39 protein-coding genes and 2 tRNA genes are annotated in these 50,893 nt (G+C 51.2%); 19 read left to right on the top strand and 22 right to left on the bottom strand.

Annotated elements, in window-relative coordinates:
- Positions 1-266 precede the first annotated feature (266 nt).
- Positions 267-1,049 carry a phytanoyl-CoA dioxygenase family protein gene (locus AC0YNX_RS30530; RefSeq protein ID WP_475819444.1) on the bottom strand — a complete coding sequence of 261 codons (783 nt, stop codon included), beginning with the start codon at positions 1,047-1,049 and terminating at the stop codon, positions 267-269.
- 160 nt (positions 1,050-1,209) lie between these two features.
- On the opposite strand from AC0YNX_RS30530, the gene AC0YNX_RS30525 reads away from it, so the two are divergent.
- A complete protein-coding gene (locus AC0YNX_RS30525; protein ID WP_475819443.1) occupies positions 1,210-2,154 on the top strand; it encodes a GDP-mannose 4,6-dehydratase in 945 nt (314 codons plus the stop codon).
- 89 nt (positions 2,155-2,243) lie between these two features.
- On the opposite strand, the gene AC0YNX_RS30520 is transcribed toward AC0YNX_RS30525, so the two are convergent.
- Together AC0YNX_RS30520 and AC0YNX_RS30515 are read right to left on the bottom strand one after the other, a co-directional pair.
- Positions 2,244-2,630, bottom strand: a complete 387-nt coding sequence (locus AC0YNX_RS30520; protein ID WP_475819442.1) for a hypothetical protein — start codon at positions 2,628-2,630, stop codon at positions 2,244-2,246.
- Between the two features lie 35 nt (positions 2,631-2,665).
- Complete coding sequence (locus AC0YNX_RS30515; RefSeq protein WP_475819441.1) at positions 2,666-3,001, bottom strand: hypothetical protein; 336 nt, start codon at positions 2,999-3,001, stop codon at positions 2,666-2,668.
- Positions 3,002-3,164: 163 nt separating this feature from the next.
- Between AC0YNX_RS30515 and AC0YNX_RS30510 the strand changes: the two genes are divergently transcribed.
- Positions 3,165-3,827 (top strand): DUF1796 family putative cysteine peptidase, encoded by a 663-nt coding sequence (locus AC0YNX_RS30510; protein ID WP_475819440.1) that lies wholly within the window; start codon positions 3,165-3,167, stop codon positions 3,825-3,827.
- Positions 3,828-3,903: 76 nt separating this feature from the next.
- Here AC0YNX_RS30510 and AC0YNX_RS30505 read toward each other — a convergent pair whose 3' ends face one another.
- A complete protein-coding gene (locus AC0YNX_RS30505; protein ID WP_475819439.1) occupies positions 3,904-4,086 on the bottom strand; it encodes a hypothetical protein in 183 nt (60 codons plus the stop codon).
- Positions 4,087-4,105: 19 nt separating this feature from the next.
- Complete coding sequence (locus AC0YNX_RS30500; RefSeq protein WP_475819438.1) at positions 4,106-5,335, bottom strand: glycosyltransferase family 4 protein; 1,230 nt, start codon at positions 5,333-5,335, stop codon at positions 4,106-4,108.
- Between the two features lie 196 nt (positions 5,336-5,531).
- Here AC0YNX_RS30500 and AC0YNX_RS30495 point away from each other — a divergent pair, with 196 nt between their 5' ends.
- Positions 5,532-5,978, top strand: a complete 447-nt coding sequence (locus AC0YNX_RS30495) for an N-acetyltransferase family protein (RefSeq protein WP_475819437.1) — start codon at positions 5,532-5,534, stop codon at positions 5,976-5,978.
- An 85-nt stretch (positions 5,979-6,063) separates the two neighbouring features.
- Here AC0YNX_RS30495 and AC0YNX_RS30490 read toward each other — a convergent pair whose 3' ends face one another.
- A complete protein-coding gene (locus AC0YNX_RS30490; RefSeq protein WP_475819436.1) occupies positions 6,064-7,074 on the bottom strand; it encodes a Gfo/Idh/MocA family protein in 1,011 nt (336 codons plus the stop codon).
- Positions 7,075-7,092: 18 nt separating this feature from the next.
- The gene (locus AC0YNX_RS30485) at positions 7,093-7,935 is read right to left on the bottom strand and encodes a sugar phosphate isomerase/epimerase family protein (RefSeq protein ID WP_475819435.1); all 843 of its coding nucleotides are present in this window, start codon (positions 7,933-7,935) and stop codon (positions 7,093-7,095) included.
- Between the two features lie 317 nt (positions 7,936-8,252).
- Here AC0YNX_RS30485 and AC0YNX_RS30480 point away from each other — a divergent pair, with 317 nt between their 5' ends.
- Positions 8,253-9,140: an AraC family transcriptional regulator gene (locus AC0YNX_RS30480; protein ID WP_475819434.1), complete on the top strand. Its 888-nt coding sequence runs from the start codon at positions 8,253-8,255 to the stop codon at positions 9,138-9,140.
- Between the two features lie 605 nt (positions 9,141-9,745).
- Here the strand turns inward: AC0YNX_RS30480 and AC0YNX_RS30475 are convergent.
- The 3 genes from AC0YNX_RS30475 to AC0YNX_RS30465 form a co-directional block, all read right to left on the bottom strand.
- Positions 9,746-9,913: a DUF3934 family protein gene (locus tag AC0YNX_RS30475; RefSeq protein WP_475819433.1), complete on the bottom strand. Its 168-nt coding sequence runs from the start codon at positions 9,911-9,913 to the stop codon at positions 9,746-9,748.
- A gap of 9 nt (positions 9,914-9,922) precedes the next feature.
- Complete coding sequence (locus tag AC0YNX_RS30470; protein WP_475819432.1) at positions 9,923-10,369, bottom strand: HEAT repeat domain-containing protein; 447 nt, start codon at positions 10,367-10,369, stop codon at positions 9,923-9,925.
- A 132-nt stretch (positions 10,370-10,501) separates the two neighbouring features.
- Positions 10,502-12,760 (bottom strand): AraC family transcriptional regulator, encoded by a 2,259-nt coding sequence (locus tag AC0YNX_RS30465; protein ID WP_475819431.1) that lies wholly within the window; start codon positions 12,758-12,760, stop codon positions 10,502-10,504.
- Positions 12,761-12,958: 198 nt separating this feature from the next.
- On the opposite strand from AC0YNX_RS30465, the gene AC0YNX_RS30460 reads away from it, so the two are divergent.
- The 3 genes from AC0YNX_RS30460 to AC0YNX_RS30450 all read left to right on the top strand — a co-directional run bounded on the left by AC0YNX_RS30460 (position 12,959) and on the right by AC0YNX_RS30450 (position 16,531).
- A complete protein-coding gene (locus AC0YNX_RS30460; protein ID WP_475819430.1) occupies positions 12,959-13,927 on the top strand; it encodes an ABC transporter permease in 969 nt (322 codons plus the stop codon).
- A 15-nt stretch (positions 13,928-13,942) separates the two neighbouring features.
- Positions 13,943-14,833 (top strand): carbohydrate ABC transporter permease, encoded by an 891-nt coding sequence (locus AC0YNX_RS30455; protein WP_475819429.1) that lies wholly within the window; start codon positions 13,943-13,945, stop codon positions 14,831-14,833.
- Positions 14,834-14,914: 81 nt separating this feature from the next.
- Positions 14,915-16,531, top strand: a complete 1,617-nt coding sequence (locus AC0YNX_RS30450) for a DUF3502 domain-containing protein (protein ID WP_475819428.1) — start codon at positions 14,915-14,917, stop codon at positions 16,529-16,531.
- A gap of 66 nt (positions 16,532-16,597) precedes the next feature.
- Here the strand turns inward: AC0YNX_RS30450 and AC0YNX_RS30445 are convergent, their stop codons facing one another.
- The 9 genes from AC0YNX_RS30445 to AC0YNX_RS30405 all read right to left on the bottom strand — a co-directional run bounded on the left by AC0YNX_RS30445 (position 16,598) and on the right by AC0YNX_RS30405 (position 31,321).
- Positions 16,598-21,100 (bottom strand): S8 family serine peptidase, encoded by a 4,503-nt coding sequence (locus AC0YNX_RS30445; protein ID WP_475819427.1) that lies wholly within the window; start codon positions 21,098-21,100, stop codon positions 16,598-16,600.
- Between the two features lie 278 nt (positions 21,101-21,378).
- Positions 21,379-22,083, bottom strand: a complete 705-nt coding sequence (locus tag AC0YNX_RS30440) for a response regulator (RefSeq protein ID WP_475819426.1) — start codon at positions 22,081-22,083, stop codon at positions 21,379-21,381.
- Positions 22,080-23,639 (bottom strand): ATP-binding protein, encoded by a 1,560-nt coding sequence (locus tag AC0YNX_RS30435; protein WP_475819425.1) that lies wholly within the window; start codon positions 23,637-23,639, stop codon positions 22,080-22,082. Before AC0YNX_RS30435 ends, AC0YNX_RS30440 begins: the two co-directional genes overlap by 4 nt.
- An 81-nt stretch (positions 23,640-23,720) precedes the next feature.
- The gene (locus tag AC0YNX_RS30430; RefSeq protein ID WP_475819424.1) at positions 23,721-26,066 is read right to left on the bottom strand and encodes a histidine kinase; all 2,346 of its coding nucleotides are present in this window, start codon (positions 26,064-26,066) and stop codon (positions 23,721-23,723) included.
- A 72-nt stretch (positions 26,067-26,138) separates the two neighbouring features.
- Positions 26,139-26,699, bottom strand: a complete 561-nt coding sequence (gene kdpC, locus AC0YNX_RS30425; RefSeq protein WP_475819423.1) for a potassium-transporting ATPase subunit KdpC — start codon at positions 26,697-26,699, stop codon at positions 26,139-26,141.
- Positions 26,700-26,715: 16 nt separating this feature from the next.
- A complete protein-coding gene (gene kdpB, locus AC0YNX_RS30420; RefSeq protein WP_475819422.1) occupies positions 26,716-28,755 on the bottom strand; it encodes a potassium-transporting ATPase subunit KdpB in 2,040 nt (679 codons plus the stop codon).
- Between the two features lie 59 nt (positions 28,756-28,814).
- The gene (kdpA, locus tag AC0YNX_RS30415) at positions 28,815-30,488 is read right to left on the bottom strand and encodes a potassium-transporting ATPase subunit KdpA (protein ID WP_475819446.1); all 1,674 of its coding nucleotides are present in this window, start codon (positions 30,486-30,488) and stop codon (positions 28,815-28,817) included.
- 31 nt (positions 30,489-30,519) lie between these two features.
- Positions 30,520-30,597, bottom strand: a complete 78-nt coding sequence (locus AC0YNX_RS30410; RefSeq protein WP_475819445.1) for a potassium-transporting ATPase subunit F — start codon at positions 30,595-30,597, stop codon at positions 30,520-30,522.
- 343 nt (positions 30,598-30,940) lie between these two features.
- Entirely contained in the window at positions 30,941-31,321 is a 381-nt protein-coding gene (locus AC0YNX_RS30405) for a hypothetical protein (protein WP_475819421.1), read from the bottom strand.
- 225 nt (positions 31,322-31,546) lie between these two features.
- Here AC0YNX_RS30405 and AC0YNX_RS30400 point away from each other — a divergent pair, with 225 nt between their 5' ends.
- From AC0YNX_RS30400 to AC0YNX_RS30385, 4 genes are all read left to right on the top strand, one after another.
- Complete coding sequence (locus AC0YNX_RS30400; RefSeq protein WP_475819420.1) at positions 31,547-34,195, top strand: response regulator; 2,649 nt, start codon at positions 31,547-31,549, stop codon at positions 34,193-34,195.
- A gap of 170 nt (positions 34,196-34,365) precedes the next feature.
- Positions 34,366-35,004, top strand: coding sequence for a type IV pilus modification PilV family protein (locus tag AC0YNX_RS30395; RefSeq protein ID WP_475819419.1), 639 nt, complete (start codon positions 34,366-34,368; stop codon positions 35,002-35,004).
- Positions 34,988-35,560, top strand: coding sequence for a PulJ/GspJ family protein (locus AC0YNX_RS30390; protein ID WP_475819418.1), 573 nt, complete (start codon positions 34,988-34,990; stop codon positions 35,558-35,560). The genes AC0YNX_RS30395 and AC0YNX_RS30390 overlap by 17 nt, the downstream gene beginning before the upstream one ends.
- A gap of 19 nt (positions 35,561-35,579) precedes the next feature.
- Positions 35,580-37,496 carry a hypothetical protein gene (locus tag AC0YNX_RS30385; RefSeq protein WP_475819417.1) on the top strand — a complete coding sequence of 639 codons (1,917 nt, stop codon included), beginning with the start codon at positions 35,580-35,582 and terminating at the stop codon, positions 37,494-37,496.
- 61 nt (positions 37,497-37,557) lie between these two features.
- Here AC0YNX_RS30385 and AC0YNX_RS30380 read toward each other — a convergent pair whose 3' ends face one another.
- Positions 37,558-41,826 (bottom strand): DUF5057 domain-containing protein, encoded by a 4,269-nt coding sequence (locus AC0YNX_RS30380; protein WP_475819416.1) that lies wholly within the window; start codon positions 41,824-41,826, stop codon positions 37,558-37,560.
- 319 nt (positions 41,827-42,145) lie between these two features.
- Between AC0YNX_RS30380 and AC0YNX_RS30375 the strand changes: the two genes are divergently transcribed.
- The 8 genes from AC0YNX_RS30375 (at position 42,146) to thpR (ending at position 50,475) form a co-directional block, all read left to right on the top strand.
- Positions 42,146-43,813, top strand: a complete 1,668-nt coding sequence (locus AC0YNX_RS30375) for a GspE/PulE family protein (RefSeq protein WP_475819415.1) — start codon at positions 42,146-42,148, stop codon at positions 43,811-43,813.
- Between the two features lie 16 nt (positions 43,814-43,829).
- Positions 43,830-44,879, top strand: a complete 1,050-nt coding sequence (locus tag AC0YNX_RS30370) for a type IV pilus twitching motility protein PilT (RefSeq protein WP_475819414.1) — start codon at positions 43,830-43,832, stop codon at positions 44,877-44,879.
- Positions 44,879-46,087 carry a type II secretion system F family protein gene (locus tag AC0YNX_RS30365; protein ID WP_475819413.1) on the top strand — a complete coding sequence of 403 codons (1,209 nt, stop codon included), beginning with the start codon at positions 44,879-44,881 and terminating at the stop codon, positions 46,085-46,087. The genes AC0YNX_RS30370 and AC0YNX_RS30365 overlap by 1 nt, the downstream gene beginning before the upstream one ends.
- Positions 46,088-46,149: 62 nt before the next feature.
- On the top strand, positions 46,150-46,641 hold the full coding sequence (locus AC0YNX_RS30360) for a type II secretion system protein (RefSeq protein WP_475819412.1): 492 nt from the start codon (positions 46,150-46,152) through the stop codon (positions 46,639-46,641).
- A 100-nt stretch (positions 46,642-46,741) separates the two neighbouring features.
- Positions 46,742-47,497: a prepilin peptidase gene (locus AC0YNX_RS30355; protein WP_475819411.1), complete on the top strand. Its 756-nt coding sequence runs from the start codon at positions 46,742-46,744 to the stop codon at positions 47,495-47,497.
- Between the two features lie 18 nt (positions 47,498-47,515).
- On the top strand, positions 47,516-49,042 hold the full coding sequence (pilM, locus tag AC0YNX_RS30350) for a pilus assembly protein PilM (RefSeq protein WP_475819410.1): 1,527 nt from the start codon (positions 47,516-47,518) through the stop codon (positions 49,040-49,042).
- Entirely contained in the window at positions 49,026-49,700 is a 675-nt protein-coding gene (gene pilO / locus AC0YNX_RS30345) for a type 4a pilus biogenesis protein PilO (protein ID WP_475819409.1), read from the top strand. The genes pilM and pilO overlap by 17 nt, the downstream gene beginning before the upstream one ends.
- 169 nt (positions 49,701-49,869) lie before the next feature.
- Positions 49,870-50,475: an RNA 2',3'-cyclic phosphodiesterase gene (gene thpR, locus AC0YNX_RS30340; protein ID WP_475819408.1), complete on the top strand. Its 606-nt coding sequence runs from the start codon at positions 49,870-49,872 to the stop codon at positions 50,473-50,475.
- A gap of 129 nt (positions 50,476-50,604) precedes the next feature.
- Here thpR and AC0YNX_RS30335 read toward each other — a convergent pair.
- Both AC0YNX_RS30335 and AC0YNX_RS30330 read right to left on the bottom strand, forming a co-directional pair.
- Positions 50,605-50,679, bottom strand: a tRNA-Gly gene (locus AC0YNX_RS30335).
- Between the two features lie 7 nt (positions 50,680-50,686).
- A tRNA-Thr gene (locus AC0YNX_RS30330) sits at positions 50,687-50,762 on the bottom strand.
- Between the last annotated feature and the right edge of the window lie 131 nt (positions 50,763-50,893).

The following is a 50,893-nucleotide window of genomic DNA, read 5'->3' as shown; positions in this document are numbered from 1 at the left end:
CAGTTTTCAAGGAACAAATTTCGTCATATTTCTTGTCCCAGTCTCGCGACCGGAATTAGAATATACCATACATCGAAACTCAATTGCAAGCTTTATTTTTCAACTTGTTTTCGTTTCGTGCACCGCGCTTTCGTTTACCTCTCAGCGGCGGAATTAGAATATACCATGTCCCGCAACCGATATGCAACAGGTATTATTTTACAACAAAAGAAAGAGCCAATGCAAGCTGCATCGACTCTTTCTTATAACAAGCTGCCCCGTCAGGATTATGCCCAGTTCTCGCAACCTCGGAACGGCATATGTTTGCCTTCCACATACTTAGGGAACGGCAAGTATTCGTTGATGCCCTGCACCGCCTTGCCGCGAAGCAAGAAAGCCGACGGCCACTGCGGAATGGTGATCTTCGTACTTGCCGGGATGTAGCGGATTGTTAAGCCGCAGCGACGCAGCGGCGAATGGTTAGGCTCTGAACCGTGAATGATGTTCGGATGATGCACCGACACACCACCTGCGGGGAGAATAAGATCAACTGCTTTATCCTCTTCAACGAGTGACGGGTCTACCTCCGACTCAAGCACGTTAGCAGTCTTCGTATTCTTCTTCATCTCTTGCAGCTCCAAAGTCTGAGTGCCTGGGATTACTCGCAAGCAGCCGTTCTCCTGCAATGAATCATCAACGGCAAGCCAGAGCGTCACGACATTCATCGGGTCAAGCGGCCAGTAACTGCCGTCTTGATGCCATAGAACCGGACGACCGTCATACGGCGGTTTACTAATATAATGGGATGCAAACAGCGCAATGTCCGGTCCGATGTACTGCTCCGCAATATCTAGCAGGCGGTCATCACTGATAAGGCGCACCCAGAATGGATCGTCTGTCATCAACGTATGTCCGAGATTCTCCGGACGAAGATCTGGATTCTGCTTCATCAGCCAGTTCACATGCTCCGCTGCTTCCTGGATGAGTTCTTTATCGAGGACGTTCGGGTATACGGCATATCCATTAACGTCGAATTGTTCTTTTGCCTGCTTCAATTGTTCTAGGGTCATGGCAGGTTCCTCCTTCATAGTCGCTCTTGCATTTTCTTTATTTTAACCGCTTACATCTTGAGCTGTCCATAAGCCCGTCGACGTCACAATAAGGAAATATTACGATGTGAGAGGCTGATGCCTCAATCGGAAATGAAATCCCTGGCGTACGATAGAATACATGAATTTTATCGCGGGGGTTGAACGTTACATGAAGGCAGTCGTCACCGGAGGCGCTGGTTTTATCGGCTCTCATCTCGTCAAAGGTTTACTGGAAGGCGGCGCCACTGTCCATGTCATCGACAATCTGTCCTCAAACATCCGAGATCAGGTCGCTCCCGGAGCGGTGCTGCATACGGAGGATGTCCGATCAGCGGAAGCGAAGCAGATTATTGCCTCCGTCAAGCCGGAGCTTGTCTATCATCTAGCTGCGCGAGCGGATGTACAGCAGTCTATCCTGGCGCCATCTTTCGATGCCTCCGTTAATATTACAGGTACAATAAATATTCTTGATGCTTGCAAAGAAGCTTGCGTCAACAAAATTATCTTTGCATCGACGTCAGGCGTCTACGGCAATTTGGAGAAAGAGCGGATTACGGAGCGCGATCCCGCCATACCGATCTCATTCTATGGCTTGTCCAAACTGTCAGCTGAGCGCTACATCCACATGTATAGTCAGCTCTACTGCCTCTCTTACACCATTCTCCGATATGGCAATGTGTACGGCCCCGGCCAGAGGGCCAAAGGCGAGGGCGGCGTCATAGCGAATTTTATGGAACGGGTAATTGGCAATCTGCCTCTCTACATTAATGGCGACGGCGAACAAACCCGAGATTTCATCTACGTCGGCGATGTCGTACGCGCCAACTTGGCGGCTGCCCGCTATGCGGATCAAGAAACGATCCATGTGAGCACTGGTAAAAGCACGTCCGTGAACCGCATCGTAGAACTGCTGCGCGACATGCACCCTGACGAAATCCCTCTTCATTACCGCCCGTCGCAATCCGGCGATATTAAGCACAGCTGCCTAGCGAATCGGAAAGCCCGTATGAATCTGCAGTGGGAGCCAGAAGTTAGCATTGAGCAAGGGATTGCGGAGACCTATCGTTCATGGCTGCGGCGGTAGTGGATGGATATTGCATATCATATATAGAAGAAAGCCTTGAATGCTTGCCGCTTCGACGCGACATCATCTCAAGGCTTTCTTAGTACCGCTTATGGTGCATATACGGCACCTTGAAGCGAATAGGGACCCGTAATCCGCGCCCGCTTCTCCGCCGAACGCACGATTAAGTAATAGCGCTGTGCTGCAACTGCGCCGCCAATAATCGTATGCCGCTCTGTGGAACGCGCCCGCAGGAAGCAGGACTCCATGTTCCAATAGACGACGGTTCCTGTCTCCGATCCTTCGCGAAGCATGATTTCCAGCTCTCCGGAATCCCATTCGAACAGCCGCTCCCAGCTGATCTCGAAGCTCAGTACAATTCGATCGCCTGGCGCGATATTCGCAAGTCCAACCGAGGCAAGCACCATCTCATCCGGACCGACGAGAAAGGGAGCGAAGCTTCCTGAATCCGCAAACATTTTATCCGTAAACTTCATCGCAACCATCCCTTATCCATACGTAGATTGCAAACTCATGGCATGCGGTCGAAATCCTTGTCTGTAAAAATAGCAAGAAGAACACCCTTGCTTCGAACAATCAGCGTCACGGTCGTCGTATCATAGGTGAAGGAATTGGTGACAATCAGCAGGTTAAATGGTGTGTAGTTCGTAGGTATTGCCTCTATATAAGCCCCTGTGCCAGCCTTCAATTCTTGCAAAGTTTCAAAGAAAGACGCACTGTTGTGGCTCACCTGCACAAGCATGTCGAATGTCTTGCCACTCTCATTCATCACGGTTAATTCAATGGACTCTACGAATCTCGAATCCACCTTCGCACCCGGGACTACCGCTAGCTGAAAAATCGCCATATCATGCCTCCCTCATGCCGAATACTGTTTATAGTATCGTATGAAGCGCAGTCCGTTGTGCTTAGGACATATCCTCCCTGCCAGCAACCCAAATGTGTCGCTCCCTCTTCCAACTGTCCAAGCATGCGGCACCTATGAAGCATTTAATAATCTAAGAGGTTTGATGGCTAAGAACAGAAAGGAAGTGTGCGCGATGCGACTTACGGAGTTGAAAGGAACGTACGATACGATCTACAGCCTCGGTGATCTCTGTCTGCCTGCGATTCAGATGGAGCTCAATGACTTGCGGCCTTTTGCCGGACCGCTCGATTGGATGCAGTCTCAAGTGCTGCCTGATGTGATCAGACTGCTTGCGAACCGTTTCTCCGGATTCATGGATTACAGCCACTTGGAGGTCATTAGCAAAGCCACCGACAAGCTCTATTATGTGAAAGAGAAAGAGTACAACATCTACTCCAACCATGACTTCTACACGCATAACAACTTCCCGCCTGAGCTGAATGCATACCCGGAAGTGAAAGCGAAATATGATCGGAGGGTGGCTCGTTTCCTGGAAAAGGCAGCGACGAGCGAACAAATCCTATTCATCCGGACGGAAGCGACACCTGAGTTGACAAAGCAGCTGACCGATGTACTATCAACACTTGTTGCAGGCAGCTATCGGCTCTTGGTCGTTAATCATACGTCAGTTGCCGGCATCGTTGAACAAGACTGGGGACTGCCTCACGTATGCGCGATTCAGATGCCGAATGAGGAGATTTGGCAGGGGAACAACCACTTGTGGAAGCAGATTTTTGGGGGCATTGTACTCAAAGATGATTTTTAACTGTAGGAAAAAAGAGAAGGGCCTCCTTGAGATGCGTGAAGGAAGCCCTTTTTGCGTGCCAGTATGCAGCATGCGGTTATGAAGTTAGTTTGCTAATTGTTGAAAGGACTGGCCAGTCCGGCAGCATGTAGCCATCGGGAAGCCCTGCTAATATACGAGTCCACACCTCGTAGTCAACTCGCAGTGACGGATCTGACGTTTGTGCGGCGAAGATGCGGTTGTACAAATCTGCCGGCACCATAAAAGGCTGATTCGACATTGAGCCTCTTTTGCCCCCTCTATGGAAGTTTGGATTTCGCGATTGCGCTCTGGTAGACTCGCATCACATTGAGCATCATCGTATTCATCGACCATTGCTTAGCTCCCCATTGTCTCGCGCTATGTCCGAGCTGACGGCGGAGCGCGTCATTCTCAAGAAGCATCTCAAGCTGTGTTGCCAGTGTGACCGTATCTCGTACTGGAGAAATGAGCCCGTTCACGCCATGCTGCACCATCTCAGGCAGACCACCCGCAGAGGAGACAAGAGCCGGCAAACCGGCAACCTGTGCTTCCATCACCGAGAATGGCTGATTATCTTGAATGCAGGCATGCACGAAAATATCAGAGCTGTTCAGCAAACCGGGAATGTCGTCCCGCTCGCCAAGAAACAGTACGTCCTGCTGCAGCTGAAGCAACGCAGTCTGATTGAGCAGTTCTTCACGCTTCTCACCGTTCCCGACAATCCAGCACACCCAGTCCTGACGGCGCTGCTTGAGAAGATGCAAAGCTGCAATTAGCACATCAATTCCTTTGACGAAAGCAAGACGTGCCGGACAGATGATGACTTTCTTGTTAGGCGGGCGCTGCACAGTCGTCCCTTGCTTCAGCTTCCTGGTAAATGCATCAATATCAAGTCCATAGGGAAACACGGAGATCCGATCCGCTTGAATGCCGAATGAACGGACAAGCAGCTCCTTCTGCCAGTTGTTTGCTGTCACCGTTACATGACCTGCGCTAGCGCCGTAATGCTCAAGGCCGTTGAAGTACCGCCAAGCGGGGTCGCCCTCTTTGACGCCAAGCTGGGGGTTCAGCTTATAGTTCATCGTGAGCTCGAGCGCGACAGAACCGTGCACGTGAGCAACGAGCGCCGTCCGCGGCGCTTTCACCCGTTCAAACGCCCTTGCCGCAAAAATATCATGCGTATGGATCAGATCATACTGAGCAACGCCAAAATATGCCGCAGCCAATTCCATATAGTATCGTTCAAACTCGCTGTGCAGCACAAAGTGGTCCAAATGGATTTGAGGGACACGGGATGCATTCAGCTTCGCCATAATAAGCGGTCTGAGCACATCCTTGACCAGCTCCTTGTTCGTTCCCGGCATATGAATCTTGGTATTGTCCGGACTATTGCCCAGCATGTCGACCGTATGTCCCATCGCTTCAAGCCGATCTTTGAGCTGCAGCATATACTTCCATACGCCGCCCACATGCGGAATCGCCCAATAGGTGGCTAGTAGTATTCTCACGCTGTCTGATTCCCTCCCCGTGCACGTCCGAATTATTACATTTTATTGGGGAGACGACTTGTTAGTCACGGGCAGTTCGCCCCCGTCAACGGACTATTTACCAAATTGTAATAGAGGTATCTTCATGCAGATTATTGAATATAAATCCGTTATATAGTATATTTATTCATAAGATCATTTTGAGGGGGATTTCGGTATGTCGCTTGCTGTAAGGAATGTCGAGGCATCAGACGTGGTTAAAGTAGCTGAATTGATGCATAAATATATCGTGGAATTCTATAATAATCCATGGCCGGGCGATGACAGCATAGATGAACTCATCCAGACGCTGCTGCAGAAAGAGGAAGGCATCCAGTTCGTTGCCGAGAAAGACGGCGAGCTCGTCGGCTTCGCGACCTTGTATTTCTCCCGCAGCACGATGAAGGCGCAGAAGATTACGGTCATGAACGACTTCTTCGTACTTGAACCATACCGCAACACAAAAGTGGAGTCGCTGCTGTTCATGACTTGCCAGAAGTACACGCAGGATCTGGGGTTCTCGCATATGACGTGGATTACCTCGGCGGAGAACAAGCGCGCTCAGCAGTTTTTTGACCAAGCCGGGGCTGTACAGGGGAAATGGCTGTCATACTCGATCGTATAAATGATAAAGAGACTTGCGGCGGAAGGAACTTGAGAAAAAGTTCGCTTCACGGCTGCAAGTCTCTTATTTGGCGTTGAAAGACAAGTTAAAGAGTGACGAAGCTGCCGCCTGATTCTGCGGACTTCTGCTCTGCTTCAATAATATCAATCGTGCGCGCTGCGCTCTCTGGTGTACATACGGTCGTCGGCTTGTTATTCACGATGCCTTCCGTAAACGCACGAATTTCAAAGTAGTAGCCCATATCCTCAGATAGCTCAGCAACAAAGCCAGCACCCTCGTTCGGATTAACGGTCACTTGGTTGTTCTCGAAGATCAAGTTGCCGCCCTCGAAATTCACCCGGTACGTCATCGCGAATCCGAAATCGCCGCGAAGCGTCCAGTCCGCTTGCGCGTTCAGCACCAATCCATCCTCGTACACATAATGAGTCGAGACGATGTCATAGGCGCTACCAGGGATGACGTTGCGTCCGATCGTCGATACTTTGTCCGGAGCGCCGAACAGCCAGTTAATCATATCGGTATCGTGGATATGCATATCCATCAGCACGCCGCCGCTTTGGCTCCCGTCGAGGTACCAAGGCTGCGGAAGGCCTGAGCCGCGGAAGAAATAACCGCCGAGCGGCTTGCCGTAGCGACCGTCTTCGATGCAAGCTTTGAGGTATTCGTATGCAGGCCAGAAACGGAGGCACTGGGCGATCATTAACTGCTTGCCAGTACGCTTCGCTGTCTCAACCATCTTCCAGCTGTCTGCAGCAGAACGCGCCATTGGTTTCTCGCATAGTACGTGGAGACCGCGCTCGAGCATTTGGCAAGTGAGATCCGCATGCGCCGTCGTCGGCAGCGTAATGTCGACCATGTCAAGCTCTTCATTCGCCAGCATATCTTCGATGCTCGTATACAGGTTGAAGGCGGACAGATCGTACAGCTCCTGATTCGTCGCAATGTTGCCGATAGCCGCGCCGTTCTTCAGTTCTTCGATGCGAAGGTCACATACAGCCACGAGTTGAACCGGATGTCCTTCCTTCATCAATCTTGTATATTGGTCAAAATGCATTCTGCCCATAAAGCCAAAGCCGATCAAGCCGATTTTAATCATAGTCAGTTCGCTCCTCTATTAGATCCGGCCCAGGATTGCATCCATCGCGCGGGAAGTGTTGTAAATGATTTGTTTGCCGTGATGCGTATACGAAGGGATCATCTCGCCAATGACATAACCGTCATAGCCGACATTCGTAAGTGCCTCCATAACCGCTGGATAGTTCACATCGCCAGCAAGCAGGTCTACGAATCCATGCAGGCCGCCAGCTTGTCTGCGGTAGTCTTTGAAATGCACTTTCTTGATACGCTTGTCAAGAATACGAATCCACTGCTCCGGGTAGCCGCTATGAACGACGTTACCTACGTCAAAATATGAACCTACATAGTCCGAGCCTACTGTATCGATAAACGTTCTAAGCTCGAGCGGGGAAAGGAACAGCTTGTTCCATACGTTCTCGATACCGATGTTCACGCCCGCAGCCTTCGCATCCGGTGCAAGAGCGGAAATGCACTCAAGCGCGCGATCGTATGCACGCTCGTAATCAACAACTTCGCTATCAGGAATAAAGTCGACGCCGACAGCGCCTGGGATAACGAGAATCGTATCAACGTTGAAAGCTGCTGCAAGCTCAAGCTGCTTGCGAGTAATGTCCATCGCCTTGGTGCGAGTCGCTTCCGATTCGCTCGTCATGGAGTAGGACCAGTAGAGACCGGTTGCAAGACCGCAAATCTCAATGTCCGCTTGCTCCAGATGCGACTTGATCTCGCGGATCTCCTGCTCCGACGTCTCCAGGCTAAGCTCACCCGTTTCATTCAGCGCCAGTTCAATCCCCTCGAAGCCTGCGTCCTTCGCGGTGCGAATGCTCTCTGCAATCGTCATTCCTTGCGGGAACGACCAAATGTTAATCCCCTTCTTCATATGGTTGTCATCCTCCTAATTTGTGTTTTTCCTGTTTTCGATTCTATTCATAAACATATATAATTATTGTAGCGATAACTTAATTATATTTGAATTTGTGAGCAAAATATTTAGCGGATAGAGTGAAAATTTGTACGATTCCGAGATTATTGGCAGCGAGTCGCGGTACGGTGAGGCAAACCATTGGAAAGATGGTGGGCAATGTTGCGGCGGCGGGACTTGAGAAGATGCTGCGATGAGGATGAAGCGGACAGATGCCTAGAGAAGATGGACATTGGCGAGGAGACGGAAACGGTCCTGGAGAGGAAGGTGAAAGGATGATAAAGCGACAGGTTGTGCCTTATCGTGAATGGTCGCCGAGCATTCACTATGCGCAGTACCAACGGCTGATGCCGGGGAAGCTCGTCCGGCGGCGGCTATATGATTATGAGCTGCTGTATGTGCGCCAAGGCGAAGCGGCTACGACGATAGATGATGTGCGGCATGTGTGGAAGGCTGGGCAACTCGTTTATTTGCCTGCCGGGCTGTACCACCAGAACGAGGTGGTATCTAGTCCTGCCGCAGAGCTGCTCGGGATTCACTTCGATTATTTCAGCGAGCTGGAGGTTAGCTCGGATGAGGATATGGTGGTGAACGAGCAGCAGCCGGTGGCGGAGAAGTTCTGTGTTGAGCCGATGAACGAGACGTTCCCACCGTTGTCGGAGCAGCTGATCTATACGCCGCCGCATGGTTGTGTTCAGCTGATGGAGCAGCTTGTCGAGGAGTTCACGGCCCGGCCTCCGGGCTATGAACTTGTCTGCAAAGCGCTCATGCTGAATATTCTGTCGCAGCTGCAGCGGACGCGATCAACGCTGCATGAGCGCGCAGCGGAATCGGTACATGGTCAGCGCATACTGGCGCTGATGAAGCAGATGGAAACCGCGCCGGCCGAGACATGGCCGAGCAAGCGCCTTGCGGAGTCGCTTCGCATGACGGAGGATCATGCAGCGAAGCTGTTCAAGCAAGTCGCGGGGCAGCCGCCGGGCGAGTATTTGCGCGCCCTGCGGCATCGCGAAGCCAGACGGCTGCTCCGTGAAACGGAGCTGTCTGTAGAGGCGGTCGGGGCTGCGGTCGGCTGCCCGGACATCCATTATTTCAGCCGCCAATTCTCGAAACAGGAGGGGCTGTCGCCGAGCATGTACCGCAAACTGTCGCGGGTGCTGTAGATGGGGGCACAGCCGCTCCGCAAGTAGGGTCAGCCGCAGGTCGCGGCAACTGTGAAAAAAGCGGAGTTGAGGTAGCGGCGAGGCAGCCTCGCTGAATAGCGGTATAAATACTGAGAGAGCATATTTGTGCTCTCAATGTTATTTAGTAGGCGTTAATGGAGCTGAGAGAACGTATGTGTTCTCTCGGAAGTGTTTTAGCGCACTTTTGCAATAAATTGAACGCTGAGAGCACATATAGGTTCTCTCAGCGTTCAATTTTATTGAATTAGTTACTGAGAGCACATATACGTTCTCTCAGTCATTCTGAGGTGAGCACCGAACAGGTGGACGAGCGAACCTTCGTTCTGACTGGACTGAGAGGCGGAGCTTCCGACACTCAGAGCTCATTTAGGTTAGTTAAATTGCTGAGTGAGGCTTTTGCCTCTCTCGAACAGCAAATCGGCGGATTTGAGCGGTGAGAGAGGCTTTTCTCTCTCTCAATCGCCATTCCGCGCCGTTTCGTGTCGCGGATGATGAGTTCAATCTCGGCTGCTGATTCAACCGCCTGCCCAGCAAATAAAAAAAACCGCAAGTCATAGTAATGACTTGCGGGCGTCGCGCCGCGATTAATTACCTGCGCTGTCGCCGGTATTGCTGCCGGCTTCACCATTATTCTTGGTCCCTTTGCTTTTGTACGGCTTCGGGGCGCTCTTGGCCTTGTTGGCGCTGCGCTGCCAGCGGTTCCAACCTTTTTTGTCGGTGCCGCGGCCAGTGCCGCCTTTACCTTTTGCCATGATGGTCCCCTACTTTCTTGTCAGCGACGACCACGTCTGCTCAAGCCACTGATCGAAACCCGCTTCCTTATCGCCCTCGTAAATATCGTAAACGTCGGATCTCATCTTCTGCAGCTTCTCTTTGAACGCCTCGAACGAATGTCCCTCCGGCAAGCTCTTCTTCACGCGCAGCAGAATTTTATTCACGCCTTTGACCAGCTCGCCAGTCTTGCGTACTGGTAACTCCATCTCTTCGCCTAGCTCTTGCAACGCGCGATGCGCAGCTGCTTGCACTTGATGAACCGTATCGCTCTTCACCATGCGGCCAAGCTGATCAATAGCTTGCTGCCCGCCGAGCTTGCCTAGCTCCTCGACTGCTGTAAGACGTGCTCGCCAGTTCGACATCCGGCTCGACGATTTCTTCAATTCTTCGATGCTTGGTGCACCGGATTCCATAACTTCTTCTGTATGTTCCATATCTTATCAGGCTCCTCACAATTTCCACTTCTATAACGCAGTATATCCCTTTTCACAGCTTACAGCCCTATAGAACGCTACTACTATGTGCGGAAAATGTCAATCTTGTATGCTTCCGGTGTAGGATAACCGCTACCCCAGCTGCTTCGCATTCGTCCGATACTGACTCGGCGTAATGCCGTACACCTTCTTGAACTGCGTAAAAAAGTGGCTTCGGCTGGAAAAGCCCGACTTCTCCATGATATCGGTAATCGTATCCTTCGAAGAGGCGACCAGATGACTCGCATACTCAAGCCTCGCATTATTAATGTAATCCGCGACCGATACGAGTCGGTGCTTCTTGAACAGCTTGCCGAGATAAGCCGGAGACAGATCCACTTCCTCAGCGATGGAATCCAGCGATAATGCTGGATTAGCAAGGTCGCGTTGAATGATTTGCGTCACCGTGCCGATCAGCTTCATATATTTGTTATCCTTCTTCGCCTCCAGCTCCATCGCGAGCGAGTCGAAGAGCGCCAAGAAATCGGTCATAATCTGCTCAACCGTCTCCATCTTCTGCAGCTTCATTAAATACGCATTGAAATTGAAATCCACCTTCATCGCATGGTTCGTCTCCAGCACCTCAATGGCATGGCGGATGAGCAGCAGCAAGCGAATGAAGAGCGAGTTCAGCGCAGTGTAGCTATACGACGACGCACCTGCGACAATCTCGTCCAGCGCTTGTTTCGCATTCTCGAACCGCCCGCCGATAAGCGCCTCCGTCAGCTCATCATCACGCTCCTGCGGATACTTAATCTCATCCGTACGGCCGCTGACGCTGATCATCTCGCTAAATATCATGCATTCATGCCCATAGATCAAGCGATAATAGCTCAAATCCACTGTCTTCAAATAATAGAAATTCAGCTGCGAGATCGATTCAAACGTTTCGCTGCAAGTAACCGATACTGTGGAGCCCAGGTAACGGTGCGTCTGTTGCTGAATGTGCTGAAGAAGCTGATTCAACCCGTGATTCCCCGAAGGCTCCTGCACTCCCGGCACCTGCAACAGGATCATCACCTGATCCTCGCCTGTCTCGATACACTCATGCGCATACGTAGATGTAAGCAGCTCCGTCACAATGTTGACCATGCCGAATTTCAGCAGATCGCGGTCACCTCTCGCGTATTTCGTGCAGAACTCAGAGAATCGGTCGATCTTCAGCAGCACAATTAAGAAGCTCCCCGTCGGATCCAGCGTAATGTCGTACTTGTGGAACTGGTTCTGCAGATATTCCCGCGTCAGCAGTCCGCGCGAATGAATGACTTTGCGCAGAAATTCCTGCTTTCGGTCGTAGAACTCGCCCCGCTTCTCAAGCTCCAATTGATTGTAGTTCTGAATCACCATCGAAATCGGAACGAACAGCCGGCGGGCAAAATAGAACGACAGCACGATGCTGCCCACAATAAACAACAGCACGAAGAGATAAGTCTTCTCCTTCATCTTCTCGACGTCTTTCACGATGTAGCGGTATGGCGTGATACTGACCAGCTTCCAATCGAACGCATCGGTCGAAGTATACGTGATGAAGGAATCGACGCCATCAACATCCATTCGCATGCTGCCCGCCGGAACTTTGGAGCCATTGATTTGTTGAAAATAAGCTTGGCTGTGCATATCACTCATCAGCGGATGAACCGAATCATCAGATAGCAGCTGCCCATGGGAACTGATGACGAATATTCGATTACCGCTCTCGCTGCTCTGCGGCTGAATGCTCTGCTTGATCCAATCAGCCGAGATGTTCAGAATAATGGCTTCATTCACTTTGCCGCTCGATACTTGCGAGTCGAAGAATAAGTAGGAATATACATAGATACTCTGCGGCGCATCGGTAGAGATATCTGCGAGGACATTAGGAATTTGGCGAAGGACGATGCTGTGGGATTTATTGTTCTTGATATCATCAAGAATGGCGAAGATGCCTTTGTCATCGAAGCTGTTCCGGTCATAGACGAATTCCGGTCTCGGAACGGCCTGGATATGCTCGCCGTTGTACACGTAGATGGATTGCAGGAATGGATAAATATTTTTGTACGATTGCAGCTTGTTCTGGTATTTGAAATAGTCGTCAGGGCCGACGTCTGTGTAGAGCAAGTCCTTGATGACATCATCGAAGAAGGCGGTCGTCGATACCGATCTCGCCGTCTGCTCGAGAACGCTTACATTTTGGCTCGTGTTTTGAAGGTCGGTCACTTGCTGATGATACACTTGGCTAAGGGCGAATTTCTCGAAGTTGCGGTTAAGCAGAGAAGACTGAAGAAAGAGCAGCAGTACGGTGCTGACGAGGAAGGGAAGCAGGATCGTTAGAAAAAGCTGATACGGATTTTTGAGGACGAATTTCTTAAACATCGCAAATCCACTCCTTCCATTCAACACTATCACAGAAGCAGAAATTTCTTCAACGAATCTTATCCCAGCCAGTGGTCAAAAAACCACTTTCCGAACAAAAATCGGTATTGAGAACTACCCTTTTCGCTGCAAATCGAACTGATATCCCAATTCAGAAATTGCCCCACCGAGCACGCTTACCCTATATTCAAAGTACGAATGACAGCGCATACATCAATCCGCAAAGGAGTCGGCTTGCTCGTGAACAAACTCCCTTTCTTATCACCGACGCGACATTTCAAGAAGAATCTGCAGTTAACCCTACTTGCGCTTCCCGCGATTCTCATCATCCTCATCTTCTCATATGTGCCGATGGGCGGCATCTTCATCGCTTTCAAGAACATCAATTACACGGATGGCATTCTTCACAGTCCCTGGGTCGGCTTCGACAACATCAAGTTCTTCTTCACCTCTAATGATGCCTTGCTCGTCATTCGCAACACGCTTCTCTATAATATCGTGTTCATTGCCGTCGGCACGTTCATGTCCGTTGTCTTCGCCATCATGCTTAATGAAGTGCTCAGCCGCAAATGGCTGAAGGCATACCAGACCGTCTTCTTCTTCCCCTACTTCTTCTCCTGGATTATCGTGGCGTACATGGCGTACTCGTTCATCGGTCCATATGGCGTCATCAGTACATGGGTCAGCAAGCTTGGTTACGAATCCTTCGACTTCTACTCGGAAACGTGGGTTTGGCCAATTCTGCTTACTCTCATTAATATTTGGAAGGGACTCGGGTATGTCAGTATTATTTTCTACGCTGGCATCCTCGGCATCTCGCAGGAATATTTCGAAGCCGCCGAGATCGACGGCGCGTCCAAGCTCCAAGTCATTCGCACCATAACCGTTCCGCTAATCATGCCGCTCATTACCATCATGACACTGCTGTCCATCGGCAAAATCTTCTATTCCGACTTCGGCCTCTTCTTCTTCGTGCCAAGGGAGGTTGGCCAGCTGTTCCCGGTGACGCAGGTCATTGATACGTATGTGTACCGCATGCTGAAGGTGTCAGGCGATATTGGTATGTCTTCGGCAGTTGGCTTGTTCCAATCGGTAATGGGCTTTATCGTCGTGTTGTTCAGCAACTATGTCGTGCGGAAGATTGACGATGATAACAAACTATTCTAATCAGGAGGTGCGCGTATGAGCGACAAACCTTGGCAGTCGAGAATTCCCCAGCTACTCATTCATCTCGTATTCGTCCTGTTTAGTCTGGCGTGTATCATTCCCCTCATCTCCGTTCTGTCCGTCTCGTTCAGCAACGAGGTCGACATCCTGAAGAACGGCTACAGCCTCTGGCCGCGCAAGTTCGATCTCAATGCTTACACTTATGTGCTGTATCGGCCCATCCAGCTGCTAAGCGCATTCAAAATCTCCATCATCGTGAGCATCGTCGGCACAGTATGCGCAGTTCTGTTCATGGCAGGCATTGCCTACGCCCTATCCAGACATGATTACAAATTCAAGAACAGCCTCAGCTTCTACGTCTTCTTCACGATGCTGTTCAACGGCGGCCTGGTGCCGACTTACATTCTAATCAGCAACTATCTCCATCTCAAGAACACGATCTGGGTGCTCATCCTGCCCTACTTGGCAGTCCCTTGGTTTATTTTGCTACTGCGCTCGTTTATGCAAAAGATTCCTTACCACATCATCGAGTCATGCATGATCGACGGGGCGAGCGAGTTCCGGATCTTCTTCCAAATCGTGCTGCCGCTTGCTAAGCCAGGTCTTGCAACTGTCGCACTGTTCACGATGCTGCAGTATTGGAACGATTGGTGGCTAAGCCTGCTCTATATTGAGGAAGAGCATCTTGTCCCGCTTCAATACATGCTCTATCGGATGATGAATAACATCTCATTCCTCACGAGCTCCACGAATATGATGCCCGCGAGCATGAAGAATGTCGTGCTGCCGTCCGAATCCGCGCGTATGGCTATGGCGATTCTGGCTGCCGGGCCGATGCTGGCGGTGTTCCCGTTCTTTCAAAAATATTTTGTGCGGGGACTGACGGTTGGCGCGGTGAAGGGGTAAGCATTCGGGAGGAAGTCGCTTAAACATGGATTGGCTATCCATTTTAAGATAAGCAGTTCAACTAAAAAGGGAGGATTCACGATGCAAAGAGCAGTCCGAAAGTCTAAGCTTGGCCTTGTCTGTGTAATTATTCTGCTCACCTTCAGCATGATCGCGGCAGCATGCGGCAACAATTCCGGCAACAACAATAGTTCGGGCACATCGGGCAATGCAGCGAAGAACGACTCTGGAGCAACCGCCAACACGAGTACGGATTCATCCAACAACGCGGCATCCGATAACTCGACAGATACGGCAGCGAATACATCGGCTGATCTCCCTGAAGTAAAGCTCACTTGGTATTTCCCGGGAAACTGGCCTCAACCGGAGCAGGATAAAGTGTTCGCTGAGGTGAACAAGGTCATTCAATCGAAAATCAATGCAACGGTCGATTTCAAAGCGATTCCGTTCGGCGATTATGACCAGAAGATGCAAGTCGTTATCGCTTCCGGCGAGCCTTACGACATTACTTTCACTGCAGGCTGGATCAACAACTACACACAGAATGTAGCGAAGGGCGCTTTCCTTCCTCTCGACGACCTGCTTGCCAAATACGCGCCGCAAACCTCTGCTTCGATGCCCGCATCCTTCTGGGATGCCACGAAGATTAAAGGTCAAATCTACGGCTTCGTGAACCAGCAAATCTCCGCGCGTACGCCCGCTGTTGCCGTACCTCAGTCGCTTATCGACAAGTACGGTCTCGACATGAATGCCATTAGCGCCAAAATCGGACCGGATACGCTGAACCTGCTCGAGCCCTTCATTCAAGCGGTGAAGAAAGACAATCCGCAGAAGTATCCTGTCGTCGGCATCGACCCAGACTTCTTCAATGTGGAAGCCATCGTCGGCATGAACGTGCCTGGCGTTGTCGCCTTCAATGATGATTCGCTTACGGTTGTGAACCAGTTCGAATCGGATGGCTTCAAGAAGTTCCTCGCTACGATGCGCGATTGGAATGCGAAAGGCTACCTGAACGCCAAAGAGCGGATTTCGAAGAAATCCGACGATTGGACGGACGGCAAAGCAGGCAAGTTCATCTTCAATATCGGCGGTGCATTCAAGCCAGGTGGCGCGAACTTAAGCTCTGCGCTCGGCGGTGAGCCTTACGTAGAAGTGCCAGCGGGTACAGCGCATTTGACGACTGGCGGTATTACCGCGACGATGCAAGCGATCAACCGCAATTCGAAGAATCCGGAGAGAGCGATGATGCTGCTTGAGCTGCTCAATACGGACAAAGACTTGTACAATCTGCTCAACTTCGGGATCAAAGACGATCATTTCAAAATCGATTCCGATGGTTTGATGATTCCAGGTGACAATCAGCAGGGCTATAACCCGCAAGTGCCATGGATGTTCGCTTCGAACTTCCTTGCAAACGTCGAGAAAGGCATGCCTGCAGATGTTTGGGAACAAACGAAGAAGGTCAACGCGGACGCGCTGCCGTCGAAGCTGCTCGGCTTCACGTTCGATGCAGAGCCGGTGAAAGGCGAGATCGCGAAGGCGACTGCGGTATGGGATGAATATTCGCGCGCGATCAACCTCGGCGTCACTTCGGAGGATAAGTACGCTGAGTTCCTCTCGAAGCTGAAATCAGCCGGTGCGGAGAAGATCATTGCGGAGATGCAGAAGCAGATTAATGATTGGAAGGCTGGCAAGTAAGCGATTAGATGCAAAAATGAAGTCGTTAAAAAGCTCCTGTGCGAATAAGCACAGGAGCTTTTTTGTTTAATTGATCAAGTGCGCCTTCTGCAACAGCGCGTACAGCACCATCGCCGCTGCTTCGCGGGTCGTTGGCCCTGTTGGATTAAAGTTTTGCTGCCCCGCTTCGATTTGGCCTTTCATTAGGCCGCTTTCGGATACGTTCTGAATGCTTGCTTCGGCAAAGCCTGCAAAGCTCTGAGCATCGCTATAGGTGACATGCTTCGGACCTTCAACGCTCGAGACATCGAGCAGCTTCAGCACCTTCGACAGAATCACCGCCAGCTCTTGGCGGGTGATATCCGCGTTCGGATGGAAGCTGCCATCGCTATACCCGTTCACGAGTCCTGCCGCTTGAACTGCGGCTACGCTATCGGCATACCATGCCGACTGCGGCACATCGCGGAACGGAGTTTGCCCGCTTGGCGGCGTAAGACCAAGCGAACGAACGAGCATCGCTGCGAACTCAGCCCGCGTGACATGCTTCTTCGGAGAGAAGCTCGTCGTGGAGGTGCCGTTCAACAGGAACTTAGCTGCCAATGTTTGAATCTGATCGCGCGCAAAGGAGGTGCTGGTATCCGTGAACGCCACCTTTTTGCCGGTTACCGCCGCGTAAACGGAGAAGCCCGGTCTGTTCACAACTACCGTATAGGTGCCGTCCGAATTATGCGTGAATGTCGCAGGCACTGGCTGTACCTCGCCATTCTCCAAGTACAATGCCCCCGCTGAGGATGGGTTCAATTCGCCGCTGACGATGAACGATCGCTTAACAAAATCCTGACCTTGCACAACGATTGGAGCATATCCCGAATCAGTGACGACGAACACTTCGAAGGAGACTGGCGTGCCAATGACGGTTGTCCCTGCATCTGCATTCGCAAACGTGCTGCTCGACTCGCCCGCTTCTTTCACAACAATTCTGAGACTTGCTCCAGCCGGCAGCTGGTCTAATACGGATACAGGAAGCGCAAGCGATGCACCTTGTGTGCTAACTACAATCGTAGTCGAATCATTCGCGACTTGCAGCGCCTGCACTTGAGAAGCAGAAAGTACAAATTGAGCTTGCTGCCCGTCTGTGACGGACTGCGAAATCACGATAGCGACCGGTGATTGACCTGCACCGGCGAGTGCATCTGTAAGATCCTTATCCGTGATCGTAACAGTAACTGAGTTCCCGTCGACCTTACTCACCGGCGTGATTAACACCTGAGCTTGTCCCTGATTGATGACAGCTGGAATTGATGTAATAGCGGAGCCTGACTGTCCCGTACTTCCTGTACTGCCAGTTCCACCACCTACACCGCCACCGCCGCCATTATTGGAAGCGACTTTAACCAGCTTCACAGGAACGATAACATTTGCTGCCATCGACGGCTGATCACTGGAAGAAATACGAACAGTCAAATTGACCGTCACGCCTCCAGCCTGAATTCCTTGTAATGACACCAGCTCTCCGGACGCGCTAATGTAGTCCGGTTTGTCCGATCCAGTGACTTGGTACGCAATACCTGGCGTGCTCGGGAAAGTCAGAACAGACTTACCGAGCTTCGTTGTATTCGTAATGTTCGGCACGAAGTGATCTTTCGCTTGCTGCACGGATTGGTCAACAGTCGGGTCAGTTACACCGAATGTTTTGTAAGCGGCATATTGGGATTTTGCTACTGGATCGCCATCAACCCACTCAAGCTTCGCAGCGAACACTTCAATCTTGTACGTGCCTGCGGTCAGGTGCTTTAGAATGTAATGGCCATCCTTATCCTTATCTTCGTCCGTATAGCTGCCGTCTAGTGTAAGAGTAACATTTTGCGGATCAAGCGTAACAAGGTTCCCATCTTCGTCCAAAATGCCCAGCACACCTATGGTGCCGATCCATTGATCATCCAGACCATATACGTTGATTTCCATATAATTCACGTCAGTCGCGGTCAAGTCAAAGGAAAGGTCTGTCGTATCGTTCACGTCGTCGCCGTCAGGCGAGAAGATCGTGTTCGACAATTGCATGTTTTGCACGCCGAATCCTGTTTCTTCCTGCTCCGTGCCCACATGCACCGAGAACGGGATGTGAAGCGCCGGCTTGTCGCCAGTGCTTGTAAGAAGAACCTCGCCTTCGTATACACCTGGAGCTGCCGTCTCGCTTGGCTTTACTTGCAGAGCAAATTGCTTCGCAGAATGAGCAGCCGCCTTAATCGTGTCTCCATCCAGCAAGAGAAGATCAGTCTCAATGTCATTGACATCCGGGGTTGGAACCGGGTTAGACGGATCCGAAGTCACGTTCGGATGCATCACAACTTCTGCCGTATAAGTCAATGCTTTGCCGCCCGTATTCTTCAATTGAAGGATTTCCTGCTTCGCTTCCTCACCAGGCGCCATGAGTCCAAAGCTCGCATTGTCGTTATAGTTCGTCACTTGTTGCGGCTGAAGGTTTTTGTCCAGAATCGTAAGCGGATCAACTGTCTGCAGCAGTGCATCCGTCTTGATCGCATTCACAACGTTCGCACGCCCCGCCCCTTGCGAGTACACGTCGTATTTCACGCCATTCTCGTCTGTAATTTCATCGGCGGTATTCGCCAGTGCTGCACGAATATCGAATGGCGTCCAGCTCGGATGCGCATCCTTGATGAGCAATGCCAGACCCGCTATATGCGGTGTAGCCATCGAAGTACCGGAGATCCGGTTGTACGCTTGGTCATACGAAGCGTCCGGATCGAATTGCTTATACGCCGGCCATGTCGACATGATGTTGACGCCAGGCGCCACCACGTCCGGCTTAATGCCGTAGCTGCCGTCGGAAGCCGGACCGCGCGACGAGAAGTCTGCCATATGGTCGCCAGAAACGACTGTCTTCGGATATTCGGAGCCGAAAGTAAAGCTTAGCAACGTTTCTGGACTAGCCTCTACCGCTCTAGCCAATGCTCGTCCAGCCTGTCCCTCCATATCGAAGGTCGGGAGGAAGTCGTAGCTGTTGCTGAGGAAGACGTCGATGGCGCCATCTCTATCAGGGATCGAGTCGTCCAGATTTGGTTCCGCACTCTCGCCTGTACCGACTGAAGTCCCGTTGAAGATAACGGCCGCTTTTGCTCCGGCTTGCTTCGCATTCGCGATTTTATCGACAAAGGCAATGTCTCCTCGAGAGATAAAGGCAATCTTTCCTGTTAAGTCTTTGCCTTCAAAGTCAGACTCTTTTCCAATGCCAACATATACGCCTTCAATTGGGTCAGCCCCCATTAAGACGGCAAAATCGCTGTCGTCGCCAGTGGACCAGCCCATGACGTGGAGCGGATAGGTCAGCTCGGGATCGAAGGAGCTTGTGGCTTGCGCCGTGTAATGATTCTCCGTGCTGGTGACTGCTCCAACCGAGATGGCTAGCTGCGAAGATGCGGGAGAACCCATAGAGTAGTAATAGTTGCCATCAGCGGCAGCGTTCCCGTTCGCAATGACGGCTGTTACGCCTGCGAGTACGGCATTGTTGATGGCGATTGCGTCCGGAGAGTTCGGATCCTTCTCCAGATCAGAGCCGAGCGATAAATTGATGACATCCATGCCATCCTTCACGGCGCGTTCTATCCCATCGATGACTTGAGCGGAGGAGCCGGAGGCTTCGCCAGTTACAGGATCGCGGCCAAGCACTTTGTACACATGGAGCTCGGATTCGTAGGCGATCCCTTTCTGCACGATATCGGAGGTTGGATTGGTAGCACTGCCCGCAATGGTGCCGGATACGTGCGTACCATGGCTTGTTCCTGCGAAGCCCTTTCCATAAGGATCATCTTCCTTTGTAAGCGGTGCTTCTTCATATGGATCTTCGTCATTATAGAAAGAATCGTGCCCGCCGGCATAATTGTCATCCAAATCCGGATGCAAATAATCGACGCCGGTATCGATAACGCCAACCTTCAGCCCGCGGCCGGTGTGGCCCATCTTCCATGCTTGATCAGCGCCGACTTGAGCAATCGGGTCGATCTCGAAGTTTAGCGGATCGCTAGAATCTGCAGCCAGGTCAGGAATAGCGTGATAGGTGTGATTCTCATAGATGGAAACAACGCCTGGAATTTGAGCAAGCGCGGAAATTTTGTTCGCTGGAATCGACACTTCCATGCCATTCAGCACGGTGTTGAATTGATAATTGACGGTGAGATTAATGCCTTTCGCTTTCGCGGCGTCAAGAACGGTTGTTTGTTGTGTGCTAATCGAGGATTCGGTTGATTCTGCGGTAAACGCGCGGTTCCCTTGGCTTGCGGCGAACCGTCCGACGGAGGTCGGCTGCGCACTCAGCTGAACGATGACTTTCACAGTAGCATTCGAGGATAAGTTCAATCTGGGAGAAATAAAGCCGGGCTTTAATGCTTGGCTCTGGCCGGACAAGGACTGCAATTGCTGCTGTTGCTGCGAATGGAGCTGTGCGGCGATGTGCTGGTTCCTTACTGTGCCTAACTTGCTTGCAGCGCTAGCCGTGCCATGCAGCGGCGTCAAGGCAAGTGTGAGCGCAGCGGTCAAGGCGAGAGTGGCCGCTTGTTTCAACGTCTTCTTCAATACTTCCATCTCCTCATTCTTTAGTGTTAACTTAAGAATTCCGTGATGAAGACCATGATGTCAGAGGCGCTGCTTGTCCTGCCCATATGCGGTTGTCAATCTTAGAAGCTAGTGCAGATAACATAGCATTTTTCCACAGCTTCTGCTATAGGTTTCCAGTAAAGTTTCGCTAAAAAATTAAACATATCTCAACTATTCCGAGAGACAGCACAAAAAACCTTGAATGGTGTCGACCGTGCGAACACCACCAAGGTTCCTCTCTTCCCCGTGCCCCATTCCTAATCCTGCAGCAAGAACCGATACCCGATTCCCGGCTCCGTCTCGATAAACTTCGGCCGTGTCGGATCTTCCTCCAGCTTCTTGCGGAGATGGCCGATGTAGATGCGCAGGTAGTGGCTATCTGTTTCGTGATGATGACCGCCCCACACCTGCTGAAGCAGCTGGCGCTGAGTGATGACTTTGCCGGCGTTCGAGGCGAGTACCTTGAGCAGGTCATACTCGGTCGGCGTCAGCTTCACGCGATTGCCATCCAACTCGACGAGCCGATGCGCCAGATCGAGCTTCAAGCCGCCGAATTGCAGAATCGGCTCATTCGCCGAGCTCGCCACATGCCGAAGCGCTACGCGAATGCGGGCAAGCAGCTCGCCCATGCCGAACGGCTTCGTCACATAATCGTCCGCTCCGCTGTCGAGCGCTGCGATTTTGTCATCTTCCCGCTCCCTTGCCGTCAGCACGATGATCGGAACACGCGACCATTCACGCACCCTCTTCAGCACATCCATGCCAGATATATCCGGGAGCCCCAGATCCAGCACAATAAGATCGGGATGGACGATGCTCGCCTGGTAGACGCCTGTTTCCCCATTCGCCGCTTCATGCACCTCGAATTGATGCGCCTGCAGCGTCACCCGAAGCAGCTTCACAATTTGCGGTTCGTCATCGATGACTAAGATGCGCGCGCCGCTTCCGCCTGTTGCTGTCATATGCGTTCACTGCCTCCTTCTTCATCCGTCACCATATGAATCTCCCGCCGCTCCCCAATTGGAAGAGCGATGCGAATAACTGCGCCTTTCCCCTGACTGGGCTGCTCCGCGGTAATCGTGCCGCCATGCGCTTCCACGATGCCTTTGCAGATCGCAAGCCCTAGCCCCGTTCCGGTCACATGACTCGTCGAACTGCCACGGTAAAATTTCTCGAAAATCCGCTCACGCTCCCCCTCCGCAATGCCGGGTCCCTCATCAGCAACGCTAATCACCACCTGCTGGCTCGCCGCATCCTCATGCACTTCAACAACGATCTCGCTGCCATCGGGCGAATACTTAATGGCATTGCTCAGCACGTTCACGAGCACCTGCTCAAGCAGCACCTCGTCCCCGGCAAAATACGCCGGTAGCGAAGGCAGCTGAATCCGAATCTTCCGGTGCTGCTGATAGCCCTTCACTTGAGCAAGCACAACACCCAGCATATCCTCGATGTCGCAGAGGCTCGATCGCAATCGCAGCATCCCGCTCTCCAGCTTCACCATGCCAAGCAGATTCGTCACGAGCCGATTCATACGAAGCGAGCCGTCGCGAATGGTGGTTAAGAGCTCTAACCGATCGGCAGAGCTAAAGATCTGCTCCCCTTCAATGAGCCCCGTTGCGGAGCCAATAATCGTCGCAAGCGGAGTGCGCAGCTCGTGCGACACCGAGTCGAGAATCGCTGTACGCAGCCGCTCCGACTCCGCCGTCAAATGCGCGAGCTTCGCTTCCTCCCCGAGCTTCACGCGGGCGATGGCCGTAGCCGTCAGGCTGCCGAACGCCTCTAGCAATCTCTTATTTTCCGGCGTGAATATCGCTTCAAGCTCGTTCTTCCCAAGGACAGCAAGCACGCCATACATCCGCTCTTCCGTACGAAGAGGCACATACAGACCGGAATATTCCCGCAATGTGCCCGAGCCTTTGCCTGCCATCTCGCCATGCTGGAGCACCCAACGCGCAATGACCATCTCGGACTCCCCGCTCCCCCATTCGGAAGAACTCGAAGAAGTCGCCGTCAATTGCAGCTCCTGCTCCCCGCTGCCGCCAGGCAGATAGATCGCCACCTGCGCCGCATCCAGCGTCGCCGACACTTGCTTGCATACATTCTCGAGCAGCGTCTGCAAATCCGAGATCGCCGTCATCTGCCGGCTGAGCGTATACAGCGATGCCGTATGCGCCTCGCGCTGCCTTGCGTAACGAAGCTGCTGCTTGAGCCTCGCCGCAAGCGTCGCGGTCAATGCCGCAACCGCCAAATAAACGAAGAAAGAAAACAAGTACCGCAAATCATCCACAGAGAAGCTGAAGAAAGGCGGCACGAAGAAGAAATCGAACGCCAATACGCTTATGGCAGCGGTATAGAATGATGGCCCCATTCCCCAATAAACGGCGCTGAACAGCACCGGAAACAAATAAAGCAATACAATGTTGACCCGGTCATAGCCGAACCCGAATGTATGCAAAAATGCGGTCAGCAGCACAACGACAACCGTAACCATCGCATACGGCATCCATGACAGCATGCCGCCGTGCACTCCCCGACCTTTTCCTCGCGCTGCATCCATTCTCATCACATCCCACACGTCTATATACTATCTATTCTATTATAGTGCGAGATTCGGATCAAAATCTGCCACGATCAGTACATCCAAATGACGCGTCCTCCGAATCAGTCGATTCACAACTGAACCTTTCGAGAACCGCTCCCACAGCGTTTGCTGCGAACCGCCAATAACGATCTGTGTCGCACCAAGCTCCTCAGCTCGAACCGCCAGCATCTGCGCGATCTGCCGTGAACCGCCCAGCGCCTTATGAATGATAAATTTGCCGCCTAATCTCACGGTAAGTTTCTCAAGCTTAGACAGGCACTGCTTCAGATCCGCGGGCAGATCCGCTTCAACCTGCACATAATTGACATACCACTTCGCCTTTAATCTGTACGCCATTCGGAATCCTCGCCTAATTAGCCGCTCGGCATGCGGCGCGCAGTTCACGCAGATAAAGATCACTTCCTGCCGCCGCCACGGTCCGCGCAGCGAGCTGGACCGCTCCAATGACTCCAGCCGTTCATCGACATCATCGGCAATTTCGCGCAGCGCAAGCTCGCGCAGCGCAATGAGGTTGCCTGTCTTGAAGAAATGGCTAAGCGCCTGATCGACCTTGGTCATCGCATAGATTCTGCCTTCACGCATTCGCCTTTGCAGCGCTTCCGGAGATACGTCAATCAACTGCACCTCATCGGCAAGCTGAAGAATATGATCGGGCACCGTCTCGCGAACCCGAATCCCCGTAATTTGCTCAACCGAATCATTCAAGCTCTCCAAATGCTGTACGTTCACGGTTGTAATGACGGAGATCCCCGCCGCGAGAATATCGAGAATATCCTCGTAACGCTTCTTGTTCTTGCTTCCCGGTACATTCGTATGCGCAAGCTCATCGACAAGGACAACGTCCGGACAACTCCGGATGATCGCCTCTGTGTCCATCTCCTCAAGCTGAACGCCTTGATATTCGATCTTCTTCCGATTAATCTGCGGTAGACTGCCGATCTGGTTCTGCGTCTCTTGACGGTTGTGCGTCTCCAGCAGTCCGATCTGAACACCGATGCCCTTCTTCAGCAGATCGTTTCCATCGCGCAGCATCATATAGGTCTTGCCCACACCAGGTGCGGCGCCAATGTACACCTTGAACTTGCCGCGCCGCATATGACCGATCTGTTCCTGTACCTCTTCCGAGGTGAGACGGCGGTACTTCTCCTTCTCCTTTTCCTTCTCCTTCGATGATGATGACAGCTGTGCAGGCAATACGCGTCCCCCGGCTTGCCCTGTAGAATCGGCAACGAGAAACAAATCCATATTCCTGGTCAAACGCAGCACTTTATTGACGACGGACCCTTGCCAGAACTCCTGCCAATTCGTTTGCTTGGAATGCCCCATTACAATGCGAGTCACTTGGTGAGATGCGGCATACTTCACCAATGTATGCGCGATGCGCCGGCGGCCAGGGAACGGCAGCTCCTCGAACCCGCCACCTACCTTCTCCACAAGCTTCACCATGCTTCTGCGAAAAGCAGCCTCTTCCTTCGATAGTGACCGCTTGAAATTCCGGTAAGTGACAACCAGCACATCGCCGTTCAACCGCTTGGCGATCTGCTGTCCGCGACGCACATAGATCGAGCCGTTCCAATGATATTGCGTTGTCACGAGAATTCGCTCCGCTGCGCCCGATGGACCGAGCAGCCCCAGCTCCTCGCGATGCTCGCTTAGCGAGATATGCACATCCTCCGCAACAAGCCGAAGCGCCAGCTCTCGCAGCACGCCTAAATTACCGCGTTTGAACACAGCCGCGTCCTTATTGCCGCGAAGATGCCCTTCCGCCATGCGGTTCAGCACCGTCTCTGGCGTCACGTCAATAAGACGCACCTCATCCGCTAGCTCCAGCGTATCTGCAGGGAGCGTGCATTCAGGCTCGATTCCGGTCAGCTTCTGCGCAACCTCGGTATAGCCTTCCAGCTCATATACGTTAACGGTCGTAATGACGCTAATATGATGCGCGAGCAGAAACTGAATGTCCTCAAGACGAGTCTCGAAGCGCGCGTCCGGCCTGTTCTGATGCGCTAGTGAATCGACGAGAACCACTTCGGGATTCCGCTCCAGAAGCGCATCCAGGTTCAGATCTTTCTTCTCGGTACCGTCCTTGAGCCAGTGGATGCTTGGTACCCGCTCTAGATCGCCAAGCTGCTCCACCGTTTCCGGCCTTTGCAAGGTCGATACGGCGCAGATCACGACATCAATGCCCTGACTCTTGAGCGATTGCCCCTCGCGCAGCATGTGGTACGTCTTGCCCGATCCGCTGACGGGACCAATGTACACCTTAAGCGTGCCGCGATGGAGCTTCGAAATCGATAATAGAATCTCTTCCGGCGTCTTTCGTTTAAAGCTGCTGTCCAATGTCCTGACTCCTCTCACATGATAATAAACCGCGAAAGCCACCCCCATCATAATGGAGGCGGCTGAAGGGTATTACTTCAATTGCTTCATCAGCTCAAGATTAATTTCCAGCACGTTCACCCGCGGTTCTCCGAACATGCCGAGTTGACGGCTCTTCGTCGTGTGATCCACCAGCTCGTTCAGCTGCTGCTCGCTGATCCCTGTCGCTTTACTAATTCGCGGCACCTGCGCCTTCGCTGCCTCTGGCGACAAATCCGGATCAAAGCCAGAGCCGGATACCGTTACCAGATCCGCCGGAATCTCAGTCAAATTCGGATTCTCGCTGCGCAGCGCATCGATTTTCTCCTGAATCGCCTTCACATAATCTTCGCTTGCGATCATCATATTGGAACCAGCCGAAGCCTTAGGGTCATACTTCGCGTTCGAGGCTCTCGGATGGAACAGCTTCGGCGACTGGAAGTCCTGCGCAATCAGCTCCGAGCCGACCGGCTTCCCGTCTACTTCCACCAGACTTCCCTTCGCCTGCTTCGGAAACAGTACGCCAGCAGCGCCTGTCGTGATAAGCGGGTACAGCAGCCCGCAGAGCAGCATGAGCACAACCGATACGCGAATAGCAGTTAGTGTTGATTTCATAGCAATCGTTCTCCTTCTATACGAGACCTAGTCCCTGAAGCACAAGGTCAATCAATTTAATTCCCACGAACGGTACGAGTACACCACCAACACCATACAGCAGCACATTGCGGGACAGCAAGCTGTCAGCTGTTGATGCACGGTACTTAACGCCTTTCATCGCGATCGGAATGAGCAGCGGGATAATGATCGCGTTGAAGATCAGCGCTGACAGTATGGCCGACTTCGGCGAGGCAAGATGCATAATATTCATCGACTGCAGCTGCGGCATCGCCACAATGAACATCGCCGGAATAATCGCAAAATATTTGGCGATGTCGTTAGCAATCGAGAACGTCGTCAACGCGCCGCGAGTAATGAGCAGCTGCTTGCCGATTGCCACGACCGAGAGCAGCTTCGTCGGATCGGAATCGAGATCGATCATATTCGCCGCTTCTTTCGCCGCCATCGTACCCGAGTTCATCGCAAGGCCAACATCGGCTTGTGCAAGCGCGGGAGCATCGTTCGTTCCATCGCCGGTCATCGCTACCAGCTTGCCTTCTTGCTGTTCCTTCTTGATTGCTGCGATTTTATCTTCTGGCTTCGCTTCCGCGATGAAGTCGTCAACTCCCGCTTCGAGTGCAATGGTAGCCGCAGTAAGCGGATTGTCGCCCGTACACATGATGGTCTTAATCCCCATCCCCCGAAGCTCCGCGAAACGCTCCTTCAGCCCTGGCTTCACCGTATCCTTCAAATAAATAACGCCGACGATCCGATTGCCGATTGCAACGGCCAGCGGTGTGCCGCCCGCACGTGCAATGCGATTCGATATGTCGTCCAAATCTCCAGGAAGGGAGCCGCCTTGCGCGGTTACATATTTCTTAATGGCATCGACCGCGCCTTTGCGAATCCGAACGCCGTCTTTCAGATCAAGACCCGACATGCGCGTTTCAGCCGTAAACTCCACAACCTCGGCAGACGCGTATTCTTGCTGAGCCCAGACTGCGCCCTGCTTGTTCGCAAGCTCGACAATCGAGCGTCCCTCCGGCGTCTCGTCCTTCACGGAGGATTGCAGCGCGATGAAGGTAACGTCCTGTGCGGAGACTCCCTTGACCGGACTGAATTCTGCCGCCATCCGGTTACCGTACGTAATCGTACCTGTCTTATCCAGGATGAGCGTATCAATATCGCCGGCTGCTTCAACCGCTTTACCTGACATGGCGAGCACGTTGAACTGCGTTACCCGGTCCATGCCGGCAATGCCGATCGCCGATAACAGCGCGCCGATCGTTGTTGGAATCAAGCAGACAAGCAGTGCAATCAGCGTCGCAATATCCAGATCTACGTTCAAGTAGCTAGCCATCGGAACCATCGTCACAATAACAATGATGAATATCATCGTGAGCACGGCAAGCAATGTTGTCAGCGCGATTTCATTCGGCGTTTTCTGCCGCTTTGCGCCCTCGACCAGCGAGATCATACGATCCAAGAACGACTCGCCGGGATCTGTCATTACTTTCATAATAATGTAGTCCGACGCGACTCTTGTTCCGCCGGTTACGGAGGAGAAGTCCCCTCCGGCTTCTTTAATGACAGGAGCGGATTCACCCGTGATTGCCGACTCATCGATCGAAGCCAAACCTTCAATGATCTCGCCGTCCGTCGGAATAAGCTCACCCGTATCGACGCGGACGACATCGCCTTTCTTCAACTGTGTGGAAGGAACCTGCTTCGTCGATCCGTCCTTCTGAAGCACTTTCGCCATCGTCTCCGATTTGGTACGACGCAGCGAATCCGCTTGTGCTTTGCCGCGCCCTTCGGCCAGCGCTTCGGCGAAATTGCCGAATAGCACCGTGAAGAGCAGGATGAAGAATACCGCGATATTGTACCCGCGTCCCACATGATCCGCAGCGAACATGTCCGGTGCGAGAGACAGCAGCAGCGTAATCACCGTGCCGACCTCGACAATGAACATGACCGGATTCTTAATCATGACAGCAGGATTCAGTTTCTTGAATGCATCTATAATTGCCTGAGAGGCAATTTCTTTCGTTATCGTTTGTTTTCGAGTAGACATCTCGATCCTCCTCAAGAAGCTTGCTTTTGCTTAGTAACGTTCAGGAATACGGGTCAGTTTTACGGCATAGCCAGATGCTCAGCAATCGGTCCGAGTGCAAGCGCCGGGAAGAACGTCAGCGCGCCGATTACGAGAATAATCATAATGAGAATGCCCGTGAACAGCGGCGTATTCGTACGCAGCGTCCCTGTCGTCACAGGCACAACCCGCTTCACAGCAAGTGAGCCCGCAATTGCTAGCATGGCAATAATCGAGATGTAACGGCCGAACAGCATGACAAGGCCGATACCGATGTTATAGAAGTCTGTGTTGGCATTGAGTCCAGCGAATGCAGAGCCGTTATTCGCAGCCCCGGACGTGAACGCATAAAGGACTTCAGTCAGACCGTGCGTGCCTCCATTGCTGATGGAAGCGACTCCCGCCGGTGTGGCCAGCGCTAACGCGGTTGGCGCAAGAATGACGAAAGGATGGGTCAGCAGCGCAATGGCGGCCAGCTTAACTTCCCTGCCCTCAATTTTCTTGCCCAGAAACTCAGGCGTTCGTCCAACCATCAGGCCGCAAATAAAGACGGACAGAATGAGGTACATTAAACCGTTGAGAAGACCTACGCCTTTACCGCCAAATACGTTGTTCAACATCATTTCCGCAAGTGGAACGATGCTGCCGAGCGGCGTTAATGATTCATGCATGTTGTTGACCGAGCCCGTCGTCGCTGCGGTCGTGACGGTCGTGAATAACGCGGTCTCCGAAACGCCGAACCGCACTTCCTTGCCTTCCATGTTTCCGCCTTGCACGCCTGCCGCATCCAGCGCAGGAACGCCGCGGTATTCCGAGACGAAGATAACGGACAGCATGACGAGGAAGATAAGTCCCATCGCAGCGAATACTGCCCAGCCTTGCTTCTTGTTCTTAATCATCAGCCCGAACGCATAGACAAGCGCTGTTGGTAGAAGCATCATGCTAATAATGTGAATCATGTTCGAAAGCGGCGTTGGGTTCTCGAATGGATGCGCCGCGTTCGTGCCGAACCAGCCGCCGCCATTCGTACCAAGATGCTTAATGGATTCTAGCGAAGCGACAAGCCCTCTTGTTATCGTCTGCTGCGCGCCTTCCAACGTCGTTACATCCACCGCACCTTGGAAGGTTTGCGGGATACCTTGGAACACAAGGAACAACGCAGCCAGGAAGCTAAGCGGCAGAAAAATCCGAGTAATGCCGCGCACCATATCGACATAGAAGTTGCCGAGATTGTCCTGGCGTCCTACCAGTCCGCGGATGAAAGCGATCGCTACTGCAAAGCCAGTTGCCGCCGACGTAAACATCGGGAATGTTATCGCAAGCAGCTGCGAAAGATAGGACAGACCATTCTCGCCCGAATAAGATTGCCAGTTCGTATTTGTAATGAATGAAGTCGCTGTATTGAAAGCTTGCGCTGCTCCCATGTTGCCGATTCCATCCGGATTCATTGGGAGACTGCCTTGGAACCTTAGCACAAGATACAGCAGAAGCATCATCACAAAGTTGCTTAATAAGACGGCCCCGATGTATGCCTTCCAGCCCATCGGTTCATTCTCGCGCACGCCCATCAGTCGGAACAGCAACCGCTCCGCTGGTCCAAATATGCGATCAAGCCATGTTTTTTCTTGCCCAAACACTTTTACCATATAAACGCCCACCGGTTTAACCAGCAGCAAAATAATGATGAGCGTCAGGGCGACTTGTATAAATCCCATACCCATATGTTCGAATCCTCCGCTAAACGTTTTAGAATTTTTCCGGCTTGACTAACACAAACCCCAGATATATTAATAACAAAGCTGCAATGATTCCAACTACGATCATCTTGCTCTTAACCCCCTTAAGCCTTCTCGCAGAACTTCTTGAATCCCCAGAAAATCGCAAATGCCGCTACGAATAAAATGACCATCGTGAAATCATTAGCCATACTTTTCTACCTCCTTACAGCTTAGAACAAGTTTCATTTCATCCCGCTCACTTCCAGTTTATATGTTGCTCCTTAGTCGCACTTTTTATATACGATGCTTGTCGCATTCATTCTCGCATACGCATATCCTTGACCAATTCCTATTCCCCCTCGCTGGTATAGACAAATATTAAACCCATTCGCTGTAAAAACGGGGTAAAGAAATCGGATGCCAAGTGTAAAAAAACTATAAAAATCGCGTCAAAACGCGACGTATGCCTGGCTATGGTCGAATAAATAAGCTTTATCCCAAACGATCTTCTTGTGCTCCAGATGGGTCAGCGCCGATTCAGCGAGAATGAACCGCGCATTCCCCCATGTCTCCTGCTTAAGATGAATGAAATCTAGCCCTTCTTGAACGGTCATTCCCTTCAACCTTTGAAATACAACCGCCCACTGGACAAAATCCCCTCTCACGCTGGAGCACGGAACTGAGAATTCGCAAAATCCGCATGTGCCGTTACTCGTCATAATGGCGAACAAACCGCACATACAGCTCCGGGCTTCCACATGAAATCTTTGCTCCGTAAGCTCACTATCAAATCGATACAGCTCTATCGCTTTAATCTGGCAACCTTGCACGATGTTCACTCTCCTATGTTTGAACGGTACTGCCATATCTTAATATGGATTGCCGTAAATTCGAGGTAAAGAAAGAGCTTGCCAGAGTTAAAAAAGTATAAAAACGATCGCTGCAGCTTCGACATCACTGGAATCTCTATCTCTAGACAGCAATTGGAAGCAGAGCGTATGCTAGAGGGGTACCTGTAAAACTGATAATTCCTACAACTTAAGGAGCGCGCCGCGATGTCTAACCGAACCAAAATGACAGCGATTTTCACCACGATTTTCGCCCTGCTCGCCTCCGTCATTGCGATTTCCGTCTATCAGACGAATGATCTTCGGCGAACGATCCACAAAGTCGAAATGAATTGGATGCCTAGCATTGCGAAAATCACTGTTTTAGAAGACGAATTCACACAAGTGCGCGTGGATATGCACAAAATTCTGCTTACGGATGATAGAGCGATGAAGGAACAACTCGCTGAATCGATTCGCAAAGAACAAGAACGGTTCAAGACGGATATGCAAGGTTATTCGTATTTGAATAACTCCGATGAAGAAACAGAGATCTTCCTGAACGTTGGCAAGTTCACGGATTCCTATTTCAAGACAGGACTGATGATCGTCGAGGCTGCGCTGGCAGGAGAGAAAGATACCGGGCTTGCCCTGCTCGCCCAGCTGTCTCCGACTCGTCAGCAAGCGGATTCCGCGCTTAACAAATGGGTCGAGTACAACTTGAGCGGGACGCAGCACGACGTTGAGAAATCAGCCAGCCAACAATCGCTGAGCCAAACGATGGTTATTCTGATCGGCTTGATTGCGCTGGTGACAGGCGCTATCTTCCTCCTTGTTAACCGTTCCATTCGCCGCCGGGCTAACCGTGATCTGTCGCTGGAGAAGGAGAAGGCGCAGCAGTATCTCGACATTGTGGAAGTCATCATCGTTGCATACGATCCGGACGGTCGGATTACACGGATTAACCGAGAGGGCTGCCGCTTGCTGGAGAGTTCGGAGCAAGAATTGCTTGGCCAGAATTGGTTCAACAACGAGATGTTCCAATTTGAAGACAACGATGGCGCCATTGTTACGAGTTCCGGTTCTAGAAGGTTCATTTCCTGGAATAACACGATTGTTCGCGACAAGGCTGGGCAGATGATTGGGACGCTGCGGGCTGGGATGGATATTACCGAGCGTAAGCAAGCTGAAGAAGCGCTTCATCATTACAAATCGCATCTGGAGGTGCTTGTCGAAGAGCGGACAACAGAGCTTGAGAACAAGAACGCGATGCTCGAGGAAGCGAAGGATACAGCGGATACGGCGAATCGCGCGAAGAGCGAGTTTCTTGCCAACATGAGCCATGAGATCCGTACGCCGATGAACGCTGTTATTGGCCTCAGCTATCTGCTTCAACAAACGGAGCTAACGGAGCAGCAAAAAGGCTATGTGAACAACACGATCATCTCTGCGAAGAATCTCATTACGCTTATTAACGATGTGCTCGATTTCTCCAAGATCGAAGCGAACAAGGTAGTCCTGGAGCAAATTGAGTTTGACCTGTACGAGGTGCTGAACCAAATCTCGAATTTGATCAGCATTAAAGCGTTCGACAAAGGGCTTAAGCTGCACTTCTCCATTCATCCTGACGTGCCGCAGATGCTGGTCGGAGATCCATTCCGGCTCAATCAGATTCTGCTCAATCTATCCAATAATGCGGTCAAATTTACGGAAGAGGGTGAAGTGACGTTCGAGGTGAAGGCGCTGCGCCTGGATAAGCACGGCGTTACGCTCTCCTTCGCGGTTCGGGATACGGGCATCGGCATATCGCGCGAGCAGCAGGACAAGCTGTTCCGCCAGTTCACGCAAGCCGATATGTCGACAACCCGCAAGTACGGCGGAACCGGCCTTGGCCTTGTCATTAGCAAGAATCTCGTCGAGCTGATGGGCGGCTTGATCGAGGTACATAGTGAGCCTGACGAAGGCAGCTGCTTCTCCTTCACCGCACAGTTTGGCCACAGCGATGGCAGAGCACTCGCGATGCAAGAGGCGGAGGACGTCAAGCTGAAGTATCTGCGCGTACTGCTCGTCTGCGACAATATCGAGATGCAGCAGGTGCTGAAGAAGCAGCTGGAGCAGTTCCAATGCGTTGTCGGCACCGCCATCTCGGAGGAAGATGCGTTCGAGCATATCGCACGCAGCGGCCGCTACGATCTCGTTATAGTCGATTGGATGCTGCAGAGTGATGTTACCTTACAGCTTGCTGAACGAATCAAGCAAGAGTTCGCAGCTCCTCTCCAGGTGATCGTGCTGATTAGCGCATATCACGAGTCTGGCCTGCTGCAGGCGGAGCAGTCGCAGTTAGTTGAGAAGGTGCTTCACTATCCGATCAGCCAGTCACAGCTGTACAACGAGATGGTCAGCTTGTTCCGGCAGCATTTTCAGACGAAGCATCAGTCCCCGCAGCATGCTCAGCAATCGGACAAATACACTGCCCTGCGCGGTACTCACGTGCTGCTTGTAGAAGATAACGAGATTAATCAGCTCGTCGCCAAGGAGATCTTGCGCGAGATGGGCATCCACGTCGATGTCGCGGAGAATGGGCAGGAGGCTGTCAATTGGGTCATGCGGGAGCATTATGACGCCATTCTGATGGATCTGCAGATGCCTGTCATGGACGGCTTTGAAGCCACTCACGCGATTCGCGGTTTAGCGCAAGGCAACGATATGCCCATTATTGCGATGACTGCCGATGCGATGAAGGGCGTCAAGGAGCAAGTGCTTGAAGCCGGCATGGATGCGTATATTACGAAGCCGTTCGATCCGATTCAGCTGTTCAGCATATTGCAGCGTCTTATTCAGACGTCCAAAACGAAGGAAACTGCACATTCTTCCTAATTGTTGTGAAGCCATGAAGTTGTGAACGCCGTTATTTGGGGGCATCGAATGCCTTTGAATAACGGCGTTTTGCATGACAGATAGGTCTTTGGAACCTGTAACTTTAGAACTATGTCAAAAAGAGGATTTTACGCCCATTGTGTCGAATAGTTAGAGATAAGCAAATGTTTGTGCCGAAGGGAATTGTGATTGTCATGCGAGCAGCAGCCGAACGGACTGCGCCTTCGAATGAGGGCGGATTTACTTTGGTCGAAATATTAACTTGCCTCGTCGTCATTGCTATTGCTGGACTTGCGATGACGGCTTTTTTTGTTCATGCGCTCTCGTATTCCAAGGGCAATCAGAACAAGACCGTTATGATTAATCTTGCGCGCAATACGCTGTTCTACATGCAGAAGCAATCTGATTTCGATAAGATGAACACTTATTTCAAGATTGGACAGCCGCTTGGTATTGGTGAGAAGCGCAAAGTCATTAATTCGGATGGCTGCCCGTCAGGAAGCAGCACTTGTACGGATTATGCCGATCTTGTTGCAGATTCAGAAACGCTTGTCTATATTTTGAACCCGGAAGTAAACGGTGTGCCTTATCGCGTCACGATCAGCTATCAAGATCAGCTTCATGACGAGCTCGATTCCGATACACAGACTGGCGGTACATCGAACGACAGCCGAATCGGCAGCTATTTGCTCCCAATAAAGGTCGAAGTTGAGGAAGCGGTAAAGGACGATAATGGACAGCTTGAGCAGCCTTCCAAGAGGGAGCGTACTGAAGTGGAGGGATACATAACCGATGAAGCGATTCGTTAACCATTACCGTGCTGAACAAGGCTTCACGCTCATCGAACTGATTGCGTCGATTACTTTGCTCTCCGTCGTGCTAGGCGTAATCTACTCTTCCATTACATTCGGCCTCAATACCTATCACAAAGTTCGAATTGAGAATGCGCTGCGCGATGAAGGCGATCTGATCATGTCCTCTATCATTAGCGAGCTGTACCAGGTCGGACCAATCCGGATCTCGCAAGCCGATCCTCTCCGTCAGTCCATGGTGCTTACTCTTCCGGAAGTTGAGTCAGGCGATGGCTCTGATGGTTCCTCTCAGCTGGAGAAGATTCAATTCAAGGCATCGAATGATGCGGGTAAGACTGTGCTCTACATTGGCAATCGTGAAGTCGCCGTGCAATCAGACATCGTTACAGATCTTGTTAGGCCGACAAGCGCCTCCGCGATGATCGTCTCTTGCTTGAATAGCAATGCCGCCAGCGGCTGCAGCAGCGGATTGATTGAGATTAAGCTGAAACTGAGGCAAGTATTTGGAAATAAGAACTACGATCTCGATCTGGAGAGCAGATTCGGATTCTAAAGGAAGGAGACTGCCGGCCATGTGGAGAGAAGAACGAGGCTCGGCCTTGCTGCTTGTTGTATTTATGCTGCTGCTCTTCACGATGCTAGGCGTTGCTGTGCTCGGCGCCACGATTGGCGGTGCAACACGAGCGCAGAAGAACGAGGACAATCTGCAGACGGTTCATCTGGCAGATAAAGCGCTTAGTGAAGCGATTGCGCACATTATGGCGCAGTTCGATAATCAGTCGATCAGCCCGTCCCAAATTGTGCAGCAAGCTGAGGATTTCGTGGAGAAATTCAATGATTATACGGTGCGCACCAACTCTGAGCTTGATCAAGCGAAGAAGCCTGAATATCAGATCAAGAACATTTGTCTGCTCGGAGTGCCGTCTGAGTTTTCGAAGCAAAGCCTCTACTGCGCTGACCACAAGATCGGAGATGCCGCAAGTCTGAGCGCAGAAGCTGCAAGCGGCGATGAGACGACGTATTTGACATCGCTGCGCGTCACCGCAGAAGCTGAGGTGAACGGCGTGAAACGCGACCTCACGCAAGAAGTGACACTCGATACGTTCCCGGATTTTCTGAAATATGCAATGGGCTCCGAAGGCGATGTAGTCATAAACGGCGCTCCGCTCTTTATTGGCAACATCTATGCGGGTAATCAACTGCTCATCCAGAACGTAGCGAACTATACCTATCGCGGCAATGTCGATCTTCCCGCAAGCACACAGTTTCTCTATGTGAATCCGCTAGCAGGCTCAGCACCGATCGACGGAATCTTCGACAATGACGGAGACCTGCTCGAAAGCGGTAAAATCCAGATTGAGTCCGCGAACAACGTCAAATATCGTTTAGGTTCAAGCGGAGTCTATCAGGAGCTTCAGCCGGATTCGCAGGATACGCAGTATCATGGTCTCCAAACGAAGATTGAGCTGGCCGAGAAGAAGAAATTTATTTCTATTGAAGTGCCTCAATCCTTCATTGATAAAGCTTTCGATTCTCTCGGTGATGGGGGTCCAGTAGATTTCACGCTGCGAGATGGCTTATGGAAAGCCTATAACAACCATCCGATTAATCCAGAGAATGAGCTGATGGACCAGTTGAGAGCCGATTTCGGCGCTGTCTATCCGGACTTCGTTCAGAACAGGCTGCTGACAATTCCATCGAAGCCTGCAGCTGATGCGTCTTCCGAGCAATTATCGGAGTATCATCATGCAATGAACCAGCTGAACGACCGCCTAAGCCACCTGACTGGTCCGGTTTATGTGGATGGCGATCTCACGATCGGCAAAGAAGGGCTGGGTAAGATTTTCTACGACGTCGCTACCAAGGGAGCGCATGATTGGCTTATCGTGAACGGGAACTTGACGATTGATAATGATGATCCCAACACTGCAATTCCGATCAGGGCAAACATCTTGGTCAAAGGAAACGTCAATCTCGCAGGGAAGCTCGAGATGGATTCGACCATCTATTCGTTAGTAGGTAGCGGAACGAACGAGATCGCCGACGCTCAAATCCGTGGTTTAACGGTCAATCAAGTGAAACGCGAGCTTGTTATGATCGCGAACGGACGAATCGACCTCTACCGGGTCGATTCCTTCCAGAAGCTCGGCAGCGGTTATAGGCAGTCGAGCCCGAACACGCTAGATGGCTTCTTCTACACCGATAAGGAAGCCAAGCTCTACGGAGTCGGCTCTCTCTTCTGGATTCACGGCGGTTTTTTTGCTAGGGAAGGGATGGAAATTAACGCCGTGCTTGGCGATACAACTGAGGTTCCTAATCAAAGCACCTTGTCATTCGACAACCAGGATGAAGGAGTCGCCACAGAAGATCATGCCCGCTTCGTCATTGACTATAACCGAGATGTCTTCATTAACCAGCAAGCCGGTCTGCCTCGCGTAAACAAGATTAGAGTTCACATCGGGCAGAAGAAGCTGCTCCCAGCTTCATAGCTCTCCATACAAAAATGGTGGTGCAGGATCGTTAGATCCCGCACCACCATTTTTATTTGTTCTAGTATCGATCCTCATTCGTTACCGTCACCAGCACTTTGAACGTCAAGCCCAGCTTTGGTTCATAAATCTTTATCGTAGCCGTCCCTTTACGCTTGCCGGTAATGAGGCCATCCTGTGTAACCGTCACGATGTTATTGTTATCAGACGACCACTGGAGACCTTGTAGCAACGATTCTCTAAGACGCTCAGGCGAAACTTGCAGCACCTTGGGATCCGCCAAATTCATCGTATCCCCTTGATACAGATTCGCCTTTTGCGGTGGCATCATATTGACGATATCGATCTGCTTCGTCGCCGACAGATCAACGCCAGCTGGCGTATGTATCGTCACCACGATGGTGATCGTACCGCTATCACCTGATCCTGTTACCAGCTTGCCCGTTTCCGGATCAATCGTAGTACTTGCCGAATGGCTGCCCTGTATCGACCATTCCGGCAAATAGTTGAAGGATGGCTCTCCAGCGCTGCCGCTCCATGCAATGCCAAGATCCGTAATTGGATTACCTGCCTTCACGATCTCAGCACCGCTAATCGCAGGCTTACGATCTTGAATGATAATCTGCAGATCCTTCGTTAGAGTAACATTGCTTGGCAATGTAACATTAACCGTTACAGTCACCGTCCCTGGGGACAAGGACTTCAGCTCGTTCATCAGCTGCTTCCCTGTACTTGAAGCTGTAACCGCACCTACCGATGTGTTTGACGTAGTCCAGGCTACACTCTGCACAACGCTGTTGTCCGCAATTGGCGTCTGATCGCTCGCCTTCAACAAAGCAGCATTCAGAGAAATCGTATCGCCAACCCCAGCCGTCTGAGCGCCGGACAGCTTCAGAACTGGATTCTCAATCGTAATCTGCTTTGTCATATCATACGGTACAGTCACTTTGGACCCATCAAGTGTCGAGACATATGTCGTCTCCACGTGCAATGTAACGGTAATCGTGCCTGCCTTCTGTCCCGTCAGCTTCGTCTGCCAGCTGCCTGTGCTCGGACTAACCACAGCATCGGTAGGATTGAAGACACTCCACTTGATGCTGCTCATGTTCACCGTTTCACGGCTCGGCTTAATCAAGCTTCCAGAGAGATCAAGTGTCGATCCAATCCCTACAGTGTCTGCGCCAATAATGTTCAGTCCTGATTCCAGCACGGTCACTTTCGCGCTTGCCGATTTGCCGGAGATGGCATCCGTCACTGTAATCGTCGCTTCGCCTTTAGCCCCTGCGGTCACGAAGCCGTTGCCCGCATTCGTCGTAATAATTGAAGCAACACTGGAATTAGACGATGTCCAGCTGAATTTCGGCGTTGCATCTGCAGGCGTATACGAAGGGATGACCGTCGCTGTATCGTATACCGTAGCTCCGGTGCTGTCCTTCCGGTTCACCAACGTCAAATCATCTACGCTGATGGATAAACCCGTTACTTTTACAATCGAATTGATCGTATAAGAATCATATGGCAAAGTCATCGTCGACGCTTGTCCAACATCTCTGAACGAAAGGCTCGCACGGTTGAGCGGCAATGTGCCTGTGACCGTCGGCTTCACTGTAATGTTGAAATTAATCGGCGCTGCAGTGTAGTTCTTCCCATCAGCCGCGAGTGCATACGTAATCGTGTTGAAGCTGCCGCTAATGGTATAGCCACTGTTCACGTCCCCGCTCTTCGTTAGCCCGGAAGGCAGCGAGCCTACAATTTCGAGGCCAGCCGGCAGCGTTTCATTAAAGGTGAGCCCTTGAATCTTCAAGCTCGAAGCGTTCACCGAGCCTGAATTCGCAATCGGCTTCGGCGTAGCGGAATAACTCATCGTTGCCGTCGTACCCCGCTCCATCACAAGCTCATGACCGGAACTGGAATCCAGCCCCGATATCGTACGCTGAACGGTCAGATTAGAAGAAATTTTCTTGATTTTGACCGGAATGGATTTCGTCGCTTTCGCGCCTGACTTATCCGTCACGGTAACGTTAATCGTCATATCCCCGTCGCCTGTGAATGGATTCGGAATAACCTGATTGACCGTCGAACCCGATACGGTAGTCATTTTGTCCATATCAACCGTCTTCGTCCCCGAGCCATTATTGTACGTATAGCTGATCTGTACGTTAAGGTTGCGATCGGCAAAATCATAATCCTCCGGCATGAAGCTTAAATTAATTGATTGATAGCTTGGGATAAAGTTATCCGTCGTTGACGAATAGTCCACCGGATTGTACACCGTCAATAGCGGCGCATGGTTAGAGCCCATATAAGCTCTGTACATCGTATTGACGAACAGCTTCTGTTCCCAATCCGGGAAGTTAGTGTTCGTATGGCCTGTACCTGAGTAGGTCACATTGCCCTTCGAGTATGTATAGTAATGGTTCCAACTGTCATCCGTGTCATCGCGGCTGCCGCCTGTTATGTTGTACCAAGGCACGACTGTTTCATCCTCGAGATCCAGCGTGAAATATTGGTTATGCGTTGTCGCAACCGTCGGCGTCGAATTGTTCAAATTGAACGGGAATTGATTGAGCAGGCCATCGTTCACTTTCTTCACGGTCGTCGACGTATTCGGGGCACCGAGACCAAGATTCGTCCATGGCTCAATCTGGCCCGTTGTTTGCTGGAACTTGTTGATCCATGTGTTCCGGTCTGTTCCTGAGCTTGAGAAAACCGTATCATGCGTGAACATGACACTCTGGCCCGTCTTAATGAAGTTATTGACTACATCGGCAGTTGCATTCGTTATACTCGCATTGGCATTGTAAGAATCGGCAAAACCGAAGATCAGCATGTCGTATGATCCATTCAGCCCGCTCTTGTCACTGGTATTAAAATCATTGAACTTCATCGTCGTGATAGAAATATTGTACTCACCAGTTGAAGTCAGATAAGACTGGTTCAGGTTAGTGCTTTTCTTCAGACTACTGACGTCCGAATCATTGGCCATGATTTGAAGCACGCGAACATTCGTTACCTGATCGCGATATCGGAAGACGCCAGTTTCATAGCTTCGCAGCTTCGTCTGCTGATCAATAATTTCAAGCTTCCAATAGAACAAGCCTGAATAGCCTTTCGGCAGCACATATGATAATTCACCTTCTTGATTCGTAACAGGTGCGCTTGCCACGATCTGATCGGTGCCGAAGGTTGCGGCCTTATCAAGGCCAAGATATAAATTCACTGTCAGGCTGCCTTGCCCAAAATCACTGAAATTCGGCACATTATAGCCGAACGTAAGCTTGTCCCCCGCGCGGTACAACGTAGACGAATTAATCAAGTAAGAAGTCGGCTGACTACTGAGTACAAGCTCCGGACGTTGATTTAATAGCTCGCTGTAAGTGGAGAATCGACTAGCAAGATTGCTTAAACCCGATGCATTCAGGAAGATGACGTTATCGCGCCCAGCGGTCGAGTATGGAGCAAAAGTCGTATACAGATTACCGTGCAAGGCGGTGAAAGTGTTGCTCACGATCTTGCCTTGATAGAGCAGGCCGCTCTTCGAAGACGCATCGCTATAGATCAAGACTAACTGTCCCTTGCTTATATATTGGTCAACGATCTCCTTTGCCTTCAGCATCGTAATATCGTTCTCAAGACTTTTCGTCGCATGATCGGCAGTTTTGCCGAGCTTGGTCGGGTTGTAATTGCCTTTACCAATGTAGATAGCATCATACTTGCCGTCTAGTTCGCCGCGCAGCGCCACGAACCGTTTCATGCTAAGCGTGTCGATCGACACATTCGGAAGCGAGCCGAGCACATCTTGCAAATCGGAATCGCCACTATCTGTAATTTCAAGCAGCTTCGTGACGTCCTTGGAGAAATACAATTTGGTTCCATCGCTGGAATCGCTCTTCGAAGCATAGAGCTTTGAGTTAGAAGATTTCACGTATACATATTTATTACTGTTGCCGGCACTCAATAAGTCGTTGCTCTTTTTGAACTTCTCATTTGAGCCAATAGCAGCGGACGTCGCTTGAAGGGGCAACGGATTATTATCCTGGTCCACAGTAGCAGTCACATACATCCCGCTAAGTTTGGATTTAATGGAATATGTATTATCACTATTCGATATCAGTTCGAACTGCTCAGCAGCCGTACCGATGCTGGTCGTGCTTGCAGTCAGCACATTGCCAGAGCCAACAGTTAGAAATTTATTGGTGCTTGTCTTTATCGCGTAGTAAACCGTGCTGTCGGCATAGGCTTTCCCACGAAGCTCAGGTATTACAATTAATCCAACGATTATACAGACTAGAACAAGCCTTGCTATCAGCTTCCTCATTCTCGCGCTCACAGTTACCCCTCCTAATCTGTAAACCATTTACATTTTTAACCAGTTCTAAAGTACTAGATTCATCTCCTTCTATTATACTTCTAAACCTCTGAGAAAAATAGAACTTTTTGTTAATTTTTGCTCAATAGAATCCTTTATTGTCTAATAGAGTCAGGTATGTGTATAATGAGATTACACCAGCAAAAAGTGGCAATTTTCTTGAATAAAGCGACTATTTCTTCCAACCCTCGCACAGATGATTTTGGGTCTATAGTCCTACAACTAGGGATTCCCTTTTTCCATTTGTTTTTCTATGCGTTTTAAGAGGATGTGAGAAACGATGAGCACGGTAAAGAAGAAACGGCTCGGCGATTTGCTCATAGAGAGCAGCGTCATATCAGAAGAGCAGCTGCAACAGGCACTGCGAGAGCAAAGCAAGACGAAGCAGAAGCTTGGCGACTTACTCATCACGCAGGGTTATATTACGGAGCAGCAGCTCTTTGAGGTTCTCGAAGTGCAGCTCGGTATCCCCCATGTCAGCTTGTTCAAGTACCAGATTGATCCGACCATCACCCAGATTATTCCGGAGAGCCTTGCTCGCCGTTACCAAGCGATTCCCCTACATAAAGAAGGCGGCAAGCTGCTTGTTGCCATGGCCGACCCACTTGACTATTTCGCTATTGAAGAGCTCCGAATGTCGACAGGATTTCGAATTGAACCTGCCATATCCGGCCGGGATGAGCTGCAGCGCGCTATCGCCAGGCACTATGGGCTACAAGATTCCATGTCGCAAATTCTCGGCGATCTCCCTTCAACGGACGAAATCCGCGAGACAGAAATTACAGACGAAGACTCCCCTGTCGTACGGCTTGTCAACCAGATGATTCAACAAGCGGTGCAGCTTCAAGTGTCTGATATTCACGTCGATCCAGGCGAGACGAATGTAGCTATTCGTTACCGGCTCGATGGCGTACTCAGAACCGAGCGTACCATTCCGAAGCAGATGCAAGGCTTCATTACTGCACGCCTTAAGATTATGGCGAAGCTCAACATTGCCGAGCGTCGTCTGCCTCAAGACGGTAGGTTGAAGATGCAGGTCGATTACAAGACGATTGATATCCGCGTCTCCTCTTTGCCGACCATTCATGGCGAGAAGATCGTACTGCGAATACTCGATCTCAGTGTCGGAGTGAAGGCGATCGACCAGCTTGGCTTCAGCCGCTACAACTATCAGATTTTCAGAGAGATCATTGGCGTTCCCTACGGCATTATCCTTATTACAGGTCCAACCGGAAGCGGCAAGACGACGACCCTTTATTCCGCGCTGCAGCATCTGAATAAGGAAGATACGAACATCGTCACGATCGAGGACCCGGTCGAATACCAGCTTGAGGGCATTAATCAAGTGCATGTGAATCCGCAGATCGGGCTTACTTTTGCAGCTGGCTTACGCTCCATCCTTAGGCAAGATCCGAACATCATCATGGTCGGCGAAATCCGGGATACCGAGACGGCGGAGATTGCTATTCGCGCTTCGCTCACGGGCCATTTGGTCTTGTCAACATTGCATACGAATGACGCGGCAAGCTCCATTACAAGGCTTCGGGATATGGGCATTGCTCCTTATTTAATTGCTTCTTCGCTTGTCGGGATTGTCGCTCAGCGTCTCGTTAGACGGATATGCCCAAACTGCAAGACGGCGTACACGCCATCGGAGCAGGAAGACATCTTCCTTAGCAATCACGGCATCAAGGCAGACAAGCTCTACAAGGGCAGCGGCTGCGGCGATTGTAACCAGACGGGATATCGCGGCAGGTTAGCCATACACGAAGTGCTTGCAGTCAATGACACCATTCGCCAGCAGATTAGCCAGGAAACTTCGGTTCGCGATTTGCGCAAGGCGGCGGAGGAGCACGGTTTGATTCAGCTTATGCAGGACAGCCTGGACAAGGCGGCGCAAGGCATCACCTCGCTGCAAGAAGTGCTTCGCGAGACCGTATTCCATTAATACAGGGGGCAAAATCATGACTCAACCATTGGAACAAATTACGAACCTGCTGCGACAAGCCCATGAGAGCAAAGCATCTGACCTGCACATATCGGTCGGCTCCCCTCCTGTAATGCGCGTGCACGGCTCACTCCAGCGGCTTGGCCAAGAGGAAGTGACGCTCGAGCACTCCAGAGCAATGGCGACCGCCCTGCTGACCGAAGCTCAGCTCGCACATTTCGACCAAGCCGGAGAGGTTGACTTCTCTTACGAGCTGGAAGGATACTCTCGCTACCGGATCAATGCATTCCGCCAGCGTGGCAAAGTCAGCATCGCGATTCGTACCATTCCGACTCGCATTCCAACACTCGAGCAGCTGCAATTGCCGGCCGTCATTCAGACGCTTGCGAACAAGCACCAAGGGCTTGTCCTGGTGACTGGCCCAACTGGAAGCGGCAAGTCTTCAACGCTTGCTGCGATGATCGACTACATAAATCGGACACAGAAGAAACATATCGTCACACTTGAAGATCCGATTGAATTCCTCCATACCCATGCTGATTCCGTCGTGGATCAGCGCGAGGTTGGCAGCGATACGAAGAGCTTCAGCAATGGGCTGCGCGCTGCGCTCCGCCAGGATCCAGACGTCATTCTGGTCGGGGAGATGCGCGACCTGGAGACAATCTCCGCCGCAGTTACGGCAGCGGAGACCGGCCACTTGGTGTTTGCTACGCTGCATACGACAGATGCTCCGCAGACGATTGACCGTATCATTGATGCGTTCCCATCGCATCAGCAAGGGCAGATCCGGGCTCAGCTTGCAGCCGTGCTGCTCGGCGTTGTCTCCCAGCGTCTCCTGCCGCGTCCCGGTGGTGAAGGCCGTTCATGCGCTACGGAGATTATGATCAACACTCCTGCGGTGGCGAATTTGATCCGTACAGAGAAGGTTCATCAGATCAAGAGCATCATGCAGACCGGCCGTGCGCAAGGCATGCATACGCTGGACGCTTCGATCAAGGAATTGCTTCAGACTGGACGTGTTGACCGTGCTGCCGCCGCTGTCTACTTGACTGAAGGTATAGGCTAATGGCTCAGTTCGCCTATCACGTCAAGACAAGCAGCGGCAAGCAGCTGAAAGGTCAAATGTCCGCTATGGACAAGTCGGCTGCTGTTGAGGAGTTGCGCAAGCGCGGGCTTGTCGTTCTCTCGCTGAATGAGCATCGGAATACGGTGCTCTCAATGGAGATTTACATCGGGAATCCCGTTAAGCCGCAGCACTTCATCGTGTATTGCCGCCAGTTTGCAACACTTATTCGGGCAGGCGTTACGATTGTGGACGCTACCGGCATACTCGCTCAACAGACCGAGAGCAAGCCACTCAAGAAAGCATTGCTGGACGTCCATTCCAGCCTGCTCCGAGGCAACGCCTTTTCACTCTCGGCCAGTGAGCACAAAAGAATCTTCCCTCCCATGTTCATCAGTATGATTCGAGCAGGGGAAGAGTCGGGCGACTTGGAAGGCACGCTAGACCGGCTGGCACAGACCTTCGAGAAGCAGCATATCACGCGGGAGAAGATCAAGTCGGCGCTCACTTATCCAGTTGTCGTCGGATTACTGGCTGTCGCCGCAGTGATTTACTTGCTCAAAGCCGTCGTCCCGCAGTTCGTCAACATGTTCAACTCTATGGATGCTCAATTGCCAGCCATAACGAAGATGGTCATGGCTGTTAGCGGCAGCGTTGAACATCAGTGGTATCTATGGCTGCTCGTCATTGCACTCATAGGAATTGGATACTTTGCAGCAGGACGTACTAGCAAGGGGGCTTATTATATTGATTACATGAAGCTGAAGGTACCGATCTTTGGCAAGCTGAAGCAGAAAGGCGTCATCGCGCAGCTGTCGCGAACGTTATCCTCGCTCTATGCTAGCTCCGTACCGATGCTTCAAGCGCTCGCAATCGTCGAAGAGATCGTCGCCAACCGCGTAGTCGGACAAGTAATCAGGAACTCTGCCGAATCGCTTCGTCAAGGTATGCCGCTATCCGATCCGCTGAAGAAGTCGTGGGTGATCCCGCCTCTTGTAACGCAGATGATCGCAATCGGTGAGGAGACCGGCTCACTAGATATGATGCTTGCCAAAGTTGCTGACTTCTACGAAATGGACGTTGAGCAAACAGTAGACCGGCTCAAGTCGTTGATTGAACCGCTGCTGCTCGTATTTCTCGCAGGTGTTGTTGGAACTATCGTCGCGGCTATCATGCTGCCGATGTTCAGTTTATATAGCCAGTTAGGCTGACCTCATTGTTCTCGCAGAACGAATGGTAGCTTTATAATTAGAATTTTTAGGAGGAATACACAATGGTCAATGTAATGAAACGTATTCGCAAAGACGAGAAAGGGTTCACACTCATCGAGTTACTAGCGGTTATCGTTATTCTAGGGGTTATTTCTGCAATTGCTATTCCATTGATCGGTGGCGTTATTAATAAGTCCAAAAAAGATTCGGATCTTGCGACAGCTAGACAGATTTTCGAGGCTTCACGCTTGTATGTAACGGCTGAGCTTAACGGCGACTATAAGACTAAGCTTTCAACTCAGCCGGCAGCTGACACGGACCTCGAAATTCCTATTGCAACATTGCAAACAGCAGGCTACTTGGAAACACCTATATACCTTCCTAGTAATAAAGAATCAATTTCAGGCGGCATCGTAAAATACGACCACTCATCAGGAAAGTTGTCGCTTGTATCAATGAAAACTTCTACGCTTTCTGCAGGAAAGTATTACGATGGTGATGATGTCATTTCTACCGATTCTTCAGCAGAACCAAAAACGGGTTTAGGAACCTAGCTAATACCGTTCCACCTACTCCTACTCCCACCACACCCCACGAGGAACCGGATTCGTTCTGGTTCCTCTCTTTTACTCTTAACGAAAGTAGCTATCGCCTATGACGACTGCAATCGCGCTCTATTTTCTGCTTCTAGGCCTCATCTGCGGCTCGTTCTTCAACGTTGTCGGATTGCGTGTGCCGAAGAAGCAGTCGCTCCTTCACCCGCCCTCCCACTGCAGCAGCTGCGGCACGAGGCTGCGGAAACGCGATCTCGTTCCCGTCTTCAGTTATCTATTTGCCAAAGGGCGTTGCAGGCATTGCAGTCAAAAAGTCTCGCCTCTTTACCCTTTTGGTGAAGCAGTTACCGGACTGTTGTTCATGCTGATGTATCTACATTTTGGCTTATCACTTGAATTGATTGCTGCCCTACTGTTTGTCAGCTTGTGCGTCATCATAACGGTATCCGATCTGGTATATATGCTTATTCCGAACAACGTCCTGCTCGCATTCCTTCCTCTTCTGCTGCTCACACGAATATTGCAGCACGCGGAGCCGCTCTGGCATTATGGACTCGGCGCCTTGCTCGGAGGTGGTATTCTACTGCTCGTCCACATTGTATCGCGCGGTCAGATGGGGCTGGGGGATGTTAAGCTGTTTGCCCTGTGCGGCCTTGTGCTCGGCTTTAAGTCAGTCCTAGTCGCCATGCTGCTCGCATGCTTGGCCGGTACAATTGTTGGCGGCTTGCTTATTCTGATTAAGCGCGCCTCTCGCAAGCAAGCTATTCCTTTCGGACCGTTTCTCGCTCTGGGCTCGCTTGCTGCTTATTGCTACGGTGATGCAGCAATTGATTGGTACTTGAACTTATTGACCTAAAATGGGAAGTGATTGATCATGAATCTAACAGGCTCCAAAACCATTGGCATAACCATCGATGAGTCTGGCATCCGATATGCCAGCTTGCGCAAGAAGAAGGCTTGGACAATCGATCGGTCAGGTTTTCTCGCCTTTCCAGACGGCATCGTAGTGGATGATCAGCTCGCGAATGCTGCCGGAATACGCGGCTCTTTTAAGAAATGGGTGAATAAAGAGAAGCTTACCGGCGCATCTGTTACGTTAGCTGTGCCAACCTCGCAAATTATCGTACGCAAAATGCGTATCCCTTCAACGAACACCAAGGAGCTTCGGCATCTCATCGAGCTGGAAGTCGAAACAACGCTTCACCTGCCTTTTGAGGAGCCGGTCTACGATTATTTGATCATGAGCAAGGATGAGGAAAGCACGCATGTGCTTATTTTCGCCGCGCCGCTCAAATGGATACGCGCTGCAGTCGATCTGCTTCAGGAAGCCCGTCTTCGTGTCAAAATGGTTTCCTTTCCCGCAGCCGCGCTCGCAAAATCATTATTCACGCAGCAAGCGGAAAAGGCGAGCGAAACGATGGTTATCCATCTTGGCGATACGACGATGGAGATCTTCATGTTCCATGAGGGCAGCCCAATCTTCATGCGCACCATATCGCTTCAAGAGCTTGGCGGCCATGAGTCTGGTCAATTGAGCGAGTTTCAGGTTGGCGAGCTAACCGCTGAAATTTCCCGTATTCTAAACTTCTATCAATTCGGGCTCCATGAGGGCGCTTCACGGATCACGAAGGCCATTATAGCCGGCACTCCCGCGGCCAAACAAAGCCTCATCGCTGCGCTGCGCGACACTCATCCGGACATAGATATGAACGATACAGCATTCCATGCATTCGAGCCGAATATCTTTGCAGGCAGACAAGGCGCCTACCTGCTACCGGCTGGCCTGGCTTTGCCTCGTGATCCAAGCTTTACAATTAACCTGCTACCTCGCCGCGCTACAAGTGAATCCAAGCGTTTCCCGGTAGCGATAGTTGCTGCGCTCGCTGTCTGGTTGCTTCTAACCGCATTGTCCGGTTATTCTTACTTGGACAACCGTTCTGCTGAAGCAAGTCAAGCCAGCAGAGTGCAAGCGCTGAACGATCAGATTGCGCTGCTTGAGAATGAGCTTATCTCCGGAGCAGAGGGGAGCCAATCGAACCCTCTGAATGAGATAGAGATGATTAAGAACAAGCAGCGGGACGTTGTGGCTATCGCGCGTGAGCTTGATCAGAAGCTGCCTGCTGGAGCAGTTATCCGAACAATGAGCTATACCGAGCAGGGTCAGATCGCGATCAGCGCCAGCTTCTTGAAGATGGGCGATATGTCTCGCTACCTGTTTGATCTGCACCGTATGTCCTTTGCGGATGAAGCCGCTCTGCAAACGATGTCCCGCAGCGAGATCGTAGCCACATCGACTGGCAATGGCGGGGTCGCCGTAACAAAGCCGTATTCAGCTACATTCTCAATTAAGTTGAAGCAGCAGCAAGCGAAGGGGGAGGCGTCAGATGGAACAGCTAAATAAGAACCGCTCACTCGCAGTGCTGCTCATCGCGCTTCTCTTCCTTCTCCTGTTCGCGGCTTACTCTTTCGTGATTAAGCCATCTTCAGGCAATGACTCTGAACAGCAGGCGGAAATCAAACGCCTTACCGGCCAAGCTGAGCTTCTTGGCAAGAAGGTGGCAGAGAAGAAGCAAGCGAATAATGCTTACTCCGAAGCTAGCGTACAGAACGCGCTGCCACTCTGGGATAACACCGAGCAGCTATTGCTCGATCTACAGCGAATTGAGCAAGAGACAGGCACGGCAACTGTTACAGCGACCTTTACAGCAGATGCGCCAGGAGAACAAACCTCCGGTAACACTGATAATACGTCATCGACCGGCACTAGCGACAGTAATGGCTCAGATGGTGCAGCCGACAATAACAATGGTTCCACCTCATTAGGAGCCAATGTGAAGAAGCTTAAAGTTTCAGCCGTGATCAAAGGGCGCTACACAGATGTGCTTCGTTACGTGGAGAAGCTCCAGAAGATGCAGCGGCTCGTGACAGTGGAATCCTTCGATGCGGCCAAAGCAAGCAATGCCGACAAACCGATTTCGTCGAATATTACATTCACTGCTTACTTCGATCCATCATATAAATCACTCGTAAAGCAGATCGTTCTGCCTTACTCAGAATGAACAAGAGCCGCGCCTACCACTGAATAGCTGGTAAACGCGGCTCTTTCTCATCCTAATCGGTTCAGCTATCTCGTAAGCTTGAATACCTCAACCTCCTGCTTGCCATAATAAACGAGTTCGCCAATAAACTACGCTCACCGTCCGCTTATCTTATCTAAGGAGTCATCTTATGAATCAATCAGCTATAAGAGGGGAATCACCCTTGCGGCTATTCGTCGCTGTACCACTGCCGAGCGAAATCAAACAATCCATCTCTACATGGTCTTCTACCCTGCAGCAGCAGCCACAATTTCAATTTCGCAAATGGGTTCATTCCGAAGATTTGCATATTACACTCCAATTTCTCGGTGACACAACATCTGAGCGGATACCGCAGATTATCGAGGGAATGCGTGCTGCTGTAACAGCAATGACGCCATTTCAAATTTGCATAGAATCACTCGGCACATTCGGCCGTCCAACGTTTCCATCCGTTCTATGGGGCGCTATAGGTGGCGATGTGAAGCAGCTTCGCTACTTGCAGGAACAGGTCATCTCGAAACTTAGTACGCTCGGGTTTCCTCCTGAAGAACGTCCATACCATCCTCACCTTACTCTAGCACGAAAATATAACAGAGAAGAGCCTTTCGCTCCTTCAACGCTTGTCCTTCATCAAGAGCCGTCTTCAGCTAAAGGAAAGCCGTTGCAGTGGCAATCCGATTCGATCGTCCTCTACGCCACACACATGCACCAACAACCGATGTACGAAGCTGTATCAGTTATTACATATACTTAGAAGAGCGCAGGCCATAAAGGTCTGCGCTCTTTGATATTAAGGTTGCAGTGCAATCAAGGAACTGCCTCTAAAGACAACAAAAAACCCTTGCCTAAGCAAGGGATATTATTTAAGTAAGAAGCACTTATATGGAGCGGAAGACGGGAATCGAACCCGCGACCCTCGCCTTGGCAAGGCGATGCTCTACCGCTGAGCCACTTCCGCATATAAATGGTGCCGGCGATAGGAGTCGAACCCACGACCTACTGATTACAAGTCAGTTGCTCTACCAACTGAGCTACACCGGCGCGTTATATAGATACTAACACCCTGAAAACTGGATACGAACCTTTGCGAAGGTTTCTTACTTAGCTGGATTTACTTATTTAGGATAAGCCCTCGACCGATTAGTATTCGTCAGCTGCACACGTTGCCGCGC

Source organism: Paenibacillus sp. J31R98 (assembly GCF_056269245.1).
Note: the sequence above shows the minus strand (reverse complement) of the source record. Positions and strands in the feature narration are given on the sequence as shown.

Excerpts from the sequence above, each read along its gene's own strand:
- AC0YNX_RS30400 (WP_475819420.1), top strand. The coding sequence starts at position 31,547 with ATGTCTAACCGAACCAAAATGACAGCGATTTTCACCACGATTTTCGCC.
- AC0YNX_RS30485 (WP_475819435.1), bottom strand. The coding sequence starts at position 7,935 with ATGAAGAAGGGGATTAACATTTGGTCGTTCCCGCAAGGAATGACGATT.
- thpR (WP_475819408.1), top strand. The coding sequence starts at position 49,870 with ATGAATCAATCAGCTATAAGAGGGGAATCACCCTTGCGGCTATTCGTC.
- AC0YNX_RS30455 (WP_475819429.1), top strand. The coding sequence starts at position 13,943 with ATGAGCGACAAACCTTGGCAGTCGAGAATTCCCCAGCTACTCATTCAT.
- AC0YNX_RS30385 (WP_475819417.1), top strand. The coding sequence starts at position 35,580 with ATGTGGAGAGAAGAACGAGGCTCGGCCTTGCTGCTTGTTGTATTTATG.
- AC0YNX_RS30495 (WP_475819437.1), top strand. The coding sequence starts at position 5,532 with ATGTCGCTTGCTGTAAGGAATGTCGAGGCATCAGACGTGGTTAAAGTA.
- AC0YNX_RS30475 (WP_475819433.1), bottom strand. The coding sequence starts at position 9,913 with ATGGCAAAAGGTAAAGGCGGCACTGGCCGCGGCACCGACAAAAAAGGT.
- kdpB (WP_475819422.1), bottom strand. The coding sequence starts at position 28,755 with ATGTCTACTCGAAAACAAACGATAACGAAAGAAATTGCCTCTCAGGCA.
- AC0YNX_RS30360 (WP_475819412.1), top strand. The coding sequence starts at position 46,150 with ATGGTCAATGTAATGAAACGTATTCGCAAAGACGAGAAAGGGTTCACA.
- kdpA (WP_475819446.1), bottom strand. The coding sequence starts at position 30,488 with ATGGGATTTATACAAGTCGCCCTGACGCTCATCATTATTTTGCTGCTG.
- AC0YNX_RS30460 (WP_475819430.1), top strand. The coding sequence starts at position 12,959 with ATGACAGCGCATACATCAATCCGCAAAGGAGTCGGCTTGCTCGTGAAC.
- AC0YNX_RS30520 (WP_475819442.1), bottom strand. The coding sequence starts at position 2,630 with ATGAAGTTTACGGATAAAATGTTTGCGGATTCAGGAAGCTTCGCTCCC.
- AC0YNX_RS30440 (WP_475819426.1), bottom strand. The coding sequence starts at position 22,083 with ATGACAGCAACAGGCGGAAGCGGCGCGCGCATCTTAGTCATCGATGAC.
- AC0YNX_RS30365 (WP_475819413.1), top strand. The coding sequence starts at position 44,879 with ATGGCTCAGTTCGCCTATCACGTCAAGACAAGCAGCGGCAAGCAGCTG.
- AC0YNX_RS30465 (WP_475819431.1), bottom strand. The coding sequence starts at position 12,760 with ATGTTTAAGAAATTCGTCCTCAAAAATCCGTATCAGCTTTTTCTAACG.
- AC0YNX_RS30375 (WP_475819415.1), top strand. The coding sequence starts at position 42,146 with ATGAGCACGGTAAAGAAGAAACGGCTCGGCGATTTGCTCATAGAGAGC.
- AC0YNX_RS30470 (WP_475819432.1), bottom strand. The coding sequence starts at position 10,369 with ATGGAACATACAGAAGAAGTTATGGAATCCGGTGCACCAAGCATCGAA.
- AC0YNX_RS30370 (WP_475819414.1), top strand. The coding sequence starts at position 43,830 with ATGACTCAACCATTGGAACAAATTACGAACCTGCTGCGACAAGCCCAT.
- AC0YNX_RS30355 (WP_475819411.1), top strand. The coding sequence starts at position 46,742 with ATGACGACTGCAATCGCGCTCTATTTTCTGCTTCTAGGCCTCATCTGC.
- AC0YNX_RS30390 (WP_475819418.1), top strand. The coding sequence starts at position 34,988 with ATGAAGCGATTCGTTAACCATTACCGTGCTGAACAAGGCTTCACGCTC.
- pilM (WP_475819410.1), top strand. The coding sequence starts at position 47,516 with ATGAATCTAACAGGCTCCAAAACCATTGGCATAACCATCGATGAGTCT.
- AC0YNX_RS30515 (WP_475819441.1), bottom strand. The coding sequence starts at position 3,001 with ATGGCGATTTTTCAGCTAGCGGTAGTCCCGGGTGCGAAGGTGGATTCG.
- kdpC (WP_475819423.1), bottom strand. The coding sequence starts at position 26,699 with ATGAAATCAACACTAACTGCTATTCGCGTATCGGTTGTGCTCATGCTG.
- AC0YNX_RS30530 (WP_475819444.1), bottom strand. The coding sequence starts at position 1,049 with ATGACCCTAGAACAATTGAAGCAGGCAAAAGAACAATTCGACGTTAAT.
- AC0YNX_RS30525 (WP_475819443.1), top strand. The coding sequence starts at position 1,210 with ATGAATTTTATCGCGGGGGTTGAACGTTACATGAAGGCAGTCGTCACC.
- AC0YNX_RS30450 (WP_475819428.1), top strand. The coding sequence starts at position 14,915 with ATGCAAAGAGCAGTCCGAAAGTCTAAGCTTGGCCTTGTCTGTGTAATT.
- pilO (WP_475819409.1), top strand. The coding sequence starts at position 49,026 with ATGGAACAGCTAAATAAGAACCGCTCACTCGCAGTGCTGCTCATCGCG.
- AC0YNX_RS30510 (WP_475819440.1), top strand. The coding sequence starts at position 3,165 with ATGGCTAAGAACAGAAAGGAAGTGTGCGCGATGCGACTTACGGAGTTG.
- AC0YNX_RS30490 (WP_475819436.1), bottom strand. The coding sequence starts at position 7,074 with ATGATTAAAATCGGCTTGATCGGCTTTGGCTTTATGGGCAGAATGCAT.
- AC0YNX_RS30410 (WP_475819445.1), bottom strand. The coding sequence starts at position 30,597 with ATGATCGTAGTTGGAATCATTGCAGCTTTGTTATTAATATATCTGGGG.
- AC0YNX_RS30505 (WP_475819439.1), bottom strand. The coding sequence starts at position 4,086 with ATGTCGAATCAGCCTTTTATGGTGCCGGCAGATTTGTACAACCGCATC.
- AC0YNX_RS30435 (WP_475819425.1), bottom strand. The coding sequence starts at position 23,639 with ATGCTGTCATGGATGCCGTATGCGATGGTTACGGTTGTCGTTGTGCTG.
- AC0YNX_RS30480 (WP_475819434.1), top strand. The coding sequence starts at position 8,253 with ATGATAAAGCGACAGGTTGTGCCTTATCGTGAATGGTCGCCGAGCATT.